The organism is Pseudomonas sp. NPDC090201 (genome assembly GCF_044746825.1).
Classification (GTDB): Bacteria; Pseudomonadota; Gammaproteobacteria; order Pseudomonadales; family Pseudomonadaceae; genus Aquipseudomonas; species Aquipseudomonas putida_AD.
On the sequence record NZ_JBIVCX010000009.1, the window covers coordinates 1 to 57,671 of the forward strand.

General features: G+C 61.6%; 44 protein-coding genes, 3 tRNA genes and 1 pseudogene (1 of these 48 running past the window's edge). 30 read left to right on the forward strand and 18 right to left on the reverse strand.

The genetic code is table 11. The features are described from left to right. A pseudogene (locus ACIPOO_RS20535) lies at window positions 1-219 on the forward strand (IS110 family transposase); the annotation flags it as partial. Between the two features lie 37 nt (window positions 220-256). Here ACIPOO_RS20535 and ACIPOO_RS20540 read toward each other — a convergent pair. Together ACIPOO_RS20540 and ACIPOO_RS20545 are read right to left on the reverse strand one after the other, a co-directional pair. Beyond that, on the reverse strand, window positions 257-973 hold the full coding sequence (locus ACIPOO_RS20540) for a FadR/GntR family transcriptional regulator (RefSeq protein WP_400609426.1): 717 nt from the start codon (window positions 971-973) through the stop codon (window positions 257-259). 475 nt (window positions 974-1,448) lie between these two features. Next, window positions 1,449-3,203, reverse strand: a complete 1,755-nt coding sequence (locus tag ACIPOO_RS20545) for an IlvD/Edd family dehydratase (RefSeq protein WP_400609428.1) — start codon at window positions 3,201-3,203, stop codon at window positions 1,449-1,451. Window positions 3,204-3,418: 215 nt separating this feature from the next. Here ACIPOO_RS20545 and ACIPOO_RS20550 point away from each other — a divergent pair, with 215 nt between their 5' ends. From ACIPOO_RS20550 to ACIPOO_RS20595, 10 genes are all read left to right on the forward strand, one after another. Then, window positions 3,419-4,741: an MFS transporter gene (locus ACIPOO_RS20550; RefSeq protein ID WP_400609430.1), complete on the forward strand. Its 1,323-nt coding sequence runs from the start codon at window positions 3,419-3,421 to the stop codon at window positions 4,739-4,741. 118 nt (window positions 4,742-4,859) lie between these two features. Next, window positions 4,860-5,852 (forward strand): AraD1 family protein, encoded by a 993-nt coding sequence (gene araD1 / locus ACIPOO_RS20555; RefSeq protein WP_400609432.1) that lies wholly within the window; start codon window positions 4,860-4,862, stop codon window positions 5,850-5,852. 165 nt (window positions 5,853-6,017) lie between these two features. After that, window positions 6,018-7,343 carry an MFS transporter gene (locus ACIPOO_RS20560; RefSeq protein WP_400609434.1) on the forward strand — a complete coding sequence of 442 codons (1,326 nt, stop codon included), beginning with the start codon at window positions 6,018-6,020 and terminating at the stop codon, window positions 7,341-7,343. Between the two features lie 88 nt (window positions 7,344-7,431). Continuing rightward, window positions 7,432-7,728, forward strand: a complete 297-nt coding sequence (locus ACIPOO_RS20565) for a DUF5629 family protein (protein ID WP_274136420.1) — start codon at window positions 7,432-7,434, stop codon at window positions 7,726-7,728. 210 nt (window positions 7,729-7,938) lie between these two features. Further along, the gene (locus ACIPOO_RS20570; protein ID WP_400609437.1) at window positions 7,939-9,105 is read left to right on the forward strand and encodes a lactonase family protein; all 1,167 of its coding nucleotides are present in this window, start codon (window positions 7,939-7,941) and stop codon (window positions 9,103-9,105) included. Window positions 9,106-9,280: 175 nt separating this feature from the next. Continuing rightward, window positions 9,281-9,460 (forward strand): hypothetical protein, encoded by a 180-nt coding sequence (locus ACIPOO_RS20575; protein ID WP_274136423.1) that lies wholly within the window; start codon window positions 9,281-9,283, stop codon window positions 9,458-9,460. A 447-nt stretch (window positions 9,461-9,907) separates the two neighbouring features. Then, on the forward strand, window positions 9,908-10,099 hold the full coding sequence (locus ACIPOO_RS20580; RefSeq protein WP_274136428.1) for a hypothetical protein: 192 nt from the start codon (window positions 9,908-9,910) through the stop codon (window positions 10,097-10,099). Then, window positions 10,096-10,329 (forward strand): hypothetical protein, encoded by a 234-nt coding sequence (locus ACIPOO_RS20585; protein WP_400609439.1) that lies wholly within the window; start codon window positions 10,096-10,098, stop codon window positions 10,327-10,329. Before ACIPOO_RS20580 ends, ACIPOO_RS20585 begins: the two co-directional genes overlap by 4 nt. 252 nt (window positions 10,330-10,581) lie before the next feature. After that, window positions 10,582-11,556: a hypothetical protein gene (locus tag ACIPOO_RS20590; protein WP_400609441.1), complete on the forward strand. Its 975-nt coding sequence runs from the start codon at window positions 10,582-10,584 to the stop codon at window positions 11,554-11,556. Further along, window positions 11,546-11,920, forward strand: coding sequence for a hypothetical protein (locus ACIPOO_RS20595; protein ID WP_400609443.1), 375 nt, complete (start codon window positions 11,546-11,548; stop codon window positions 11,918-11,920). The genes ACIPOO_RS20590 and ACIPOO_RS20595 overlap by 11 nt, the downstream gene beginning before the upstream one ends. A 55-nt stretch (window positions 11,921-11,975) precedes the next feature. Here the strand turns inward: ACIPOO_RS20595 and ACIPOO_RS20600 are convergent, their stop codons facing one another. The 10 genes from ACIPOO_RS20600 to ACIPOO_RS20645 all read right to left on the reverse strand — a co-directional run bounded on the left by ACIPOO_RS20600 (window position 11,976) and on the right by ACIPOO_RS20645 (window position 25,060). Further along, a complete protein-coding gene (locus ACIPOO_RS20600; RefSeq protein ID WP_400609445.1) occupies window positions 11,976-12,587 on the reverse strand; it encodes a glutathione S-transferase in 612 nt (203 codons plus the stop codon). Beyond that, entirely contained in the window at window positions 12,587-16,228 is a 3,642-nt protein-coding gene (locus tag ACIPOO_RS20605) for an AAA family ATPase (protein ID WP_400609447.1), read from the reverse strand. Before ACIPOO_RS20605 ends, ACIPOO_RS20600 begins: the two co-directional genes overlap by 1 nt. After that, window positions 16,225-17,466 (reverse strand): exonuclease SbcCD subunit D C-terminal domain-containing protein, encoded by a 1,242-nt coding sequence (locus ACIPOO_RS20610; protein WP_274135046.1) that lies wholly within the window; start codon window positions 17,464-17,466, stop codon window positions 16,225-16,227. Before ACIPOO_RS20610 ends, ACIPOO_RS20605 begins: the two co-directional genes overlap by 4 nt. 160 nt (window positions 17,467-17,626) lie before the next feature. Next, a complete protein-coding gene (locus ACIPOO_RS20615) occupies window positions 17,627-19,306 on the reverse strand; it encodes a BatD family protein (RefSeq protein ID WP_400609449.1) in 1,680 nt (559 codons plus the stop codon). Further along, window positions 19,303-21,033 (reverse strand): VWA domain-containing protein, encoded by a 1,731-nt coding sequence (locus tag ACIPOO_RS20620; protein WP_400609451.1) that lies wholly within the window; start codon window positions 21,031-21,033, stop codon window positions 19,303-19,305. Before ACIPOO_RS20620 ends, ACIPOO_RS20615 begins: the two co-directional genes overlap by 4 nt. Further along, window positions 21,030-22,097: a vWA domain-containing protein gene (locus ACIPOO_RS20625; protein WP_400609453.1), complete on the reverse strand. Its 1,068-nt coding sequence runs from the start codon at window positions 22,095-22,097 to the stop codon at window positions 21,030-21,032. Before ACIPOO_RS20625 ends, ACIPOO_RS20620 begins: the two co-directional genes overlap by 4 nt. After that, window positions 22,090-22,584: a DUF4381 domain-containing protein gene (locus ACIPOO_RS20630; protein WP_274135041.1), complete on the reverse strand. Its 495-nt coding sequence runs from the start codon at window positions 22,582-22,584 to the stop codon at window positions 22,090-22,092. Before ACIPOO_RS20630 ends, ACIPOO_RS20625 begins: the two co-directional genes overlap by 8 nt. After that, window positions 22,581-23,525: a DUF58 domain-containing protein gene (locus ACIPOO_RS20635; RefSeq protein ID WP_400609455.1), complete on the reverse strand. Its 945-nt coding sequence runs from the start codon at window positions 23,523-23,525 to the stop codon at window positions 22,581-22,583. Before ACIPOO_RS20635 ends, ACIPOO_RS20630 begins: the two co-directional genes overlap by 4 nt. A gap of 4 nt (window positions 23,526-23,529) precedes the next feature. Further along, a complete protein-coding gene (locus ACIPOO_RS20640; protein WP_037013687.1) occupies window positions 23,530-24,489 on the reverse strand; it encodes a MoxR family ATPase in 960 nt (319 codons plus the stop codon). A 211-nt stretch (window positions 24,490-24,700) separates the two neighbouring features. Continuing rightward, window positions 24,701-25,060, reverse strand: coding sequence for a hypothetical protein (locus ACIPOO_RS20645; RefSeq protein ID WP_274135037.1), 360 nt, complete (start codon window positions 25,058-25,060; stop codon window positions 24,701-24,703). Between the two features lie 406 nt (window positions 25,061-25,466). On the opposite strand from ACIPOO_RS20645, the gene ACIPOO_RS20650 reads away from it, so the two are divergent. Further along, the gene (locus ACIPOO_RS20650) at window positions 25,467-30,323 is read left to right on the forward strand and encodes an NAD-glutamate dehydrogenase (RefSeq protein WP_400609458.1); all 4,857 of its coding nucleotides are present in this window, start codon (window positions 25,467-25,469) and stop codon (window positions 30,321-30,323) included. A 385-nt stretch (window positions 30,324-30,708) separates the two neighbouring features. Here the strand turns inward: ACIPOO_RS20650 and acnB are convergent, their stop codons facing one another. After that, the gene (gene acnB / locus ACIPOO_RS20655) at window positions 30,709-33,309 is read right to left on the reverse strand and encodes a bifunctional aconitate hydratase 2/2-methylisocitrate dehydratase (protein ID WP_274135033.1); all 2,601 of its coding nucleotides are present in this window, start codon (window positions 33,307-33,309) and stop codon (window positions 30,709-30,711) included. A gap of 392 nt (window positions 33,310-33,701) precedes the next feature. Here acnB and ACIPOO_RS20660 point away from each other — a divergent pair, with 392 nt between their 5' ends. Next, window positions 33,702-34,175: a DUF1289 domain-containing protein gene (locus ACIPOO_RS20660; RefSeq protein WP_400609460.1), complete on the forward strand. Its 474-nt coding sequence runs from the start codon at window positions 33,702-33,704 to the stop codon at window positions 34,173-34,175. Between the two features lie 105 nt (window positions 34,176-34,280). On the opposite strand, the gene ACIPOO_RS20665 is transcribed toward ACIPOO_RS20660, so the two are convergent. Further along, window positions 34,281-35,156: a universal stress protein gene (locus tag ACIPOO_RS20665; protein WP_400609462.1), complete on the reverse strand. Its 876-nt coding sequence runs from the start codon at window positions 35,154-35,156 to the stop codon at window positions 34,281-34,283. Between the two features lie 184 nt (window positions 35,157-35,340). On the opposite strand from ACIPOO_RS20665, the gene ACIPOO_RS20670 reads away from it, so the two are divergent. From ACIPOO_RS20670 to ACIPOO_RS20690, 5 genes are all read left to right on the forward strand, one after another. Further along, window positions 35,341-35,946 (forward strand): tRNA-(ms[2]io[6]A)-hydroxylase, encoded by a 606-nt coding sequence (locus ACIPOO_RS20670; protein ID WP_274135029.1) that lies wholly within the window; start codon window positions 35,341-35,343, stop codon window positions 35,944-35,946. 248 nt (window positions 35,947-36,194) lie between these two features. Further along, window positions 36,195-36,668 (forward strand): MarR family winged helix-turn-helix transcriptional regulator, encoded by a 474-nt coding sequence (locus ACIPOO_RS20675; RefSeq protein WP_274135028.1) that lies wholly within the window; start codon window positions 36,195-36,197, stop codon window positions 36,666-36,668. After that, the gene (locus tag ACIPOO_RS20680) at window positions 36,665-38,161 is read left to right on the forward strand and encodes an efflux transporter outer membrane subunit (RefSeq protein ID WP_400609465.1); all 1,497 of its coding nucleotides are present in this window, start codon (window positions 36,665-36,667) and stop codon (window positions 38,159-38,161) included. The genes ACIPOO_RS20675 and ACIPOO_RS20680 overlap by 4 nt, the downstream gene beginning before the upstream one ends. Before the next feature lie 10 nt (window positions 38,162-38,171). Continuing rightward, window positions 38,172-39,404 carry an efflux RND transporter periplasmic adaptor subunit gene (locus ACIPOO_RS20685; RefSeq protein ID WP_400609467.1) on the forward strand — a complete coding sequence of 411 codons (1,233 nt, stop codon included), beginning with the start codon at window positions 38,172-38,174 and terminating at the stop codon, window positions 39,402-39,404. Between the two features lie 63 nt (window positions 39,405-39,467). Then, window positions 39,468-41,000 (forward strand): DHA2 family efflux MFS transporter permease subunit, encoded by a 1,533-nt coding sequence (locus tag ACIPOO_RS20690; protein WP_400609469.1) that lies wholly within the window; start codon window positions 39,468-39,470, stop codon window positions 40,998-41,000. 287 nt (window positions 41,001-41,287) lie between these two features. On the opposite strand, the gene lpxH is transcribed toward ACIPOO_RS20690, so the two are convergent. Then, window positions 41,288-42,046: a UDP-2,3-diacylglucosamine diphosphatase gene (gene lpxH / locus ACIPOO_RS20695; RefSeq protein ID WP_400609471.1), complete on the reverse strand. Its 759-nt coding sequence runs from the start codon at window positions 42,044-42,046 to the stop codon at window positions 41,288-41,290. Next, window positions 42,043-42,546 carry a peptidylprolyl isomerase gene (locus ACIPOO_RS20700; protein WP_400609473.1) on the reverse strand — a complete coding sequence of 168 codons (504 nt, stop codon included), beginning with the start codon at window positions 42,544-42,546 and terminating at the stop codon, window positions 42,043-42,045. Before ACIPOO_RS20700 ends, lpxH begins: the two co-directional genes overlap by 4 nt. 273 nt (window positions 42,547-42,819) lie before the next feature. On the opposite strand from ACIPOO_RS20700, the gene ACIPOO_RS20705 reads away from it, so the two are divergent. Together ACIPOO_RS20705 and cysS are read left to right on the forward strand one after the other, a co-directional pair. Next, entirely contained in the window at window positions 42,820-44,517 is a 1,698-nt protein-coding gene (locus ACIPOO_RS20705; RefSeq protein WP_400609475.1) for a glutamine--tRNA ligase/YqeY domain fusion protein, read from the forward strand. Between the two features lie 10 nt (window positions 44,518-44,527). Continuing rightward, window positions 44,528-45,910, forward strand: a complete 1,383-nt coding sequence (gene cysS / locus ACIPOO_RS20710; protein ID WP_400609477.1) for a cysteine--tRNA ligase — start codon at window positions 44,528-44,530, stop codon at window positions 45,908-45,910. A gap of 209 nt (window positions 45,911-46,119) precedes the next feature. Here cysS and ACIPOO_RS20715 read toward each other — a convergent pair whose 3' ends face one another. Further along, the gene (locus ACIPOO_RS20715; protein WP_400609479.1) at window positions 46,120-47,985 is read right to left on the reverse strand and encodes a sigma-54-dependent Fis family transcriptional regulator; all 1,866 of its coding nucleotides are present in this window, start codon (window positions 47,983-47,985) and stop codon (window positions 46,120-46,122) included. 326 nt (window positions 47,986-48,311) lie between these two features. Between ACIPOO_RS20715 and ACIPOO_RS20720 the strand changes: the two genes are divergently transcribed. The 6 genes from ACIPOO_RS20720 (at window position 48,312) to ACIPOO_RS20745 (ending at window position 54,450) form a co-directional block, all read left to right on the forward strand. After that, window positions 48,312-49,406: an ABC transporter ATP-binding protein gene (locus ACIPOO_RS20720; protein WP_400609481.1), complete on the forward strand. Its 1,095-nt coding sequence runs from the start codon at window positions 48,312-48,314 to the stop codon at window positions 49,404-49,406. After that, window positions 49,406-50,533 (forward strand): ABC transporter ATP-binding protein, encoded by a 1,128-nt coding sequence (locus ACIPOO_RS20725; RefSeq protein WP_274135017.1) that lies wholly within the window; start codon window positions 49,406-49,408, stop codon window positions 50,531-50,533. The genes ACIPOO_RS20720 and ACIPOO_RS20725 overlap by 1 nt, the downstream gene beginning before the upstream one ends. Next, window positions 50,526-51,392, forward strand: coding sequence for a carbohydrate ABC transporter permease (locus ACIPOO_RS20730; protein WP_400609483.1), 867 nt, complete (start codon window positions 50,526-50,528; stop codon window positions 51,390-51,392). Before ACIPOO_RS20725 ends, ACIPOO_RS20730 begins: the two co-directional genes overlap by 8 nt. Window positions 51,393-51,402: 10 nt before the next feature. Continuing rightward, window positions 51,403-52,203: a carbohydrate ABC transporter permease gene (locus ACIPOO_RS20735; RefSeq protein WP_274135015.1), complete on the forward strand. Its 801-nt coding sequence runs from the start codon at window positions 51,403-51,405 to the stop codon at window positions 52,201-52,203. Window positions 52,204-52,215: 12 nt separating this feature from the next. Further along, complete coding sequence (locus ACIPOO_RS20740) at window positions 52,216-52,488, forward strand: DUF2160 domain-containing protein (protein WP_274135013.1); 273 nt, start codon at window positions 52,216-52,218, stop codon at window positions 52,486-52,488. Between the two features lie 156 nt (window positions 52,489-52,644). Further along, complete coding sequence (locus ACIPOO_RS20745) at window positions 52,645-54,450, forward strand: ABC transporter substrate-binding protein (RefSeq protein WP_274135012.1); 1,806 nt, start codon at window positions 52,645-52,647, stop codon at window positions 54,448-54,450. A gap of 362 nt (window positions 54,451-54,812) precedes the next feature. On the opposite strand, the gene folD is transcribed toward ACIPOO_RS20745, so the two are convergent. Further along, on the reverse strand, window positions 54,813-55,667 hold the full coding sequence (gene folD, locus ACIPOO_RS20750; RefSeq protein ID WP_274135010.1) for a bifunctional methylenetetrahydrofolate dehydrogenase/methenyltetrahydrofolate cyclohydrolase FolD: 855 nt from the start codon (window positions 55,665-55,667) through the stop codon (window positions 54,813-54,815). A 309-nt stretch (window positions 55,668-55,976) separates the two neighbouring features. Here folD and ACIPOO_RS20755 point away from each other — a divergent pair. The 4 genes from ACIPOO_RS20755 to tig form a co-directional block, all read left to right on the forward strand. Beyond that, window positions 55,977-56,053: transfer RNA gene (locus tag ACIPOO_RS20755), tRNA-Arg, on the forward strand. A 40-nt stretch (window positions 56,054-56,093) separates the two neighbouring features. After that, window positions 56,094-56,169 (forward strand) — tRNA-His (locus tag ACIPOO_RS20760). A gap of 57 nt (window positions 56,170-56,226) precedes the next feature. Beyond that, a tRNA-Leu gene (locus ACIPOO_RS20765) sits at window positions 56,227-56,311 on the forward strand. A gap of 376 nt (window positions 56,312-56,687) precedes the next feature. After that, a protein-coding gene (gene tig / locus ACIPOO_RS20770) for a trigger factor (protein ID WP_400609487.1) crosses the window boundary here: on the forward strand, window positions 56,688-57,671 show its 5' portion. Its footprint extends 327 nt past the window's final position; 984 of the gene's 1,311 nt are visible here — the first part of the coding sequence; the start codon lies at window positions 56,688-56,690; its stop codon lies off the right edge, out of view.

A 57,671-nucleotide genomic window follows, 5' to 3' on the forward strand; every position in this document is an offset into this window, starting at 1 on the left:
TCCGAGACGCGGCGCTTGCTGCATAACGCCTCGATGTCAGCCAGTCGCTCGACCGCTTGGAAAGATGTGTATGAACATTATCGGAGCGAGGGTAAGGCTACGACTGAATCACTGGTGATTCTGGCTCGCAAGCTCGCCCGCGTCGCATTTTCCCTGATGCAGAACAAGGACGCATACCAGGCAGGAAAGAGGGCTAAAAAACTTTGCCCTCAACCATAGAATCTCCCACAGGTTCGACTCAAGTCAGCCAGAGGCGTCAGAGCCCCTGACCCAACACCACATTCAGCGCATTGCGCGCGTCGTCCAGTTGCACCAGTGTCGCGTGGTGCGCGCCCAGGGCGTCGCGGTTTTCGATGGCAGTGAGAATTGCCCGGTGCCGTGGCAGGGCGAGCTCGTGCAGGTTGGGGCGTTTGTTCGAATGTTTGAGCGCTTCGCGCAGCGCCAGCGACAGCATGTTGCACAGGTGCGCCAGCAGATCGTTGTGGGTCGCGTCGGCGATGCGGCTGTGAAAATCCAGGTCCGGTTGCAGCACGTCTTCCACCGTCGGCGCGGCGGCCATGCGTTCGTAGGCCTCGCCGATGGAGGCGATTTCTTCGGAGGTGGCGTGCTGCGCGGCGAGGGCCGCCGCGGCAGGTTCGATGATGCTGCGCACGCTGGTGAGCAGGGCGAAGAACTCGTTCTGCGGCGAGCTCTGCATCAGCCAGTGCAACACGTCAGGATCGAGGATGTGCCACTCGCGACGCGGCTTGACCACCGTGCCGACCCTTGGCCGCGAATAGACCAGCCCCTTGGCCACCAACACCCGCGTCGCCTCGCGCAGCACCGGGCGACTGACCGCGTATTCTTCGCAGAGCAGGGCTTCGGCGGGGAGCTTGTCGTCCGGCTTGAAACGCCCTGAAACGATCTGCATGCCGATGTCCTGGACGATGCGTGAATGCATGCTTTTGCGGTCGGAGGGCTTACGGTAATCCATGGGGCGCGAGACGATCCTGAGCGGTGGGTGCGGCGCATCATAGCATTGACCTCACAAGGCCGGCGTGGCGAAGTCTCTGTAGGAGCGCGCTTGCCCGCGACAGCGATTGGCCTGTGACAGATGGGTTGCCTGACACACCGCCATCGCGGGCAAGCGCGCTCCTACAGTGCGCAGGCGTGCACGGGTTGTAGTGCCAAACCCGAAACCCGTAGCAGCACGGCTTGCCGGCGGGGCGGTGTGTCAGACGACCCTTGCGTGCCTGACACACCGCGATCGCGAGCAAGCTCACTCCTACAGGGTTGCGGCGTGCACCTGACTGTATTGCGCCACCACACCTTGTAGGAGCGCGCTTGCCCGCGACCGCGATTGGCCTGTGACAGATGTGTTGCCTGACACACCGCCATCGCGGGCAAGCGCGCTCCTACAGTGCGGCGGGGACACGGGTTGTGGTTTCAAGCCCGGGCCCGTGAGGGCGTCAATGGGAATGCCGAGGCACTTCCGATCCGCGCATGCCCACCAGGAAGTCGAAATCACACCCTTGGTCGGCCTGCATCACATGGTCGATGTACAACTGGCGATAGCCACCGATCAACAACTGCTGCGGCGCCTGCCAGTCGGCCAGGCGGGCGTCGAGTTCTTGCTGGGGGATGTCCAGGTGCAGGCGTCCGGTCGCGCAGTCCAGCTCGATGTAATCGCCTTCCTGCACTACCGCCAGCGGTCCACCGGCTGCCGCTTCCGGCGCTACGTGCAGCACCACCGTGCCGTAGGCCGTGCCACTCATGCGCGCATCGGAAATGCGCACCATGTCGGTCACGCCCTGTGCCAGCAGCTTGGCGGGCAGGCCCATGTTGCCGACCTCGGCCATGCCCGGGTAACCCTTCGGCCCGCAGTTCTTCATTACCAGAATGCTGCTGGCATCTACGTCGAGATCCGGATCATTGATCCGCGCCTTGTACATGTCGAAGTTCTCGAACACCACCGCGCGCCCACGGTGCTTCATCAGGGCGGGGGTGGCAGCGGACGGCTTGAGCACAGCGCCCAGCGGCGCGAGGTTGCCGCGCAACACGCAGATACCGCCGTCGGCCACCAACGGGTTGTCGATGGCGCGAATCACTTCGTCGTCGCCGTAGATCGGCGAGTTCTTCACGTTTTCCCACAGCGACTTGCCATTGACAGTCAAGGCTTCGGGGTTGGGGATCAGGTTGTTCTCGCCCAGGCGACGCAGCACCGCAGGCAGGCCGCCGGCGTAGTAGAACTCTTCCATCAAAAAGCGCCCCGAAGGCTGCAGGTCCACCAGGGTCGGAGTGCCACGGCCGATGCGGGTCCAGTCGTCCAGTTCCAGATCGACGCCGATACGCCCGGCGATGGCCTTCAAGTGAATCACCGCGTTGGTCGATCCGCCGATGGCGGCGTTGACACGAATGGCGTTCTCGAACGCTTCCCGGGTCAGGATCTTCGACAGGCGCAGGTCTTCGTTGACCATCTGCACGGCACGCATGCCGGACATGTGCGCCAGCACGTAGCGGCGTGAATCCACCGCGGGAATCGCCGCGTTGTGCGGCAGGGACGTGCCCAGCGCTTCGGCCATGCAGGCCATGGTCGAGGCCGTGCCCATGGTGTTGCAGGTGCCGGCCGAGCGTGACATGCCGGCCTCGGCGGAGAGAAATTCGTCGAGGCTGATCTGGCCTGCCTTATAGGACTCGTGCATCTGCCAGACGATGGTCCCGGCGCCGATGTCCTTGCCCTTGTGCTTGCCGTTGAGCATCGGCCCGCCGGTCACGACGATGGCCGGCACATCGCAACTGGCCGCGCCCATCAGCAGGGCCGGGGTGGTCTTGTCGCAACCGGTCAGCAGCACGACGCCGTCGATGGGGTTGCCGCGAATCGCCTCTTCCACGTCCATGCTCGCCAGGTTGCGCGTGAGCATTGCGGTGGGGCGCAGGTTCGATTCGCCGTTGGAGAAGACCGGAAATTCCACCGGAAAACCACCGGCTTCGATGACGCCGCGCTTGACGTGTTCGGCGATGGTGCGGAAGTGGGCGTTGCACGGGGTAAGTTCGGACCAGGTGTTGCAGATGCCGATGATCGGCTTGCCCTGAAACTGATGGTCGGCGATGCCCTGATTCTTCATCCAGCTGCGGTACATGAAGCCGTTCTTGTCGGCGGTACCGAACCATTGGGCCGAACGCAGGGTGGGTTTCTTGTTGGTATTGGATGGGGAGTCAGACATAAATCAGCACTCTTATTGTAAGACTAAAGGCTTTGCGTGCTGACTAAAGTAGGCCGAAAAAGCCTCGATTGGAAGAGTTGTCACATTAAATAGTATTACTATATAGTCGGTACCCATCGATGACCGACCCTGTCATGCCTGCTCGCGCGGCGCACACGAAGGCAGAGGCGATCACGCAAGCAGTCAATAACAATAACAACCTGGAGACCGCCAACATGAGCCAGGAACTCAGGCTTATACGTCGCATCACCCTCAAGCTGATCCCGTTTCTGATCCTGCTGTACCTGATCGCCTACGTGGACCGTTCCGCCGTGGGGTTCGCCAAGCTGCACATGGGCGCGGATGTCGGCATCGGTGACGCCGCCTACGGACTGGGCGCGGGCCTGTTTTTCATTGGTTACTTTCTGTTGGAAATCCCCAGCAACCTGATGCTCGAACGCTTCGGCGCGAGGCGCTGGTTCGCGCGGATCATGGTCACCTGGGGCGCGATCACCATGGGCATGGCCTTCGTGCAGGGGCCGACCAGTTTCTATGTGATGCGCTTTCTGCTGGGCGCGGCCGAGGCGGGCTTCTTCCCCGGCGTGCTTTACTACATCACCCAGTGGTTCCCGGTGCGCCATCGCGGCAAGATCCTCGGCCTGTTCATCCTGTCGCAACCCATCGCCATGCTGATCACCGGCCCCATCTCCGGTGGCCTGCTGGGCATGGAAGGCATCGGCGGCCTGCACGGCTGGCAGTGGCTGTTCCTGTGCATCGGCGCGCCGGCGATCCTGCTGACCTGGCCGGTGCTGCGCTGGCTGCCGGACGGCCCGGACGATGTGAAGTGGATCGATCCGGTTGAAAAGCGCTGGCTGGCCGGCGAGCTGCAAAAGGATCTGCAGGAATACGGCCAGACCCGCCACGGCAATCCGCTGCACGCGCTCAAGGACAAACGCGTTCTGTTGCTGGCGCTGTTCTATCTGCCTGTGACCCTGAGCATCTACGGCCTGGGCCTGTGGCTGCCGACGTTGATCAAGCAATTCGGCGGCAGCGATCTGGTGACCGGATTCGTGTCATCGGTGCCCTACATTTTCGGGATCATTGGCCTTCTGATTGTGCCGCGCAGCTCCGACCGCCTCAATGACCGCTATGGTCACCTGGCCGTGCTCTATGTGATCGGCGCGCTGGGTCTGTTTCTCAGCGCCTTTCTCAGCGTGCCGGTGCTGCAACTGGCGGCGCTGTGTCTGGTGGCGTTCTCGCTGTTTTCCTGCACCGCGGTGTTCTGGACGTTGCCGGGCCGCTTCTTTGCCGGTGCCAGCGCTGCGGCCGGTATCGCGCTGATCAACTCGGTGGGCAACCTGGGCGGCTACATCGGCCCATTCGTGATCGGCTGGCTGAAAGAAATCACCGGCAATCTGGCCTCGGGCCTGTATTTCCTGTCGGGGGTGATGGTTTTCGGCTTGATCCTCACCGGCATCGTCTATCGCGTGCTTGAGCGCAAACACATGCTGCCCGAATCCGAATTCGCGGCCAGCGCCCGTCGTTCACAAGCCCAGTAGGAGCGCGCTTGCCCGCGATAGGGCCGTGTCAGACACCTTAAACGTCTCAGACACACCGCCATCGCGGGCAAGCGCGCTCCTACAGCGGTCGTGCTCATCATCTGGAAAGGAGAAACTCATGCATCTGGTTCAATTCGAATTGGGTAACGGCCAGCGTCGCGTAGGCCTGGTGGACGGCGCGCTGGTGCGCGAAGTGCAGGGCGCGACCAGCACCCGTGACCTGGCGCTGGCGGCCATCGACAAGAAGATTTCCCTGGCCGAACAGGTCGACAGCCTCGGGCTTGGCGACAGTCACGACTATTCGCAACTGCGCGCCGACCTGCGCATCCTGCCGCCGCTGGATCACCCGGACCCTGCGCATCTGCTGGTCAGCGGTACGGGCCTCACTCACCTGGGCAGCGCCTCGGCCCGGGACAAGATGCACCAGCACGGCAACGACGAGTCGGCCATGACCGACACCATGCGCATCTTCAAATGGGGCATCGAAGGCGGCAAACCGGCGGCGGGGCAGGCGGGCGTGCAACCCGAGTGGTTCTACAAGGGCGATGGCAGCATCGTCATTCGCCCCGGCGAGGCCTTCCCGCAGCCGCCGTTCTCTGAAGACGCAGGCGAAGAGCCTGAGCTGAGCGGCCTGTACGTGATCGGCCACGACGGCAAGCCTTACCGCTTGGGATTTGCCATCGGCAACGAGTTCTCTGACCACGTCATGGAGCGCAAGAATTACCTGTACCTGGCCCATTCCAAACTGCGCGCCTGCTCGTTCGGCCCGGAACTGCGCGTCGGCGACCTGCCGCAAAACCTGGCGGGCACCAGCCGCATCCTGCGCAATGGCCAGGTGCTGTGGGAAAAGGAATTCCTGAGCGGCGAGGCCAACATGTGCCACAGCCTGGAAAACCTCGAGTACCACCACTTCAAATACCGTCAGTTCCTGCGCCCGGGCGATGTGCACGTGCACTTCTTCGGCACCGCAACGCTGTCTTTTGCCGACGGCATCAAGACCCGGCCGGGTGATCGCTTCGAGATCAGCCAGAGCGAGTTCGGCGCGCCACTGGTCAACGGCATTGCGCAGGAGGAGGCGGTGTTTGAACCGGGGGCCGTCACCCAGCTCTGAAAGCGCTGTCGTGCTTCTGTGGGAGCGAGCTTGCTCGCGAAGACGGCATTCCAGACACCGCATGTGCGGCGGAAGTTCTACCGCCTTCGCGAGCAAGCTCGCTCCCACAGGCTAATGCGCAGACCTTCCTGCCGACACCCAACAAGAACAATCAAGGTGCGCCCCATGACCGCCAACGCCATCCCGCTGGAACAGCTCGACACCGATGCCCTCGAAGACCGCATCTACCGCAAGGTGAGCTGGCGCATCGTGCCGCTGTTCATCTGCTGCTTCCTGTTTGCCTATCTGGACCGGGTCAACATCAGCTTCGCCAAGCTACAGATGGCCAGCGACCTGGGTTTCAGCGAGACCATTTACGGTCTTGGTGCGAGCCTGTTTTTCGTCGGCTACTTCCTGTTCGAAGTGCCGAGCAACGTCTTGCTGCACCGGATCGGCGCGCGGATCTGGATCGCGCGGATCATGGTGTCCTGGGGCATCGCCTCGGCCTGCATGATGTTCGTGCAGACGGAGTTCTGGTTCTACACCCTGCGGTTCCTGATCGGCGTGATGGAAGCGGGATTCGTGCCCGGCGTACTGTACTTCTTCACCCAGTGGTACCCGGGGACACGGCGGGCGCGGGTCAATTCCTACTTCAAAAGCTCCATTTGTGTGTGCGGTATCGTCGGCGGTCCGCTGGCCGGGCTGATCCTCGGCCACTTCGACGGGGCCATGGGCATGGCCGGCTGGCGCTGGCTGTTCCTGCTGGAAGGCATCCCTTCGGTGCTGTTGGGCGGTGTGGTGTTCTGGCTGGTCAAGGACCGCATCGAAGACGCGCCGTGGCTCACGGCTCACGAGAAGCAAGTGATGCTCACGCGCATGGCAAAAGAGGTGCGGCCCAACAGGTCGCAGAAGGTCAGGGACATCTGGAAACACCCGACCACTTACGTGATGTCGGCTATCTACCTGTGCCTGGTCATGGCCCTGACCGGATTGCTGTTCTGGATGCCGCAACTCATCAAGACAGCCGGGGTGACCGACACCATGGACATCGGCCTGCTCACGGTCATTCCCTACGTGGGCGCCGTGATCGGTAACCTGCTGATCGGTGCCAGCTCCGACCGTCACGGCGAGCGTCGCTGGCACATGGCAGGTTGCGCCACCCTGACAGCGTTAGGGTATCTGGTCTGCGCGCTGTTCCCTGGCCAGTTGTTACCGCTGATGATCGGCATGACCCTGATCATGACCGGCATCATTGCCTGGATGCCGATCTTCTGGACCGTCCCGCCACGTTTTCTCAGTGGTATCGCCGCAGCGGCAGGGATCGCCCTCATCAACTCGCTGGGGCAACTGGGCGGCGTCATCGCGCCGTTCATGGTCGGCCGCATCAAAGACCTCACCGGCACCGCAACGCCGGCCCTGTTTGCCTTGTTCGCCGTGAGCGTGCTGGCCATCGGGCTGATCGTCTGGGGCATTCCTGCGCGGTATTACGCCCGGGAAACCCTGCAGGATTGATCGAACGGACAGGTTTCAAGGTGTCGACACCTCCATGTCGGCACCTTTTGACCTATCATTCGCGCTTTCACTTATGCGAAGCACTGCCATGACCACCACCCCTGAAAACCTGCGCGCCCTCCTGCAAACCGCACTGACCTCCCAGAGCATGCTGGAAATCGACGGCCTGCACGCCTTCGAATTCACCCTGGACGAGATGCTGCAGATCGAAAGCATGGACGGCCGCGAGCGCAAGGTCTGGCGCTTCTCCCTGGCCCAGGTCGACTCCGCCGAATTCGACACCGCGCTGCAAAGCTGGGTCATCAACGACGGCAACGCCGACCACCGCCTCGTTGTTCTGGATGCGTTTGCCGGTAGCGATGAAGACGAAGACGACGCTGAGTAAACACCTGCTCTTGTAGGAGCGCGCTTGCCCGCGACAGGGGTGTGTCAAATACACATTGGTTGACTGACACACCGCCGTCGTCCGAATGCGGCCCAGAGCAAGCGCGCTCCTACAGATTCATCCGAGCAACCAATCCCCGCCAAACGCTGTCATAGCCCCTGAATCACCGCGTTTGCGGCGCGCCAACAACTCCAACAAGAGAACAGCCCAATGACTCCCAGACTTCTGCCCTGGCTGGTGCTCGCCAGCAGCCTTACCGCCCTTTCTGTCCAGGCCAAATCCATGACCGACTACGACGTACTGGTCGGTGCCTATACCGCAGGCAAAAGCGAAGGCATCTACCGTTACGGCTTCAACACCCAGACCGGCCAGCTCGACGCCACGCCGCGCCAGGTCATCAAGAGCGAAAACCCCTCGTGGCTCACGCTCTCCAAAGACCAGCGCCACCTGTTCGCGGTCAACGAGAACGGCCCGGGCCAGACCGACGTCGTCGGCAAGGTCTCGAGTTTCGCCATCGATCCCAAGACCCACGCCGTGTCGTTCATCAACCAGATCGACAGCAAGGGCGAGGAGCCGACCCACTCGAACCTGAGCAAGGACGGGCGCTTCCTGTTCGTTGCCAATTACGCCGTGCACCCGGATCCGGGCGGCTCGCTGGCGGTGGTGCCGGTCGGCAAGGACGGCAGACTCTCGCCGGTGGTGCAGACCGCGACCCACGAAGCGAGCAAGGTCAACCCCGAGCGCCAGGCCTCATCCCACGTACACGCTGCCGTGCCGACGCCCGATGACAAGTACCTGGTCGCCATGGACCTGGGCGCAGACAAGATGTTTGTCTTCAGCTACGACCACAACCAGGCCCAGCCGCTGAAACCGGCGAAAACCCCGGCAGTAGACCTGCCACCGGGCAGCGGCCCGCGCCATCTGCTGTTCAGCAAGGACGGCAAGCACGCCTGGCTGACGATGGAAATGAGCGCACAGGTGGCGGTGTTCGACTACCGCGATGGCGAATTCAAGCGCACGCAACTGGTTGAACTGGCCAACAAGGAAGGCCAGCAGAACCGCGCAGCCGGCGGCCTGCATACCTCACCGGACGGCAAGTTCCTCTACGTCGCCAATCGCGGCGAGGTCAATGAACTGCTGGTGTTCAGCATCAACGGCAACGGCCAACTCAAGGAAATCCAGCGTCGCTCGGTGGAAGGCAAGGAGCCCCGCGAGTTCAGCTTCGACCCCAGCGGGCACTTCATGCTGATCGCCAACCAGAAGAGCAACCAGATCGTCACCGTGCGAGTCGACCCGAAAACCGGGCTTTTGGGCGAGACCGTGCAGAAAATCGACTTCGATTCCCCCTCCGACTTCCGCTTCCTCTCCGCCAAGTGACACATTGACGCACCCCGCAGCCCTTGATTTCAAAGGGCTGCGGCCATGTATTAATTGAAGTGATATGGGCTAGTGCCAGAAAAGATTTTTTCTGAACGCGCCTCGGGCGTACTTTTAATTCCACGGCCACGACGGTCAAGACTTGAAACGAAACATCGACACCGAGGTACACATCATGAACTTCAATATCTTCTCCATCATCGCCGCGTCCGCCATCTCCGCCACTGTTGCATTGCCTGCCAGCGCCAGTGTCGAAGTGACCGATAAAAAAGTCAGCGCGACTCAGACCTACACCCCTAAATACCTGCAACAAAGCGCCAACTTCTACGCTGCACTGGATCACAAGACTCAGTAATGAATAGAACCCTGGACGTGAATCCATTCCCCGTCAACGCTGCCCTCGTTCCCGGGGAATGGATTCTCAAAGCACCACAAGTAACGCTGTAACTGCTCGACATTGAAAGAACGCTTTCGCGAGCAACTTCGCCTTTAACAGGTTGATGCGACCCACTGACCACTGCGTGTCAGGCCATGTATCAAATGTAGGCGAGCTTGCTCGCGAAAGCGTTGAATTCCTCCCTTTGGTCCCCGTCTACTGAATAAGTGATGGGGATTTTTTTGTGCCCGAATATTGGTGGGCAGACCCGAAAGTTGCCTCGATCAGTCAGCGTCTCTATCGGGCTGATTGAGCCTGTAAATAATCAACGGAACTGATCTTCAGAATCGCTGCACATCGTTTTTCATTAATAGTGTCGTCCTTCATTCTTCGCTCCAGAAATCAGCAACATCTGGAGCTACTGTCATGGCCACTGCCATTCTCAATTCACTCAAACACGGCGCTTACACCGCCATCGCGTTGTATGTCGTATTCATCGCAGTGGTCACTGTTGTCAGCCTTAATCCACAACTGGGCGCACCTGGCTCGGTGTCCGTTCAATCGTCTGTCGTTGCGCTGGATGGTGCGGCTGGGCAGGCGAAGGGGCGTGCGTCGTGAGAGGGGCGAATTTCTGGGTGATTGTGTTCTTTGCACTTATCAACAATGGCTGCACCTTGCTCGGTCACGGCGAGGGCTCGGTGGGCGGTGTGGCGCGCAGCATGGAGTTTCGCGCCGAAATGGCCGATGCGGTGGAGATACTCCGGGCGCAGAAGATCAACAGCGGAAACCCGCCGCCGAAGTCTGGCGAGGCTTTTTCCGGGATATTCAGGCTGGGCGCGATTGCCTGAGCACCACATGCCTCGTAGCAGCACGGCTTGCCGGCGGGGGCGGCCTTGAGATCGCCCCCGCCGGCAAGCCGTGCTGCTACGGGTGTAGGTCATCCAGAAGCTCTGCGTAGGGAGTTTCCGAAAACTTCGTAGTCATGCCGTTTTTAACAACTTGCTGAGTGACATCGCCAAACCCTGAAATTACTGTCCGGCTTCCAATGGCCCGGAAAGGACACCGCGCCGCGGCAATCCTTTCAAAGCAGGGAGCTCGAGATGTCACAACCCTACGCATTCGTGAACGACCAACCCCGGCACTACATCCACCTTCGAGATCATCATCTCGCCCTCTCCATGAGCGCTCGCTCGAAACTCGATCAGCTCAATCCCTTCCTTCGTAATGGCATGGTGAGGCCCGGAGACGTCGTGGTCGTCGGTGACGGTTCGACCAGCATGTGCACACCCGAAGAGACCCGGTTGATGGAACTGGCCTCGCAGGTTCGCGGGGCAATGATCGGCATGTCCGCACGGGAAAGTTCTGTGATGACGCATAACTTCGACCTGCTGCAAAGTTTCATGTCGTACGGCTCGATCGGGATTGGAGCGAGCACGGCGGCGTGGAGCAGGCATCTCAAGGATCTGGAAGACCTGCTCAAGCAAACTGAGGCACTGCATCAGCGCTGGCGTGCGGGCGCAATGACAAACGATCAGTTCTTTGCCCAGCGGCGTGCGCTGTTTACCCGGATGGAGACGAGCCTTAAAGGCATCGGTCGTTATGGGTCGGGTTTGAGTAACCAGGGCAAGATGAAGCAGATCCTGGGGATTTCCAGCAAAAGCTACCTGTATACAGGCGACATCAGGGGCTATGCCGGCAAGGTCAGGGGCGTGTCGAAAATGGCGAGTGCGATGAGTAAGGGTGCTTACGTCGGGATTGCTCTGGATGTTGGTGTGGGTGCGCTGGAGATCCAGAAAGCTTGTTCAACTGGGCGGGAAGAGGAATGTACCAGGGCGAAGTATGTGGAAACCGGTAAAACGGTGGGTGGAATAGGGCTTGCTTGGGCTGGTGGAGGTGCTGGAGCAGGAGCTGGCACATCGATCTGCGTCGGGCTTGGCGCGGCGACCGGTGGCACAGCCGTAATTGGCTGCGCTCTCGTAGCTGGCGCAGTGATGGCATGGGGAGGCGGAAAAGCGGGGGCGATGATCGGGGAGGGCGCAACAACTCTACTGTATGAAAACATCCATGGACGTTAAATTCATTCTGGATTGGAGCGTGGTGCTCTGCTTTCTTCTCATTCTGATTGATGCGGCGGTGCTTTTGTGGGTAGTCCTCTTCAGACTTGAGCAAATTGAAAGCGCACTTGGAAATAGCAAAATCAATATGAAAGTGAAGCGATTGGGGACTAATGTCGGCTTGCTAGGGCGCCAGTACAGGCTGGGAATAGCAACAAGTGTGTTGCTATTCCCAAACATGTATATCCGGAAGGGTCTGGTTGATCCCGACGATGTGAAGAATATGCCCACCCACTTGAAACGCTGGGCCGTAATCCCCAATGTGGCAGCGGCGGTGTTGCTCATGTTGTCGTTTATTTGGGCACTCATGGCTGGAAAACTTTAGCGAGGCCGATCTCATGGAGGCCCGGCTGGCATCGGAACGCCGCCCGGCCGTGCTGCTACAGGTTTGGGTGTTTCACCATGGCCTGTTTGAACAGCTCTGAATCCAGAAACCGTCGCAGCCACGCCTGCAGACGTGGATAGGGCGCCTGCCAGAACCACTCGGGGTCGACCCCGCAGAACTGTCGCACGAACGGCGCCAGGGCGGTGTCGGCCAGGGTCAGGTGGTCGGTGACCAGATAATCCTGCGTGGCCAGCAAGCCTTCGAGCCTTGCGAGAAATACCTCACCCTGTGCGCGGTAGTGTTCCTGGCTGAACTCGGGGTAGCGCACGGCGTATTTGTAGCGGTCCAGATCGGTCTTGAACGGGCCGTCGTTGAGTTCGATCAGTTCGGCTATCTGCCGCTGTCCGTCGATGTCGCCGGCTAAGGACCAATCCTGCGGGTCGTTCTGGGCCAAGGCCCAGCGCATGATGTCCAGGCTCTGTTCCAGCACTTGGTCGTCCAGCACCAGGACCGGCACCGTGCCCTTGGGCGAGCGCGCCAGCATCTCGGCCGGTTTGGCTTTGAGGCTGACTTCCACTGTTTCCACCGCCACGCCCGAGTAGGCCACGGCCATGCGCGCTCGCATGGCGTAAGGGCAGCGGCGGAAGGAGTAGAGCAGGGCGCTCATCAGCTGACCTCCAGGGTGCTGAGGCCATTGCCCTGGCGTTTGACCTGGATCTGCACCGGGATGCGCTCGTGCATTTCCTGCACGTGGGAGATCACCCCGACCTTGCGCCCTTGGGCCTGCAGGCCGTCCAGCGCGTCCATCGCCAGTTGCAGGGACTCGGGGTCGAGGCTGCCGAAGCCTTCGTCGATGAACAGCGATTCGATCTTCAGCGTGCTCGACGCCATGGACGCAAGGCCCAGGGCCAATGCCAGGGAAACCAGGAAGGTTTCGCCGCCGGACAGCGAATGCACCGAGCGCAGTTCGTCGCCCATTTCGGTGTCCATCACCAGCAGCCCCAACATGCTGCCGCCGCGTTTGAGGCGGTAGCGGCGAACCAGTTGCCGCAGTTGTGCGTTGGCGTGATGCACCAGCAGGTCGAGGTTGTAGGCCTGGGCGATCTTGCGGAACTTGTCGCCTTCGGCCGAGCCGATCAGCGTGGCCAGGCGCGCCCAGCGCAGGTATTCGCCATGGGCGGCCTTGATGCGTTCCTGCAACTCGCTGTTGGCGGTGCGCCGCCGTTCATCCTCGCTGATCTGCGCACGCAAGTCGGCGCACAGTTGGTCATGGGTCGCTGATTGCGACTGAGCCTCGTTGAGCGCCGAGGCCAGTTGTTCGGCATCGTTGATGTCGCTGTGCTGCGCCTGATGTTGCTGCATTTGTGCATCACGTTCCTGCACCAGCACCTTGGCCTGTTCCAGTGATTTTTCACTGTGTTGCAGGCGTTGGCGCAACTGGCCGACATCGTCGTCGCTAAAGGCCAGCAGCGCCTCGAGCGCCGCGTCGTCCAGTTCGCCGTGCTGGCTGCGCCAGTCACTGATCTGACGATCCAGATCGGCGACTTCCTGCTGCAATGCGTCCAGCCGTTGACGTTCGCCGTCCAGTTCGGTGGTCAGCTTGATCAGGGCGCTGTGTGCCTGTTGCAGGGCATCGGAGGTGTTCGCCTGCGCCTGACGCGCCTGTTCCACGGCCTGTTCCAGTTGCTGTTGCCAGGCGTGCGCGCTGGGTTGCTCCCCGAGGATTTCCCGCAGGCGCTGTTGCACGGCCTGCTGTTGTTGCTGGCAAGCCTGCACACGTTGTTGCAATTGTTGATGCTGTTGCTGACGGCCCTGTTGGGCGAACTGCTCGCGTTCGATTTTCTGCGCGCGTTCGCTGTGTTCCAGTTGTTCGTCCTTTTGCTGATCGAGTTGCTGGGTGCGCAGGGCGATGTCGTTGTCCAGTTGCAGGAAGCTCTCGGTGGCCGATTCGCGCCACAGCGCCAGGCTTTCAGCGGGCAGCAGCGGTTCGAACTCCTGCAGCGCGGTCTCGAAGCTCTGGTTGTCCAGCGAGATGTTGCGCTGCTGGTCATCGAGCAACTTCATCGCCTGCTGGCTCGCTTCGCGTGCGTCCTGTACCTGGCGTTGCAGGGCTTCGGCGTCGCGCTGCACCTTGAGCAGACGCGTCTGGCGCTGCTCGGCGTTGAGCACGTCCTGGGCCAGTTGATGCAGGCGCTCGCTGAGCCAGTCGCTGCGCAGGTGCTCGGGCTGTTCCAGCAGGCGCGGGTACAGCGGGTGGGCTTCGAGGTCCGGTGTCAGTTTCTGCAACTGTTCGCCCAGTTGCTCCAACTGCGGTTTGGATTGCTTGAGCTGGTTGTTCAGTTCGGCGACTTCGGCGCGCAGTTCGGCAAGGGTTTCACTGAGCTGGGCGACCTTCAGGCGCGCTGCGCTTTCTTCGCCGTCGTCGTGGCCGGACAGCGCCTGCAACAAGGCGTCGGCTTGGTGATACGGGTGCTCTTCGCTGCCGCACACCGGGCAAGGCTGGTGATCGACCAATTGCTCGCGCAGTTGCTCAACGCTGGCGCTGCGGGCCAGACGCTGACGTTGCAGCAACTCGACGGTGACTTTCAGCGCCTGCTCGGCGGCCTCGTGTTCACCCTTGAGTTGCAGGCCTTTGGCGATGCTCTGGGCACGGCGTTCGGTGGCCTGTTGCTGCTGGGCCTGCACCTGTTGCAGGCGTGTGGCGATGTCCTGATGGCGCTGCCACAGGCGGTCCAGTGAGTCGCTGGCGCTGTGTTGCTGGCGGTTGTCCTGCAACAGTTGCCCGAGGCGTTCGATTTCCTGGCTGACCGCGTCGGCCTTGACCTCGGCGTCGTCGTACAGCGCCTGCAGCGCGGTGCGACGTTCACTGAGGGCCTGCTCGGCGCGGGTGGACGCCTGCTCCAGCGCGGGCAATTCTTCGCGGCCTTTGTTCAGGCGCGAACTGACCAGCACGATCTGTTGCAGGCGCGGGCGATAGGCCGTCCACGACTGACTGAGGGCATCCAGCGCGGCACTGCCTTGCAGCTGTTCGGCAATGGATTGCAGGCGGGTTTCGACCAGACGCTGCTGCTCGCTCAATTGATCGAGTGCCGCTTGGCCCTCTTGGCTCGCCTGTTCGGCGATGCGCGCCTGCTCGCTGATCGGTTGCAGTTCGTTGTTCAGGTGATTGAGCTGGGCGTGCTGCTCAAATGCTTCGCTCAACGCAGGTTTGGCCGCCTGCTGCTGTTCCTGCGCCTGTTGCAGGGCGCCTTGCGCCGAGGCCAGTTGCGCTTGCAGATCGGTCAGGGTCGCCTGGGTCTGTGCCTGCTGCTCGACCTGCGCCTGGATGCGCGCCGCCAACGGCGTCAGTTGCGCATCGAGTCGGGTGCGTTGGCCGAACAGGTGGCGCTGCGGAGCCAGCCGTTCCAGTTGCACGAGTTGCTGGCGCTCGCTGGCTTGCTGATCCCACGTCTGCTGCGCGCTGGTCAGCTGCTCGTTGGCGGCCTGGTGGCTGTCGCGCAGGCGGGTCAATTCGCTGAGCCATTGCTGCTTGAGTTCAAGCTGACGCAATTGCGCCTGGGCCAGTTTCAGTTGCTGCTGTGCATCGGCAAAGCGCTGCTCCAGCTCGGCGCGCTGCGCAGGCTCCAGCGGTGTCAGGTTGCCGGCCTGGGCGTTGAGGGTTTTCAGCGCCTCCTCGGCCTCCTTGCTCTTGCTGTAGGCGCGACGGCCCAACTGGCTGTAGATGGCCGTGTCGGTGAGCTTTTCCAGCAGTTCGCTGCGCTCTTTGTCATCGGCCTTGAGGAAGGCGCTGAACTCGCTCTGGGCCAGCATCACGGCGCGGGTGAACTGCTCGAAATTCAGCCCCAGCCGGGCTTCGAGCAGGTTTTTGTATTCGGTCTTGTTCTGGCTGCTGAGGATCTGTTCGCTGTCCAGGTCCGTCAGGGTCTGGCGGCTGGCTTGCAACTTCTTGGTGGCGTTGTCGCGGGCGCGGTTGGTTTCCCAGCGGGCGCGGTAACGGCGCTTGTCGATGCCGACGAAATCCACTTCGGCGTAACCGCTGCCGGTGCCACGGCGCAGCAGGTTGCGCGGATCGTTGGTACTGATGTCACCGTCGATCTCCGGCACCTTCGACTGGCCGACGTTGTTCAGCCGCGGAATGGCACCGAACAGCGCCAGGCACAGGGCGTCCAGCAACGTGCTCTTGCCCGCGCCGGTGGGGCCGGTGATGGCGAACAGGCCGGCGCTGGCCAGGGGCTCGGCGGTAAAGTCCAGCTCGAAGGGGCCGGCGAGGGACGCGAGGTTTTTCAAGCGAATGGCAAGAATCTTCATGGCTGTTCGCTCTCCAGTTGCACGTCCTGAAGCAGGGTGGCGAAGTCCTGCAATGTCTGGTCATCGACCTCGCTGCCGTAGCTGTCCAGCCAGGCGCGGCTGAACAGTTCCTGTGGGCTCAACTGGTCGAGTTCGATCAGTTCGCGGTCGTCTTCGTCATCGCGATTGCCTTTGCCTGCGTATTCCGCGGCGATGCGCACCAGGCGCACGGCCTTGTTTTCCAGCGCGGCCTCGATCTGGTTGCGCAGGTCCGGTTGCGGTTCGTCCAGCTTGACCCGCACTTCCAGCCACGGCTGGCGGTCGATGTCGGCCAGCAGGTCGATGTCCGGCAGGTCCTTGAGCTGCAACAGCAACTCGGCCAGAGGCGCCGGGCCGATGCGTTGCAGGTTGACGGCACGAGGGATCAGCAGCGGGGTGACGCTGGCCAGTTTGCCGTTCTCGCAGTCGATTTCGAGGATCTGGTGCTGGTAGCCGATCTCGGAAAACGACAGCGGGATCGGCGAGCCGCTGTAGCGGATGCGGTTTTCGCCGTTGACCTTCTGCGGTTTGTGCAGGTGGCCCAGGGCGACGTAGGTGATGGTCTCGCCGAACAGGCTGGCGGGCAGCGCCTCGGCGTTGCCGATGATCAGGCTGCGTTCCGAGTCTTCGGACACCGAGCCGCCGGCCATGTGGGCGTGGCTGATGGCGATCAGCGCCTGGCCTTTCTTGCGTTTCTGGTTGGCGGCGGCGATCAGCATTTCATGGACCTGGCCGATGCCGCGCAGATAGTTTTCGCCCAATGCGGGGCCGGTCACTTCGGCCGGGCGCAGGAATGGCAAGGCCAGGCACCAGCCCAGCACCTTGCCCTTGGGGTTGGTTAGCGGCAGCAACAGGCGCTCGACGTCGAGCACGCCGTCGTCCAGCCATAGCACCCGGCCCAGGGCGTGGGTGCGCAAACGACGCATCAGCGGGGCGGGCAGTTCGATGCGCGAGCCGGAATCGTGGTTGCCGGCGATCATCACGATGGTCAGTTGCGGGTTCTGTTCGTGGGCGCTGACGATGAAGTCGTAGAGGCGCTCTTGGGCTTTGACTGGCGGGTTGACCGTGTCGAAGATGTCGCCGGCGATCAGCAGTACATCGGGTTTGCGTTCGACGAGCCTTGCCAGCAGCCATTTGAGGAAACTCTCGTGTTCGAAATCCCGCTCCTGGCCGTGAAGGTTCTGGCCCAGGTGCCAGTCGGAGGTGTGGAACAGACGCATTGGGGTACCTTGGTTCTAAAGAGGTGTTGTCTGCTCTGGCCCCTTCGCGAGCAAGCTCGCTCCCACAGGGAATGAGGTCAACTGTGGGAGCGAGCTTGCTCGCGAAGAGGCCGGATCAGCCAACGGAAAATCATCATGTGTGCCCGCTTCGGCGCAAGCCTCATTTCGGATAAAGCGGCGGCAGGCTGTCTGCGCTGTTGGCTTCTACCGGTTTTTCGACGGCAGGCAATGCCTTGACCGCTTTCCATAAATCTTCGCCCAGCCACAGCTTGCCGGTTTCGCTGTAGAGCGCGCCGTTGAGGCCGTCCAGTGCGTCGGACAGCGGCACGAAGCGCGCGGCCATGTCGGCCAGGGTTTCCGGCTGCTGGCGGGCCCAGGCGTCGAGGGCCTGGCGGGTTGCTTGTGGATCGTTGGCAAGGCTTGCGCGCTTGAGATCGTCCAGCACGGTACGCGGGCTGGGGCCGGTCTGCGCGGCGCGGGCGACGGCCGGTTGCGAACGGGCGCGCCACCATAATGAGAAACCCAACAGCGTGGTGAATGCCAGCAGCACGGTGCTCAACTGCCACGGCCACACCGGCGGCCCGATCAGGCTGCCAGCGGCGCTGTCGCTCACCGGCATGTCCACCGCCAACGCCGGGTTGGTGCTGACTTGCAGGGTGCGGGCGGGCAGGGCGCTGTGCTCCAGATGATCTTCCAGGGTGTTCCACCACACCAGGTCCACCGCCGGAATGTCGATGGCGCCGGGACGGTTCGGCACCAGCGCCACGCGTTCTTCACGGGTGCCCACCAGCCCGCGCTCGCTGGCCTGGTTACTCAACTGCGGTTGATCCGGATACCGCCGCAGCGCGCTGACTTCCGACGCAGGCAGGGGCGGCAACTGCGCGCTGGACAGGCCCTCGGCAGTGATGACGAGCGTGCGGGTCAGCGAATCGCCAATCTGCACATGGGCAGGGTCCGGGTTCCAGTCTTCGCTCAGGCTGATGCTGCGCGCAGGAAGCCATGGCGTGTTGGCCGGGTAATGGGCCGGCTGCGGCTTGACCTTAAGCGCCAGTGGCAGGGAGGTCACGCGCATCAGCTTGCCGGGCTTCGGACTGGTGGCCATCGCAGGCTGGCTGGTGGCGGCGGCCTGGGTTTCCGGAATGTCCTGGACCATGGTGGCGCTGAATTCCTGGGCCGGAATGGTCATGTCGCCGCTCTGTTGTGGGTAGAGCGCATAACGCATTTCGATCACACCATGGCGAACGCCGTTGATCTGCTTCTCGTAGGTGCGAGTGTCGCCGAGTTTCTCGATGCGCGCGTCAGGCACCTGCAGCGGCGTCAGGTTGCTGTCGTCGAACAGCGACACCGAGTGATAGATGCGCACCGTCAGCACGGCCTGGGCCTGCACGTAGACGGTGTCCTGATCCAGGCTGGCTTCCATGAACACCGGCGCCAGTTTCTGTTCCTGCGCCTGCGACTGTTCGACCTCCACCACCTGCAGGGCGATGGGCTGGCTGACCAGCTCGCCGAGCTTGAGCGATGGAATCTCGATGGAGCCGCTGTGGCGCGGCATCAGGGTGATCAGCCAGCGGGTGGTGGCGTGAACGTTGCCTTCCAGGGTGGTCAGGCTATTGAGCTGGCGCGTGTCGCGCACCTCGAAATCGGTATCCAGCGCGCTCATGTCCGGCTTGCCGAACAGGGTCGCGTCGTCGGATTCCAGGGTCAGTTCCACTGTTTCACCGGTGTTGACCCGGGTGCGGTCGACACTGGCCTGCAAGGTTGCCGCTGGCTCGTCGGCCCACGCCACGAGGGCGAACAGGCACAGCAGCCAGACGATTACCACCCTGTACACACGACTCATTTGGCCTTTTCCTGATGTTGCTGCTGTTCGTACCAGAATTTGCGTCGCAGCAGCTCGCCGGGTTCGTCCGGGATCTGCCGCAACCATTGTTCGAGCGCTTGCCGCTGTTCGGCGTTGATCTGGGTATCGGCCGGACGGCTGGGGGCCCGGGTGGGCTCGTCGGCGTCGGGTGATGCGTCCGCCGCCTGGGCGTTGCCCGAAAACTGCGGGGCGTTGTTTGCGTTGTTGTCTTCGCTGGCCGGGCTCTGGGCCTGCTGGTTGCTCTGCTGTTGCTCGGCCTCGCCGGTCTGCGACTTGCCGGCGTCGTCCTCGCTTTCGGTCTTGCCTTCGCTGGCGTCTTCCAGCGCGGCCTGCCTGTTCTGCTCGATGAGCTGCTCGACCAGCGCCTTGTTGGTGGCTGCTGCCGTGAAATCCGCTTGACGCTCCAACGCCTGTTCATAGGCATCGACGGCCGCTTCCAGTTCGCCGCTCCTGGCCAGCGCATTGCCCCGATTGTAATGGTCGGTCGCGGTGTTGCCCTGGGCGAAGCGCTGGGCGGCGCCGGCGTAATCCCCGGCCTCATAGAGGGCAATGCCTTGCCACTGGATGTTCTCGAAATGCCGGGCGGCCTCAGCGGGGCGATGACGTTGCAGCAGGTGCTGGCCCTGTTGGTCCGGGCGCCGCCACAGGTCATCGAAGTCGAAAGCATAGCTGTGTTGCGGAATCGCCATGAGCAGCGGCAGGCACAACACCCAGCCACGGCGCCCGGCGCAGGCGGCCAGCAGCAACAGCGGCAACAACAGCCAGTAACCCTGATCGGCCCAAGTGTCGAGCTGAACGGTGCGGCCCATGCTGCGCAGCTCGGTCGGCGTCTGGAGCAGGCCCAGGTCGCGCAGGTCGGCATCGACCAGTTGCAACTGGGTGTACTGGCCGCCCAGGCTTTCGGCGAAATCCTTGAGGCTGGTGCTTTCCAGGCGTGGCACCAGAATTCCGCCCTGGGCATCCTTGAGGAACCCGCCTTTTTCCTGAGCCACCGGCGCGCCCTCTGCGGTGCCGACGCCCAGCATCAGCCATTGCGGTGGGTGGTCGGTCATGGCCTGGCGAATGCCCTGACGCTCGGTCTCGGTCAGCGACGAGCCGATCCACAGCAACCGGCCCTGGCCCAGATCGCCCTGCTTGAGCAGGTCACGGGCCTTGAGTACCGCAAGGTCGGCGCGCTGGCCGCTCTCGGGCATGATCGACGGCTTGATCGCGTCAAGCAGGTTCTTGCTGGTGGTCAGGTCGTCGGACAGCGGCACCAGCGTGTGGGCGCTGCCGGCGTAGACGATGATCGCGGTTTGCGAATCGCTGCGCAGTTGCAGCAGGTCCAGCAGCTTGCGACGTGCCTGTTCAAGGCGAGTGGGCGGGCTGTCGGCGGCGAGCATTTCCGGGGTCAATTCCATCAGCACGACCAACGGGTCCACCGGTTTCTGGCTGGTCTGCTCGACGCGCTGCCAGCTCGGCCCGATCAGGGCGAGCAGGGCCAGCAGCCAGCCGAACGCCAGCGCGACCCACGGCAACTTGCTCTCCCGACCGCTGCCGCCGCTGAGCAATACCGAGTGGAAGGCGCTGGGCAGGATCATCTGCCAGCGTCCCACGCGTTTTTGCCGGTGCCACAGGCGCCAGATCAGCCAGCCCAGCAGCGGCAGCAACAACAGCCACCAGGGGCGCAGAACGTGGGGCCAGAAGGCAAAGAAGGTCGGGCTCATCGACGCCTCCGCAAGCGCTTGAAACGCTGGCGCCATTGCGGGCCCTGATGCAGCACCGGCTGGCGGGCGAGGAAGCGATAGAGCGGGTTGTGCGGCCAGCGCTCGTGGATCACCAAGAGGACGCTCAGCAGCAGGGCCATCGCCAGCGGCCAGTCGTAGAGCGCCACGGCCGGCCGGGCCTGGGTCGGTTGCTGGGCCACAGGTTCCAGGGTGTCGAGGGCCTTGCCGATGTTTTTCAGCTGCTCGCCGTCCCGGGCGCGAAAGTACTGGCCACCTGTGATCTCGGCGATTTCCTTGAGCGCGGGTTCGTCCAGGTCCAGGCTCGGGTTCAGGCCCAGGATGCTGGTAGCGCCCTTGTCAGGGTCGGCGCCGATGCCGATCGGGTAGATTTTCACGCCTTCACCGGCGGCCAGCCGCGCCGCCGTGGCGGGGTCGATCTGGCCGGCGTTGTTGGCACCGTCGGTGACCAGGATCAGCACGCGACTCTGGGCCGGGCGCGAACGCAGGCGTTTGAGCGCAAGGCCGATGGCGTCGCCGATGGCGGTGTTTTTGCCGGCGATGCCGATGCGCGCCTCATCCAGCCAGACGCGCACGGTCTTGCGGTCGAAGGTCAGCGGTGCTTGCAGGTAAGCCTGGCTGCCGAACAGGATCAAGCCCACGCGGTCGCCTTGGCGATGTTCGAGGAAGTCGCCCAGCAACTGTTTGACCAGGGTCAGGCGGCTGACCTCGTCGCTCTGCCAGACCATGTCCGGGTAGTCCATCGAGCCGGATACGTCCACCGCCACCAGCAGGTCGCGACCGCTGGCGGCCACCGGCAGCGGCTCCCCCAGCCATTGCGGGCGAGCCGCAGCCACCAGCAGCAACAGCCACAGGGTGACGAAAGGCAACTGCCGCCGCCAGCCCGGCAGGTGGGCGCGGGCGCGACGCCCGGCCAGGCCTTCCAACTCGTTGAGAAAGCTGACCTTGAGGGCGGCTTCGCCACTGTCGGCCACCGGCAACACGAAGCGCAGCAGCCACGGCAGCGGCAGCAGGGCGAAGACCCACGGCCAGCCGAACTCAAACATGTTTGCGAATCCAGGTTTCGACCGATTGCGTCAGGCCGGTGATGGCCTTGTCGTCGAGTTTGCATTCGGGCTTGTAGGCGCCTTCCACAAGGATCATCCAGCGTGTCAGGCCGGCGGCCGGGCAGCGGTTGTCGAGAAACGCCAGCCATTTTCGGCCATTGAGGGTGTGGCTTTGGCTGTAGGGGTAGTGGTTGCGGCACAGGCGTTTGAGCAGACCGTTGATCTGTTGCAGCCAGGCGCCGGCGGGCGCGCCGTCGTAGGGTTTGGGCAGTTGCGCCAGCTCCAGCAGCGCGGCCTGGCGCAACGGGTCCAGCGGCGGCTCGGCGCTTTCGGCGCGGGCCTTTTTCGGCAGCAGCACCCGCGCCCGCCACAGGCCGTAACCCAGCACCGGCAGCAGAATCAGCAGCAGCCACCAGCCGGGCGCTGGCGGCCAGAAGCCCACAGGCTCGGGGCGGATCATCGGCTGCAACTGGTCCAGCAGGCTCATTTGGGTTTTACCGGGCGCTGTTCGTTCAGGTAGTCGCGCAACTGCTCGACCATCTCCTGCTGGGTGCTCAGGGGAATCATCAGCACCCGCAGTTTCTGCGACAGCAACTCCCAGCGCGCCTGACGGGCTTCGCTTTGAGCGCGGTAGGTCTGGCGCAGGTCCGGGTTGAGGGTGTCCAGTTCCAGTTGCGCGCCACGGTCGGCGAAGCGCAGCAGGCCGGCGGCGGGCAGGGCGTGATCCAGCGGGTCTGACAGCGGCAACAGCAACAGGTCGCAATGCCGGGAGAGCAGAGCCAGTTGTTGCTCGGCGGAGTCGGACAGCGTGCGCTCATCGCACAGGATGAACACCAGGCTGCCGGGCCGCAGCACTTCCCGGGCGCGTCGCAGGGCCACGCCGAAGGAGTCGCGATCGTCCACCGCCTCGGTGTGCAAGGACTGGTTGACCCGCACCAGGCGGTTGAGCAGTTGCAACAGGCTCTGCTTGCTGCGCCGCGGCTTGATTTCGTAGTGCTGGTTGTCACCGAACACCAGCCCGCCGACCCGGTCGTTGTGGCCCAGCGCGGCCCAGCCGATCAGCGCGGCGGCCTGGGCGGCCAGCACCGACTTGAACATCAGCCCCGAGCCGAAGAACAGGCGGCGGCTCTGCTCGACCATGATGAAGATGGGCCGTTCGCGTTCTTCGTGAAACAGTTTGGTGTGGGGCTCCTGGGTACGGGCCGTGACGCGCCAGTCGATGGTGCGCACGTCGTCGCCGGCCTGGTACACCCGCACCTGGTCGAAGTCCACGCCACGTCCGCGCAGCTTGGAGTGGTGCAGGCCGATCAGCGGGCTGCGCCGGCCGGGGGACGAAAACAGTTGCACTTCCCGCACGCGGTGGCGCATCTCGATCAGCTCGGCGAGGCTGATGCGGATGCCCGGTTGGGAAATCAGATAGGGTTGCATGGGGTCAGGCGACGGCAACGACGTCGAGAATGCGCTGGATCACGCGGTCCTGGTCGATGCCTGCCGCTTCCGCTTCGAAGGACAGGATGATGCGATGGCGCAACACGTCGAAGACCATCGCCTGGATGTCTTCGGGGCTGACGAAGTCGCGGCCGGCGAGCCAGGCGTGGGCCCGGGCGCAGCGGTCCAGGGAGATCGAGCCACGGGGACTGGCGCCATAGCCGATCCACTCGGCCAGTTCGGCGTCGAACTTGGCCGGGGTGCGGGTGGCCATGACCAGTTGCACCAGGTATTCCTCCACCGCATCGGCCATGTACAGGCCGAGGATTTCCTTGCGTGCGGCGAAGATCGCCTGCTGGCTGACACGACGCTCGGGCTTGGTTTCGCCGTTCAGCGCTTCGCCGCGGGCCTGTTGCAGGATCTTGCGTTCGACGGTGGCGTCGGGGAAGCCGATCTTGACGTGCATCAGGAAGCGGTCGAGCTGGGCTTCGGGCAGCGGGTAGGTGCCTTCCTGCTCGATGGGGTTCTGCGTGGCCATCACCAGGAACAGCGGCGACAGGTCATAGGTGCTGCGGCCCACGCTGACCTGGCGCTCGGCCATGGCTTCCAGCAGCGCCGACTGCACCTTGGCCGGTGCCCGGTTGATTTCGTCCGCCAGCACCAGGTTATGGAAGATCGGCCCCTGCTGGAACACGAAGCTGCCGGTTTCCGGGCGGTAGATCTCGGTACCGGTGATGTCGGCGGGCAGCAGGTCAGGGGTGAACTGGATGCGGTGGAACTGCGCCTCGATGCCCTCGGCCAGTTCCTTGATCGCCTTGGTCTTGGCCAGGCCCGGAGCGCCCTCGACCAGCATGTGGCCATCGGCAAGCAGCGCGATCAACAGGCGCTCGACCAGTTTCTCCTGCCCCAGAATCTGAGTGGAGAGAAAGGTTCGCAGCGCGATCAACGCTTCACGATGTTCCATCGATGACGGTTCCTGACAGGTACGCAGCGGCGCCAAGACGGCACCGAAGCTGGGGGCGTTACTTTAATCCATCCGAGGGTGCGGCGACTAATCGGCCAAGGGGTTTTTTCAGTGTTTGGCGCTGTTTACCGGGCAAAAACCAGAATTGTCTTACAGGTTACGGGTTTTCTCCCTGTGCCGGCATGGAGCCGCTGTCACAAGGCGCAGGGAATCAGCCGATTTCGCTGACGTAGGTGCCGACATCCTTGAGGATGATCCTTAGCGTGGCGTCCAGTTCGGCCAGCTCGCCCTCAGGGGTGGTGTGGTCGATGTCGAAGCTGTGCTCGCCGCCGAAAGGCTGGGCGTCGGCCGCATCGACCTGCACGCTGAGCCGGGTGGCAGAAAGGGTGACTTTCAGATTCGATTCGACATGAATGGTGTCATCGCGAAAGGTGATGTCCACTTCATCCTCATCCGGAAATCGCGCCAGCAGGAACAGGTCGCCGTTGTCGCCATGGCAGCAGACCAGCGCCATGTCGTCTTCTTCTTCATCGCAGGGGTTGTAGATGAAGCTGTCGGTGGTCATGTGCATGGTGTGCATCCTGTGGTTCGGTTCGGGACAAGCTTTGATTTTGCCAGCCCCGGATGAATTTAGCTCCCCATCTATAACTATTCCTGTTCGGCATGGGCCATGCCGGATGGCAACCCGATGTCCGAGTATGTCGCAGCCCTGCAAGCCACCCGGGGTTGCTCTCGTTAAGCTTCGCAGCAGATGAACGGACGTGCGGCCAGTTGCCGCACCCAGGTTCACTCGGGGGGCATTGTGACTACGCGCACACGACGAGCGTTACTACAAGGGCATGTGTGCATGAATTCATCGTTGTCACGATTTGCTGACTATCATCGATCAGACGCGAAACTGACACGCAGACACACATGAACGACCCCGAAACACGCATCTCTCCTATATAAAAGCCAAGCCAAGCGGAGTATCACAGATGGCGTTCTTCACCGCAGCCAGCAAGTCCGACTTCCAGCACCAACTGCGAGCGGCACTGGCCCAGCACATCAGCGAACAGGCACTGCCACAAGTGGCGCTGTTCGCCGATCAGTTCTTCGGCATCATCTCTCTGGACGAACTCACCCAGCGCAGGCTTTCCGACCTTGCCGGTTGCACCCTGTCTGCCTGGCGCCTGCTCGAGCGTTTCGAGCACGGCACCCCGCAGGTACGCGTGTACAACCCTGATTACGAGCGTCACGGCTGGCAATCCACCCATACCGCCGTTGAAGTGCTGCACCACGACCTGCCGTTCCTGGTGGACTCGGTGCGTACCGAGCTGAACCGCCGCGGCTACAGCATCCACACCCTGCAGACCACCGTGCTGAGCGTGCGTCGCGATGCCAAGGGCCAACTGCTCGAAGTGCTGCCAAAAGGCACCCTGGGCGAGGGCGTGCTGCAAGAATCGCTGATGTATCTGGAAATCGACCGTTGCGCCAACGCTGCCGAACTCAATGTGCTGGCACGCGAACTGGAGCAGGTGCTGGGCGAGGTGCGGGTTGCGGTAGAAGACTTCCTGCCGATGAAAGCCAAGGTCAATGACCTGCTGGCGAGCATCGATGCCACTGAATATGCCGTCGATCCGGACGAGAAGGCCGAGGTCAAGGTGTTCCTCGAGTGGCTGGTGAACAACCATTTCACCTTCCTGGGCTACGAAGAATTCACCGTCGATGGCGACGGCGAAGGTGGCCAGCTGACCTACGATCCGGCCTCGTTCCTGGGCCTGACCAAACTGCTGCGCGCAGGCCTCACCCCTGAAGACCTGCACATCGAAGGCTATGCGGTGAACTACCTGCATGAGCCGACCCTGCTGTCCTTTGCCAAGGCCGCGCACCCAAGCCGCGTGCACCGTCCGGCGTACCCTGACTACGTGTCGATCCGCATGATCGACGCCAGCGGCAAGGTCATCAAGGAATGCCGTTTCATGGGTCTGTACACCTCCTCGGTGTATGGCGAAAGCGTGCGCAACATCCCGTACATTCGCCGCAAGGTCGCCGAAGTCGAGCGCCGTTCCGGTTTCGACGCCAAGGCGCACCTGGGCAAGGAACTGGCTCAGGTCGTTGAAGTGCTGCCCCGTGACGACCTGTTCCAGACCCCGGTGGACGAGCTGTTCACCACCGTCATGTCCATCGTGCAGATCCAGGAGCGCAACAAGATCCGCGTGTTCCTGCGCAAGGATCCGTACGGGCGTTTCTGCTACTGCCTGGCCTATGTGCCGCGTGACATCTACTCCACCGAAGTGCGCCAGAAGATCCAGCAGGTCCTGATGGAGCGCCTGAAGGCCAGCGACTGCGAGTTCTGGACCTTCTTCTCCGAGTCGGTGCTGGCGCGCGTGCAGTTGATCCTTCGCGTTGACCCGAAAGTCACCCTGGACATCGACCCGCAACAACTGGAAAACGAAGTCATCCAGGCCTGCCGTTCGTGGAACGACGACTACGCAAGCCTGGTTGTCGAAAGCTTCGGCGAAGCCCAGGGCACCAACGTGCTGGCCGACTTCCCGAAAGGCTTCCCGGCAGGCTACCGCGAGCGTTTCGCCGCGCACTCGGCCGTGGTCGACATGCAGCATGTGCTGAATCTGTCCGAAGCCAAGCCGCTGGTCATGAGCTTTTATCAGCCGCTGTCGGGCGACAAGGCGCAGTTGCACTGCAAGCTGTACCACGCCGACACCCCGCTGGCGCTGTCCGACGTGCTGCCGATCCTGGAAAACCTCGGCCTGCGCGTGCTGGGCGAATTCCCGTATCGCCTGCGTCACACCAACGGTCGCGAGTTCTGGATTCATGACTTCGCCTTCACCTACGCCGAAGGCCTGAACCTGGATCTGCAGCAGCTCAACGACACCTTCCAGGACGCGTTCGTGCACATCGTGCGCGGCGACGCCGAGAACGATGCGTTCAACCGCCTGGTGCTGACTGCCGGCCTGCCGTGGCGCGACGTGGCGCTGCTGCGTGCCTACGCCCGTTACCTCAAGCAGATTCGTCTGGGCTTCGACCTGGGCTACATCGCCAGCACCCTGAACAACCACGCCGACATCGCCCGCGAGCTGACCCGTCTGTTCAAGACCCGCTTCTACCTGGCGCGCAAGCTGTCCGGTGGCGATCTGGACGACATGCAACAGCGTCTGGAAACCGCGATTCTCTCGGCGCTGGACGATGTCCAGGTGCTCAACGAAGACCGCATCCTGCGTCGTTACCTTGACCTGATCAAGGCGACCATGCGCACCAACTTCTACCAGACCGACGCCAACGGCCAGAACAAGAGCTACTTCAGCTTCAAGTTCAACCCGCGCCTGATCCCCGAGCTGCCCAAGCCGGTGCCGAAGTTCGAAATCTTCGTCTATTCGCCGCGCGTCGAAGGCGTGCACCTGCGTTTCGGCAATGTCGCCCGCGGTGGCCTGCGCTGGTCGGACCGCGAAGAAGACTTCCGTACCGAAGTGCTGGGCCTGGTAAAAGCCCAGCAGGTGAAGAACTCGGTCATCGTGCCTGTGGGTGCCAAAGGTGGCTTCCTGCCACGTCGCCTGCCGACCACCGGCACCCGCGACGAGATTCAGGCCGAAGCGATCGCCTGCTACCGCATCTTCATTTCCGGCCTGCTGGACATCACCGACAACCTGAAAGAAGGCGCGCTGGTACCGCCGGCCAACGTCGTACGTCATGACGACGATGACCCGTACCTGGTGGTGGCAGCGGACAAGGGCACCGCGACCTTCTCCGACATCGCCAACGGCATCGCCATCGACTATGGCTTCTGGCTGGGCGACGCGTTCGCCTCCGGTGGCTCGGCCGGTTACGACCACAAGAAGATGGGCATCACCGCCAAGGGCGCGTGGGTCGGCGTGCAGCGCCACTTCCGCGAGCGCGGCATCAATGTCCAGCAGGACAGCATCAGCGTGATCGGCGTCGGCGACATGGCCGGTGACGTATTCGGTAACGGCCTGTTGATGTCCGACAAGCTGCAACTGGTGGCCGCGTTCAACCACCTGCACATCTTCATCGATCCGAATCCGGACCCGGCGACCAGCTTCGCCGAGCGTCAGCGCCTGTTCGACCTGCCGCGTTCGGCCTGGACCGACTACGACACCAGCATCATGTCCGAAGGCGGCGGCATCTTCCCGCGCAGCCTGAAGAGCATCACCATCACCCCGCAGATGAAAGAGCGCTTTGACATCAGCGCTGACAAACTGACCCCGACCGAGCTGATGCACGCATTGCTCAAGGCGCCGGTGGATCTGCTGTGGAACGGCGGTATCGGCACCTACGTCAAGGCCAGCTCCGAGAGCCACGCCGACGTGGGCGACAAGGCCAACGACGCCCTGCGCGTCAATGGCAACCAGCTGCGCTGCAAGGTGGTGGGCGAGGGCGGCAACCTGGGCATGACCCAACTGGGTCGCGTCGAGTTCGGCCTGCTGGGCGGTGCCACCAACACCGACTTCATCGACAACGCCGGTGGCGTGGACTGCTCCGACCACGAAGTGAACATCAAGATCCTGCTCAACGAAGTGGTGCAGGCCGGTGACATGACCGAGAAGCAGCGTAATCTGCTGCTCGAAAGCATGACCGACGAAGTGGGCAATCTGGTACTCGGCAACAACTACAAGCAGACGCAAGCCCTGTCGCTGGCGGCCCGTCGTGCCTACGAGCGGATTGCCGAATACAAGCGCCTGATGAACGACCTGGAGTCCCGTGGCAAGCTGGACCGCGCCATCGAGTTCCTCCCGGCCGAAGACCAGCTGTCCGAGCGCATCGCCGAGCAGAAAGGCCTGTCCCGCGCCGAACTGTCGGTGCTGATCTCCTACAGCAAGATCGACCTCAAGGAAGCGCTGCTCGAATCCCGCGTGCCGGACGACGACTACCTGGCCCGCGACATGGAAACCGCCTTCCCGCCGTCCCTGGGCGCGAAGTTCTCCGAATCCATGCGTCGCCACCGTCTGAAGCGGGAAATCGTCAGCACCCAGATCGCCAACGACCTGGTCAACCACATGGGCATCACCTTCGTGCAGCGGCTCAAGGAATCGACCGGCATGAGCGCTGCCAACGTGGCCGGTGCCTACGTGATCGTGCGTGACATCTTCCACCTGCCGCACTGGTTCCGTCAGATCGAGGCTTTGGACTACAAGGTTTCGGCTGAAATCCAGTTGGCATTGATGGATGAGCTGATGCGCCTGGGTCGCCGTGCCACCCGCTGGTTCCTGCGCAGCCGTCGCAACGAACTGGACGCCGCCCGTGACGTCGCCCACTTCGGTCCGCACCTGGCGGCACTGGGGCTGAAGCTCGACGAACTGCTGGAAGGCCCGCCTCGCGATGTCTGGCAGGCGCGTTATCAGGAATACGTCGAGGCTGGCGTACCTGAGCTGCTGGCGCGCATGGTTGCCGGCACCACGCACCTGTACACGCTGCTGCCGATCATCGAGGCGTCCGACGTGACTGGCCAGAATGCCGCCGACGTGGCCAAGGTCTACTTCGCCTTGGGCAGCTCGCTGGACATCACCTGGTATCTGCAACAGATCAGCGCGCTGCCGGTGGAAAACAACTGGCAGGCCCTGGCCCGCGAAGCCTTCCGCGACGATGTCGACTGGCAACAGCGCGCCATCACCGTGTCCGTCCTGCAAATGCCGAACGGTCCGGAAAACGTGGAAGAGCGCCTGAGCCTGTGGCTGGAGCAGCATTCGGCGATGGTCGAGCGCTGGCACGCGATGCTGGTTGAACTGCGTGCAGCGAGTGGTAATGACTACGCGATGTATGCGGTTGCGAACCGGGAGCTGCTGGATCTGGCCATGAGTGGGCAGACTGCGGTGGTTTGATGGTTTAGTGGTTGATTGAACGAAAAGCCCCGCATTGAGAGATGCGGGGTTTTTTTTGCCTGGCTTGAGGGCGCTACGTGGATGCCCTTCGGGCCTATCGCGGGCAAGCGCGCTCCTACATTTTTTGCAACGTGCTATGGCCTGTGGGACCGAGTGGATAGCCTTGGTGCATGGCTCTGGATTTCGAGCGAAAGCACAAGGCGGACAACGGGGTCTGTCAGACTGCGGCACGTTGCAAAAAATGTAGGAGCGCGCTTGCCCGCGATGCGCCCGAAGGGCATCCGTGTAGGGGCCTCGAGCGAACCCGACAAACCCTCACACCCAATTCCAACCCATAAAAAAACCCCGCCAGAAGCGGGGTTTTTTTTGACGCCTTACTACGATCTTACGCTTGAACAACCGGGATGTTGGCGTTCGCTGCGGATTCACGGAACTCGGCGATCTGGTCGAAGCTCAGGTAGCGGTAGACATCGGCAGACATGCTGTCGATCTTGCTCGCGTATTCCATGTACTCCTCGACGGTCGGCAGGCGACCCAGGATCGATGCCACGGACGCCAGCTCGGCCGAAGCCAGGTAGACGTTCGCGCCGTCGCCCAGACGGTTCGGGAAGTTACGGGTCGAGGTCGATACCACGGTCGCGTTCGGGTTCACACGTGCCTGGTTACCCATGCACAGCGAGCAGCCCGGCATTTCCATGCGTGCGCCAGCCTTGCCGTAGATGCCGTAGTAGCCTTCTTCGGTCAGTTGGTGCGCGTCCATCTTGGTCGGCGGCGACAGCCACAGACGGGTTGGCAGCTGGCCCTTGACCTGATCGAGCAACTTGCCGGCAGCGCGGAAGTGACCGATGTTGGTCATGCACGAGCCGATGAACACTTCGTCGATCTTCTCGCCAGCAACGCTGGACAGCAGACGGGCGTCGTCCGGGTCGTTCGGCGCGCAGAGCACAGGCTCCTTGACGTCGGCCAGGTCGATCTCGATGACTTCGGCGTACTCTGCGTCCTTGTCGGCTTCCAGCAGCTCGGGATTGGCAATCCAGGCTTCCATCGCCTTGGCGCGACGCTCCAGGGTGCGTGGGTCGCCGTAGCCTTCCGCGATCATCCAGCGCAGCAGGGTGATGTTGGAGTTCAGGTATTCGGCGATCGACTCTTTGGACAGCTTGATGGTGCAACCGGCGGCCGAACGTTCTGCCGAGGCGTCGGACAGTTCGAAGGCTTGTTCGACGGTCAGGCTTTCCAGACCTTCGATCTCCAGGATGCGACCCGAGAAGGCGTTTTTCTTGCCTTTCTTCTCGACGGTCAGCAGGCCTTTCTGGATCGCGTAGTAAGGGATGGCGTGAACCAGGTCACGCAGGGTGACGCCCGGTTGCAGCTTGCCCTTGAAACGGACCAGGATCGATTCCGGCATGTCCAGCGGCATGACGCCGGTGGCAGCGGCGAACGCGACCAGACCGGAACCGGCCGGGAACGAGATGCCGATCGGGAAACGGGTGTGCGAGTCACCACCGGTACCGACGGTGTCCGGCAGCAGCATGCGGTTCAGCCAGCTGTGGATGATGCCGTCGCCCGGACGCAGCGAAACGCCGCCACGGGTCATGATGAAGTCAGGCAGGGTGTGGTGGGTCTTGACGTCGATCGGCTTCGGATAAGCGGCGGTGTGGCAGAAGGACTGCATTACCAGATCAGCGGAGAAGCCCAGGCACGCCAGGTCTTTCAGTTCGTCACGGGTCATGGGACCTGTGGTGTCCTGGGAGCCGACGGTGGTCATCTTCGGTTCGCAGTAGGTGCCCGGACGGATGCCGTCGGTGCCGCAGGCCTTGCCGACCATTTTCTGCGCGAGGGTGAAACCCTTGGTGCTGGCAGCAGGGACTTCAGGCAGCTTGAACAGGGTCGAAGGCGGCAGGCCCAGTTCGGCACGTGCCTTGCTGGTCAGGCCACGGCCAACGATCAGCGGGATACGGCCACCGGCGCGGACTTCGTCCAGCAGCACAGGGGTCTTCAGTTCGAAAGTGGTGATCACTTCGTCGCTGTCGTGCTTGGTGACTTTGCCTTCGTATGGGTAAACGTCGATCACGTCGCCCATGTTGATGTTCGAGACATCGAATTCGATTGGCAGGGCGCCGGCGTCTTCCATGGTGTTGTAGAAGATCGGGGCGATCTTGCTGCCGAAGCAGAAACCACCTGCGCGCTTGTTCGGCACGTAAGGGATGTCGTCGCCGAAGAACCACAGCACCGAGTTGGTGGCCGATTTACGCGAGGAACCGGTACCGACCACGTCACCGACGTAGGCGATAGGGAAACCCTGGCCGCGCATTTCTTCGATCTGCTTCATCGGGCCGATGGAGCCTTGCACGTCAGGCACGATACCGTCGCGGGCCATTTTCAGCATGGCCAGGGCGTGCAGCGGGATGTCAGGGCGCGACCATGCGTCCGGCGCAGGGGACAGGTCGTCGGTGTTGGTTTCGCCGGTGACCTTGAACACGCGCAGGCTGATCTTGTCGGCCAGGGTCGGACGCTTCTGGAACCATTCGCCGTCAGCCCAGGACTGCAGCACGCCTTGGGCGTGAGCGTTGCCGTTCTTGGCTTTTTCTGCGACGTCGTGGAAGGCGTCGAACATCAGCAGGGTGTGCTTCAGTTGTTCGGCGGCAACCGGTGCCAGCTCGGCATCGTCCAGCAGGTCGACCATGGTCACGATGTTGTAGCCGCCCTGCATGGTGCCGAGCAGTTCTACAGCGCGTTTGCGATCCAGCAGAGGGGAAGAGACTTCGCCCTTGGCCAGAGCGGAAAGGAAACCGGCCTTGACGTAAGCAGCTTCGTCAACTCCCGGTGGAACGCGATTGGTGATCAGGTCAAGCAGGACAGCTTCTTCGCCAGCCGGTGGGTTTTTCAGCAGCTCGACCAGGCCTGCGGTTTGTTCGGCGTTAAGCGGCTGGGGCACGATACCCTGGGCGGCACGCTCTTCGATGTGTTTACGGTAGGCTTCAAGCACAGTATTACCCTCATCAGTGGTCCCAAATGGGTGTCCGGGACGCTCATCCAGAAAAGGTCCGCAGCCGTGCATGTCAAAACTTTTTGAGTTTTTCGGCAGGCAGCTGACGATTTCCAACAGAAGCTGTTTTCAAAGTTTTACGCCTGCATGAGCGGTTCTGAGGAGGGGACGCAGGCGTGGCCTGCGTCGTGAACCGTACTGCCGGGTAGACTTACTGTGCTCGTGACGCTTTGAAAACAGCTTCCAACGGACATTGGCGCCTTAAAAGGCCCGATGATTCTACGGCAAAAAATGGCAGAAGGTAAGTTAGCCCCTACATCTTCAGGGGTGTACCCCGTTAGACAAAGGGCTAACATGCAGGCCTGTTTCGTCCGCTGCCGTGTTTTTCCGCCATGCCCAATCACATCATCAAGACGCCCTGCGTAGGGCTTTGCTCCACCGTCTACGGCGACCTGGTGTGCCGGGGCTGCAAGCGCTTCCATCACGAAGTCATTCACTGGAATGGCTATAACGAGGACGAAAAGCGCGCGGTCTGGCTGCGTCTTGAGCAATTGCTGGTGCAGGTGATGACCGCCAAGGTCGAGGTGTTCGATGCGATCAAGCTGCGCCAGCAACTGGAGCAGCGCAAGATCCGCTTCGTGCCGCAGCAGTCGGAATATTGCTGGGCCTATCAGTTGATCGCCCGTGGCGCGCGGATGATCAACGATCTGGAGGCGTACGGCATGGTGCTGATGCCGGAGTTTCGCGATTGGGGGCTGCCGGAATTGCGCGATGCCATCGATCGGGAATTCTTCCTGCTGTCCGAAGCCCATTACGAGCGCTACATCGCACCGGGGTTTCTCAAGGACGCCATCGGCGGAGCTTGATCCGCCATGTTCTCGTAGCAGCACGGCTTGCCGGCGTCGGCGTCCTGGAGATCGCTCCCGCCGGCAAGCCGTGCTGCTACGGGTACGATGCGGGGCAAGTTGTGTTCAGGCGCGGGCCAGGTGCTCTTCCAGGTGCGCCAGCGATTCTTCGCTCTTGAGCACCAGCACATCACTTTCCAGCGAATCGAGGACTACTTCGGCGGTGTTGCCGATCAGCGCGCCGGAAATCCCGGTGCGGCCAACGGTGCCGATCACCGTCACAGCCGCCTGCAAATGATGGGCAGTGAACGGAATCAGCACATCGGCCGGCCCCTCGGCTATGTGCAGGTGAGCGTCGTCGATGCTGAATTCGGTCTGGAAGGCCTTGCACTGCTCGCGGTACTTGCCCTCGATGGTTGAAGACAACTGATACACAGGGTCCGCCGCCGAGAGCATGGGGGAGGGGTGGGCCGTGATGACGTGCAGCTCGCCCTTGGCCACGTCGGCGATGCTGTAGCCGTGCTTGATGATGCTGTAGTGCAGGGCAGTGTGCTCGCCATCGGGATTGCCGACGTCCACCGCCGCCAGGATAGCGCCGCCTTTCCAGGGGCGGTCGGTCTTGACCATCAGCACCGGGCAGGGGCAATAGCGCAACAGTTTCCAGTCGGCAGGCGTCAACAGGGCGCGTTTGAGGGTGCTGTCGGGGAAGTGCTGTTTGATGACCAGGTCCGAGCCTTCCGCTTGCTGGACCTTGACGATGGTCTGGTGAACGCTTTCGTGCCAGTCCTGCTCGGCGGTGACGTTGAAGTCCTCGGCCTGCAGGTCGTGCTTGAGGGTGGTCAGCAACTCGCTGTGGTCACTTTTCTTGTCACAAATCAACAGATGCAGACTGGCCCCGGTTGCGTGGGCGATCAGGCAGGCGCGTCGCATGGCCAGGCTTTCGACCTTGTCGGTTTCGGCACTGGGTTCGATGGCCACCAGAATCCTGCGAATCGATTGCATGAGCTGATCTCCCTTGAATGACGGCACGCTTGTTTCGACCTGACGGGGCGCTGACTGTTCGCTGTATTGACTATAGTTGCCCGCCGCCAATCGAGCTGCACGGCTTTTGCCGCAACTGAGGCTGGTTCTGGGCGTTCAGCCCCGTATAATGCTGCGCCTTGCCCATACCGCCAGTTGTGACCTTATGCAGATGTATCCAGAAATCGACGCTTTCCTGCTGTGCCCCACCCCGGATAGCTGGGTGCAGGCGGCCATGCGCAATCTGGATATCCTGCTGATCGACCATGCGAACAACGAGAAGAAGGCCGCAGGCGCGGCATTCCAGTTCATGTTCCAGTACAACGACAAGTTCGAGCTGCAGGCCAAGATGTCGCGTCTGGCCCGTGAAGAGCTGCGCCATTTCGAGCAGGTCATCAGCATCATCAAGAAGCGTGGCATTCCCATGGCCAACATCAGTTCGGCCCGCTATGCAGGTTCGTTGCGCAAACTGGTGCGCAATCACAACCCCTACCGCCTGACCGATGCGCTGATCGTCGGCGCCATCGTCGAGGCGCGCTCCTGCGAACGGTTCAGGGCGCTGGTTCCACACCTGGACGAGGACCTGGCCAAGTTCTACGCCAGCTTGCTCAAGTCCGAGGCGCGGCATTTCCAGGATTACCTCAAGCTCGCCTATCTCTATGGCGATGAAGCGGATGTCGACGCCAAGATCGAAGAAGTCCGCCTGGCCGAGCGCGAGCTGATCGAAAGCCCCGATGAGGATTTCCGCTTTCATAGCGGTGTGCCTGCCTGAGGTTTCCTTTTTCTGTAGCAGCACGGCTTGCCGGCGGGAGCGGTGTGTCTGTGACGAAATAATCGTCTGACACACCGCCCCCGCCGGCAAGCCGTGCTGCTACGGGCGCACATCTCTCCCTTCCTTGCATCTGGCGAACCACGTTCGTCCGGAACTCTGCATCTTAAAAATTGTTTCATTGTGTGTTTGCTGCCTAGGCAGTAATATCTGATCCATTCACTGCCTAGGCAGATAATTGGTGACTATCAATGGCTCATTTCACTCCCGAGACGTTCCAGACCAGCCTGCTTGGCATGCTGATCGGCCGCGCTGACTTGTTGAAGAACCGCATTCTGGACAAGCACCTCGAACCCCACGGCCTGACTGCGCAGCAGTTCAAGGTGCTGGTGATCGTGGCGCTGTATGACGCAGAAACCCCGGCCGACCTGTGCCGGGCGTTGTGTCTGGACAGCGGTTCGATGACGCGCATGCTCGACAGGCTGGAACAGAAAGACCTGCTGGTGCGCACCCGTTCCGAGGCGGACCGCCGCCAGGTGCGGTTGGTGCTGACCGACTCGGGCAAGGAAATTGCCGATCTGCTGTCCGAGATAGGTGCCAAGGCGATGAACGAGATGGTCGGTGTCCTGGAAGACAGCGAGCTGGCCATGCTGGAGAAGCTGCTCACCAAGGTACTGGTGGCTGCAGCCGATCCGATCACTATTGCCCGGATTGCCGCACGATGAACATTGCCCTCAAGCAAGGCACGGCGTTGCGAACGTCGTTGAGCCTGGTATTTGTCGCACTGGTACTGGCCGGTTGCGCCAACTCCAAAGGCCTGAACACCGAAGGCGTCGGGATCGATGCCAACAGCCTGCAGGCTTCGCAAAGCCTCAAAGGCGTCACCCTGTCGCCGGCCGCCTGGCCACGACGCGACTGGTGGACCAGCCTGGGCGATCCGCAACTCGACGGCATGATTGTCGAGGCCCTGCGCGACAGCCCGGACATGCAGATCGCCGCCGCCCGCACCCACCAGGCCACGGCTGCGGCCTATGGCGCCGACGCCGCGCGCATGCCAACCGTCGATGCCAGCGCCAGCGTAAGCCGCTCGCGCCTGGCCAAGGATCAGGATCCGCTGGGGCAGGGCGGTCGCTACAGCACCCTGCGTAGCCTGGGCGCCAGCTTTAATTACACCTTCGACCTGTGGGGTGGGCAGCGTGCTGCCTGGGAAGCCGCGTTGGGCCAGGCCCGCGCCAGCGAAATCGACCAGCGCGCCGCGCAGTTGACCCTCGCCGCCGATGTCGCCCGCGCCTACAGTGATCTGGGCCAGGCCTACATCGTCCGCGATCTGGCCGCCGAAGACCTCAAGCGTACCCGTCAGTTGCTGGAACTGGGCGCCCGCCGCTTCAAGTCCGGCATCGACAGCGAATACCAGTACCAGCAGACCCAGAGCCTGGAAGCGGGCTCCCGTGAGTCGCTGGTGGATGCGGAAAAACGCCTGCGTTCGGCCAAGATCACCCTGGCCGTGCTGATGGGCAAAGGCCCGGACCGCGGCGAAGAACTGGCAAGACCTTCGGTGCTGAGACCCGCGGTGGTGCAATTGCCATCCGTGGTGCCTGCCGAGTTGCTCGGTCGTCGCCCGGATCTGGTGGCTGCGCGCTGGCGAGTCGAGGCGGCCAGCAAGGACATCGTCGCCAGCAAGACCAACTTCTATCCGAACCTGAACCTCAGTGCATCGGCGGGAGTCGAGTCTCTGCTGGGCGATGCGATGTTCGGTTCGGCCAGCCGCTTCTTCAATGTAGCGCCGACCGTCTCGTTGCCGATCTTCGATGGCGGCCGTCGTCGCGCCGACCTGGATGCGCGGAATGCCGACTACGACCTGGCGGTCGCGCAGTACAACAAGAGTCTGGTGCGTGCCCTGGGCGATGTCAGCGACAACATCGGCCAGCTGCATTCGATCAGCGGTCAGATCGACGCGCGCCAGCAAGCCACCGACGTGATTCAGAAGTCCTACGACACGGTGGTCACGCGCTATTCATCGGGAATCGGCAACTACCTCGATGTGCTGAGCGTCGAGCAGCAACTGCTGCAATCGCAACGCCAACTGGCTGATCTCAACGCGGAACGAATCGATCTTTCGATCCAGTTGATGCAGGCCCTGGGGGGAGGCTTCGAAGAGAGCAAGCCCGGCGAAAACGCCGCCCCAGCTGTCCCGTCAACTGCTTCGCTGACTCATTAAGGTACTCGTCATGGCCACTGCCACTAGCGAAAACAACGCAACAAACGAAGCTTCGGCGCAAAAGGCTGCGCCAGGCCAGCCGCAGAAGAACCCGCGCAAGCGCAAGATCCTGATGTTCGGTCTGCTGATCGTCGTGATTCTGGGCGGTCTTGGCGTCTGGGGCTGGTACGAGGTCTACGGCCAATGGAACGAAAGCACGGACGATGCCTACGTCAACGGCAACGTGGTGGAAATCACCCCGCAAGTGACCGGCACCGTGGTGAGCATTGGCGCCGATGATGGCGATCTGGTCCGTGAAGGCCAGGTGCTGGTGCAGTTCGACCCCAACGACGCCGAAGTCGCGCTGCAAAGCGCCGAGGCCAATCTGGGCAAGGTGGTGCGTCAGGTTCGCGGTCTGTACAGCAGCGTGGACGGCATCAAGGCACAACTGGCGGCCCAGCGCGCCGAAGTGCAGAAGGCTCAGGACAACTACAACCGTCGGCGCAACCTCGCGGCGGGCGGGGCGATTTCCCAGGAAGAGCTGTCCCACGCCAAGGATGACCTGACCAGCGCGCAGAACGCCCTGAACAACATCCAGCAGCAATTGGTCACCAGCACGGCATTGATCGATGACACTCAGGTGTCGTCGCACCCGGATGTGAAGGCCGCCGCCGCGCAACTGCGCCAGGCCTACCTGAACAGCGCGCGCAGCACCCTGATCGCGCCGGTCACCGGCTATGTCGCCAAGCGCACCGTGCAACTGGGCCAGCGCGTTCAGCCAGGCACTGCGCTGATGGCGGTGATTCCGCTGGATCAGTTGTGGATCGACGCCAACTTCAAGGAAACCCAGTTGGGCAAGATGCGCATCGGCCAGCCGGTGGACATCGAGGCTGACCTGTATGGCAGCGACGTGAAGTTCAGCGGCACCGTCGACAGCGTCGGCGCCGGCACCGGCAGCGCGTTCGCCCTGCTGCCTGCGCAGAACGCCACGGGTAACTGGATCAAGATCGTGCAGCGGGTGCCGGTGCGGATTCATATCAACCCTGAGGAGTTGGCGAAGAATCCGCTGCGAATCGGCCTGTCCACCGTGGTCGATGTGAATCTGCACGACCAGAGCGGCCCGGTGCTGGCGCAACAGCCACCCAAGCAGGCGTCGTTCACCACTGACGTCTACACCAGGCAACTGGCCGATGCCGACACGCTGATTGCGCGCCTGATCCACGAGAACAGCGCCCAGGCCGCGGGCAAGACCGTACAGCGTTAAGTCGCCTGTCCCCCTGCGCCGGCCTTCGGGCTGGCGCATCTTTCGAGTGTCAAAGGATTCGCGATGAGTAACAACGCTCCCGCTTCTTTTACGCCGCCAAGCCTGTTGTTGACCACCATCGGCCTGTCGCTGGCGACTTTCATGCAGGTGCTCGACACCACCATTGCCAACGTCGCGCTGCCGACGATTTCCGGCAACCTGGGCGTGAGTTCCGAGCAGGGCACCTGGGTCATCACCTCGTTTGCGGTGAGTAACGCCATCGCCTTGCCGCTGACCGGCTGGCTGAGCCGCCGCTTTGGTGAGGTGAAGCTGTTCATATGGGCCACGGTGCTGTTCGTGCTGGCCTCGTTCCTCTGTGGTATCTCGACCTCGATGCCGGAACTGGTGGGCTTTCGTGTGCTGCAGGGCGTGGTCGCCGGCCCCTTGTACCCGATGACCCAGACGCTGCTGATTGCCGTCTATCCCCCGGCGAAAAGGGGGATGGCACTGGCACTGCTGGCGATGGTGACGGTTGTGGCGCCGATTGCGGGGCCGATTCTCGGCGGCTGGATCACCGACAGTTACACCTGGCCGTGGATTTTCTTCATCAACGTGCCGATCGGTCTGTTCGCAGCCTTCGTGGTGCGCACGCAAATGGCCGCAAGGCCGGTGACCACCAGCCGCCAACCGATGGACTACGTGGGGCTGATAACGCTGATCATTGGCGTGGGCGCCTTGCAGATCGTGCTCGACAAGGGCAACGACCTGGACTGGTTCTCGTCGAACTTCATCATCATCGGCACGGTGATTTCGGTGATTGGCCTGGCGGCGTTCATCATCTGGGAGATGACCGACGAGCATCCGGTGGTCAACCTGCGCCTGTTCAGCTTCCGTAACTTCAGGGTCGGGACGATCTGTCTGGTGCTGGGCTACGCCGGGTTCTTCGGCATCAACCTGATCCTGCCGCAGTGGTTGCAGACGCAGATGGGCTATACGCCGACCTACGCGGGGCTTGCGGTGGCGCCAATCGGGATCTTGCCGGTGCTGATGTCGCCGTTTGTCGGTAAATATGCCAACAAGGTCGATCTGCGGCTGCTTGCTGGGCTTGCGTTTCTGGCCATCGGCACGAGTTGTTTCATGCGTTCGAATTTCACCAGTCAGGTGGATTTCGAGCACATCGCGCTGGTGCAGCTGTTCATGGGGGCAGGGGTTGCGCTGTTCTTCATGCCGACCTTGAGCATCCTGCTGTCGGACCTGCCGCCGTCGCAAATCGCCGACGGCTCGGGACTGGCGACCTTCCTGCGTAACCTCGGGGGTAGTTTCGCGGCCTCGTTGACCACCTGGATCTGGATCCGCCGGGCCAACGTGCACCACGCGTACCTGAGCGAAAACGTGAACACCTATGAGTCCACGACGCGCCAGGCCCTGGACACTCTGGGCGGGGCGAGTACCCAGGCCTATGCCCGGCTCGACAGCATGGTGACCAGCCAGGCCTACATGATGTCCACGGTGGATTATTTCTACATGCTGGGGTGGATGTTTCTGGTGCTGATCCTGATCGTCTGGCTGGCCAAACCGCCGTTTGCCGCCAAGGCAGGGCCCGGGGCAGGGCATTGATGAACCAGCCATTGTAGGAGAGCGTATACCGCACAATATTCGCCAGCCGCCGACCTTCTGTAGGAGTGAGCTTGCTCGCGATAGCGTTTCGTCACTCACCCTCGATGCGACAGATCCACCGCCATCGCGAGCAAGCTCACTCCTACAGGTGCTGTGGACGCTGCGAAAGGGTGGTCTGGCCCTGACCCGCTGTAGGAGCGCGCTTGCCCGCGACGGCGGCGTGTCAGACACATCTTTGTTGCAGGTGACGCTGTCGCGGGCAAGCGCGCTCCTACAGTGGCGTGTGGTCAGTCGGGTGTATGTCCGATTGCCACCGGTTGCTCGGGCACAAACCCGAACGAGCCGAGTTGGAAGCCGTGCTCATCGATTTGCAACGCCCAGCCTTCGCGGTCCCAGTCCCCCAATACAATTCGTTGCGCAGTGTCGTCGCCGATCTGCAGCTTGTGAATCGCCGGGCGGTGGGTGTGGCCGTGGATCAGGGTTTTCACGCCATGCTCGGACATGATCCGTGGCACTTCTTCAGGCGTGACATCCACGATGTCGTTGGCTTTCATGCGGGTCTGCGCGCGGCTTTCGCTGCGCAGCTTGCGCGCCAGCTTGTGCCGGGTGCTCAAGGGCAGGTGGCGCAGTACCCATAAAGTCAGTGGATTGCGCAGGTAACGGCGCAAACGCATGTAGGCTTCGTCGCGGGTGCACAGGCTGTCGCCGTGCATCAACAACACCGGCTCACCGTTGAACTCGACCACGCTCGGGTCTTTCAACAGGGTGACGCCTGCGGCCTTGCAAAAGGCCTTGCCGATCAGAAAATCGCGATTGCCGTGCATCAGGAACACCTGCGTGCCGCTGTCGCTCAAGGCGCGCAGGGCTTCGCAGATCGAGCGCTGGAAGGGCGACATCGCGTCATCGCCGATCCAGGCTTCGAAAAAATCCCCGAGGATATACAGCGACTGGGCGGCGCGCGCCCGGTCACTCAGCAGATCCAGAAACGCCCGGGTAATGTCCGGGCGTCCTTCTTCCAGATGCAGATCGGAGATCAGCAGTATCACTCAACGATCTCTGCTTTCTCGATGACGACGTCTTCAGCCGGTACGTCCTGGTGGCCAGCCTTGGAGGTGGTGGCAACGCCCTTGATCTTGTCGACCACGTCCGAGCCTTCGACCACTTCACCGAACACGGCGTAGCCCCAGCCCTGGACGGTCTTGCCGCTGTGGTTCAGGAAGCTGTTGTCGGCGACGTTGATGAAGAATTGCGCGGAGGCCGAATGCGGCTCCATGGTGCGGGCCATGGCAACCGAGTACTTCTTGTTCGGCAGGCCGTTGTCGGCTTCGTTCTGGATGCTTGGGCGCTTGTCTTTCTTCTCTTTCATGCCTGGCTCGAAACCGCCGCCCTGGATCATGAAGTTGCCGATGACGCGGTGGAATACGGTGTTGCTGTAGTGGCCAGCGTTAACGTATTCGATGAAGTTGGCGACAGTGATCGGCGCTTTTTCTGCGTTCAGTTGCAGGACGATGTCACCGTGGTTGGTGGAAAGTTTTACTTTGGACATGTTCAAGGTCACTCTTTTGGAATTCGTGGTTTGACGTGCCAATCGCCGCATGCAGCACAAAAAGTGCCGGCGATTTCACCCGGACGCGCAGTCTACAGAGGCTAGCGGAACAAGCAAAAGCTGCCATTGCCTGTAACACTCGCTCACCAATGGGTATCGCGCAGTGCAGTTTTCTCACAGCACGCTGTCAGGGGCTTGACAGGTTCGGCTATGATAAGCGCTTTGATTTATTCGGCCTACCCTGGCCGCGACTGTCAGGTTTTCAAGGATCCTATGAGCAAGCCCACTCAAGACGCTGCTGCCAACACCAAGGCAGGCCCTGCTATCCCTACCAACTTCCTGCGCCCGATCGTGCAGGCAGACCTGGATTCGGGCAAGCACACCAAGATCGTGACCCGTTTCCCGCCGGAGCCCAACGGCTACCTGCACATCGGTCATGCCAAGTCGATCTGCGTCAACTTTGGTCTGGCTCAGGAATTCGGTGGCGTCACGCACCTGCGTTTCGACGACACCAACCCGGCCAAGGAAGACCAGGAATACATCGACGCCATCGAAAGCGACGTCAAATGGCTGGGCTTCGAGTGGTCCGGCGAAGTGCGTTACGCGTCGCAGTATTTCGACCAGCTGTTCGACTGGGCTGTCGAGCTGATCAAGTCCGGCAAGGCCTACGTTGACGACCTGACCCCGGAACAGGCCCGCGAATACCGCGGCACACTGACCGAGCCTGGCAAGAACAGCCCGTTCCGTGACCGTTCGGTCGAGGAAAACCTGGACCTGTTCAACCGCATGAAGGCCGGCGAGTACGAAGACGGCGCCCGCGTGCTGCGCGCCAAGATCGACATGGCCTCGCCGAACATGAACCTGCGCGACCCGATCCTGTACCGCATTCGCCACGCCCATCACCACCAGACCGGCGACAAGTGGTGCATCTACCCGATCTACGACTTCACCCACGGTCAGTCGGACGCCATCGAAGGCATCACCCACTCGATCTGCACCCTGGAATTCGAAAGCCACCGTCCGCTGTACGACTGGTTCCTCGATAACCTGCCGGTGCCGTGCAAGCCGCGCCAGTACGAGTTCTCGCGCCTGAACCTGAACTACACCATCACCAGCAAGCGCAAGCTCAAGCAACTGGTCGATGAAAAGCACGTCAACGGCTGGGACGATCCGCGCATGTCGACGCTGTCGGGCTTCCGCCGTCGCGGCTACACCCCGGCCTCGATCCGCAACTTCTGCGAAATGATCGGCACCAACCGTTCCGACGGCGTGGTCGATTTCGGCATGCTCGAGTTCAGCATCCGTCAGGACCTGGACGCCAACGCCCCGCGCGCCATGTGCGTGCTGCGTCCACTCAAGGTAGTGATCACCAACTACCCCGAAGACAAGGTCGACCACCTCGAACTGCCGCGTCATCCGCAGCACGAGCAACTGGGCGTGCGCAAGCTGCCGTTCTCCCGTGAAATCTACATCGACCGCGATGACTTCATGGAAGAGCCGCCAAAAGGCTACAAGCGTCTGGAGCCGGGTGGCGAAGTGCGCCTGCGTGGCAGCTACGTGATCCGTGCCGACGAAGCGATCAAAGACGCCGACGGCAATATCGTCGAATTGCGCTGCTCCTATGACCCGGACACCTTGGGCAAGAACCCTGAAGGCCGCAAGGTCAAGGGCGTTGTGCACTGGGTCCCGGCTGCTGAAAGCATCGAATGCGAAGTGCGTCTGTATGACCGCCTGTTCCTCTCCGCGAACCCGGAGAAGGCAGAAGAGGGCAAGACCTTCCTGGACAACATCAACCCGGGGTCCTTGCAGGTCCTGACCGGTTGTCGGGCCGAACCGTCGTTGGCTGAAGCTGCGCCGGAAGACCGTTTCCAGTTCGAACGCGAAGGTTATTTCTGCGCGGACATCAAGGACTCGAAACCAGGTCGCCCGGTGTTCAACCGGACTGTGACGCTCCGCGATTCGTGGAGCTAAGGTAAGTAACGTGCTCTCTATCTACAACACGCTCACCAAGAGCAAAGAAACCTTCAAGCCGCTGGATGGCAACAAGGTGCGCATGTACGTCTGCGGCATGACCGTGTACGACTACTGCCACCTGGGCCATGGCCGCAGCATGGTGGCCTTCGACCTGGTCACCCGTTGGCTGCGTTTCAGCGGCTACGACCTGACCTACGTGCGCAACATCACCGACATCGACGACAAGATCATCAATCGCGCCCGTGAAAACGGCGAAGCGTTCGATGCCCTGACCGCGCGCATGATCGACGCGATGCACGAGGACGAAGCGCGCCTGAACATCCTCAAGCCGGACCTTGAGCCGCGTGCCACGGATCACATCCCTGGCATGCTGAGCATGATCCAGACCCTGATCGACAAGGGCTTCGCCTACGCGCCGGGCAATGGCGACGTGTATTACCGCGTCGCCAGGTTCATGGGTTACGGCAAGCTGTCGCGCAAGAAGATCGAAGATTTGCGCATCGGTGCGCGGATCGAGGTCGACGAAGCGAAAGAAGATCCGCTGGATTTCGTACTGTGGAAAGGCGTCAAACCGGGCGAACCGAGCTGGGAATCCCCGTGGGGCGCTGGCCGTCCGGGCTGGCACATCGAGTGCTCGGTGATGTCTACCTGCTGCCTGGGCGAGACTTTCGACATTCACGGTGGCGGTTCCGACCTGGAATTCCCGCACCACGAAAACGAAATCGCCCAGAGCGAGGCGGCCACCGGCAAGACCTACGCCAATGCCTGGATGCATTGCGGCATGATTCGCATCAATGGCGAGAAGATGTCCAAGTCCTTGAACAACTTCTTCACCATTCGCGACGTGCTGGCTAAGTACCATCCGGAAGTGGTGCGTTACCTGCTGGTGTCGAGCCACTACCGCAGCGCAATCAACTATTCCGAAGACAGCCTGAAAGAGTCCAAGGGCGCGCTGGAGCGTTTCTACCACGCACTCAAGAGCCTGCCGTTGTCCGAGCCGGTTGGTGGCGAAGCTTATGTCGAGCGTTTCTCGGCGGCGATGGACGATGACTTCGGCACGCCCGAAGCCTGTGCGGTGCTGTTCGAGATGGTCCGTGAGATCAACCGCCTGCGTGACAGCGATGTCGATGCAGCGGCGGGGCTGGCGGCGCGTTTGAAGCAACTGGCCAGCGTGCTGGGTGTGTTGCAGCTCGAAGCCGATGACTTCTTGCGTGCTGGTGCCGAAGGTCGTGTGGATGCCGCAGAAGTGGAAGCGCTGATCGCGGCGCGTCTGCAGGCCCGCACCGACAAGAACTGGGCCGAATCGGACCGCATCCGCGACCAGCTCACCGCCATGGGCGTGGTGCTGGAAGACAGCAAGGGCGCAACGACCTGGCGTTTGGCGGATTGATCGCTAGCGCCTGGACGCTATCGCTGTAGGAGAGCGCTTGCCCGCGACGGCGGTGTGTCAGGCGCATCTTTATCGCAGGCCCGACGCCATCGCGGGCAAGCGCGCTCCTACAGGATTGATGGCCGACGCGAGATCGTCGTCCGCCACCGATCCGCTGTAGGAGCGCGCTTGCCCGCGACAGCGTCGGCTCCGGCAACACAAATCCACAATCAGAAACCCTGTTCGCGCAACCGCTTGTACAAGGTATTGCGACTCACCCCCAGCCTCTTGGCCAGCTGCGAAATATTCCCCCCGGCGGCCTGCAACAGTTCGTTCAACTCTTCCGGCGTATCCAGAACAGCCTTGCGATTGAAGGCCATCTCCGGTTCGCTGCCCGCACTTTCCATCTCCAGATCCGCAAGCTCCAGATCGGCAAAGAAGTCCTCCGGCAGATGCTCGGTGCCAATCGGCAAATCATCCGCCAGCGCCAGCGCCACCTGAATCACGTTGCTCAACTGCCTCAGGTTCCCCGGCCATGGATGACGCTCGAACAACGCCAGCACCCCAGCCTCGAAGCCGGCGTTCTGCTGCGGTTCACGGTGTTGCTCCCAGATCGCCCGCACCAACTGCGCCTTGTCCGTGCGTTCGCGCAGCGGTGGCAATTCCAGGTTCAAGCCGCTGATGCGGTAGTACAAATCCTGACGAAACAGCCCGCTCTGCACCTGTTCGCGCAACGAGCAGTGCGTGGCGGAGATGACCCGGATATCCACCGGATACTGCTCGCTGCTGCCCAATGGCTGCACGCAACGCTCTTGCAGCACCCGCAGCAGACGCGCCTGAACTGCAAGCGGCATGTCGCCGATTTCGTCGAGGAACAGCGTGCCTTTGTCGGCCTTGCGAATCAGGCCGACGCTGCCTTTATGGTGGGCGCCGGTGAACGCTCCCTTTTCGTAGCCGAACAATTCGGCTTCCACCAGCTCCGACGGGATCGCCGCACAGTTCACCGCGATCAGCGGCTGGTCGGCGCGGGAGCTGGCCTGGTGCAGGGTCTTGACGAACACTTCCTTGCCGGCGCCGGTCTCGCCAAGAATCAACAGCGGGACGTTCTTCTCCAACAGCCGCTGGGCCTGACGCGCAGCCTTGGCCACTTTCTCATCGCCGAAGCTCAGGGCGGCTAGACCTTGGGTGTCCGCAACCTCTGCCTTGGCAGGCGTCGGCACGCTGCGCAGCTTGAGCACCGGCGCTTTCGGCCGCCGCAACAGGCCGTGGAAACGGTTATGCCCGGCGGCCTGTAGCGCGAAGGGCTGGCCTTCCTGCTGGTCGAGCAAATGGGCAATCGGCGCCTTGAACAGGTCCTCGATATTTGCTCGCAGCAGGCTCACGCCCAACAGATTGTCGGCGCGGCGGTTGGCACACAGGATGCGCCCGCTCTCGTCAAACACGAGTAAACCGGCCCACTGGCTGTCGAGGTTGTTCAGGCCCGTGTTGAAGGTCAACTGGAAATAGCCGTGCTGGAACTGGTCGAGGATCAGCCGGTTCTCGATGGTCTGGCTCATCATCTTGACCATCCCCAAGGTGTGGGACGGCGGCAGGAAGCTGTCACTGGACACATCGAGCACCGCGATCATCCGCCGTGAGGCATCGAAGATCGGCGCTGCCGAGCCGGTCATGAAGCGGTTGGCCTTCAGGAAGTGTTCATCGTGCTCAATGTGAACAGCTTGTTCGCAGGCCAGCGCCGTGCCGATGGCATTGGTGCCCACCCCTTGCTCCAGCCAACTGGCCCCGGCGACGAAGCCACGTTGCTGATCGGGTTCGACGAAGCGCTTGGTGCCCCAGGAATCGAGCACCTGGCCTTGCTGATCGGCCAGCAGTATCAGGCAGTTGGAGTTGCTCAGGATGTTCTCGTAGAAGGGCAGGACCTGCTGGTGGGTGGTCTGCACCAGCGAGTGGTGGCGCGCCAGCAGTTGGGAGACCTGCTGTTCAGGCAGTCGGTCGAACGCCGGCCGGGACTGATGATCCAGGCCGAATTCGCGGCAGCGGGCCCAGGAGTCCCGAATGATGGTGTCGTGAGCGGTGGATGCGCCTGTAGCGGCCATGGTCGAGCTCCGTCCTGTTGCTTTTATTGTTTTTGGGGTACGGCTGGGGCCAAGCATCCGTGCTCGAAGCGTTCACCCATTGTTGTTCAGATGTGTTCAAAGTCAATGTTCATTTTGTTCAGGTGTTCAGTCTTTCCTGTTCACTTATGTTCATCAACGAATGTGCTATGACTCGCCAATTTGTCTCGATCGCTCTAGTTGGCGGGTTGTGGCGCAGGGTTCGCAAGCGAAGGCCGGTTGGCACGATTGTCGCTATCCAACAAACGGTCGCTGAACATTACGACCAACTGCAACACCCCGAACAAGACAAATAAAAAGGGCACGCCATGTCTCTCACGCTTGAGCACGTCAGCCGAGCCGTCGACGGTCAGAACTGGATCATTGATGCGTCGCTTAGCTTTGAACCCGGCTCATTCAACGTATTGCTGGGGCGCACCTTATCAGGCAAGACCAGCCTGATGCGCTTGATGGCCGGTCTGGACAAGCCAGACAGCGGCCGAGTACTGATGAATGGCAAAGATGTCACCCAGGTAGCGGTGCGCCATCGCAACGTCTCCATGGTTTACCAGCAGTTCATCAACTACCCGAGCATGACCGTTTTCGACAACATCGCCTCGCCGCTGCGCCAGGCCAAGATGTCCAAAGACGAAATCGACAGCCGTGTGCGGGAAACCGCGAAGATGCTGCGTATCGAGAAATTCCTCAGCCGCTACCCCCTCGAACTCTCCGGCGGCCAGCAGCAGCGCACGGCCATGGCCCGGGCGCTGGTCAAGGACGCCGAGCTGATCCTGTTCGACGAGCCGCTGGTCAACCTCGACTACAAATTGCGTGAAGAGCTGCGCCAGGAAATGCGCCAGCTGTTCGAGACCCGCAACACCATCGCGGTCTACGCCACCACCGAGCCCAACGAGGCACTGGCCCTGGGCGGGACCACGACGATTCTTCACGAAGGCCGGCTGATCCAGAGCGGCAGGACCCCCGAGGTCTATCACCAGCCGAAAACCGTGCTGGCCGCCGAGCTGTTCTCCGAGCCGCCGATCAACCTGATGCCGGGCCGCATCGACGGCAATGAAGTGAGCTTCGCCAACTTCGTGCATTTCCCGCTCAACGTCGATTTGCGCAACATCGGCGACGGTGAGTACAAGTTCGGCGTTCGCCCCAGCCACCTGAGCCTGGTGCCGTCCAATGACGACGATCTGGAACTGGCGGTGACCGTGGAGCTGGCGGAAATCAGCGGCTCGGAAACCTTCCTGCACGTGCGCAACGAGCATTTCTCGCTGGTGCTGCACCTGCCGGGCGTCCACGAATACGACGTCGATACGCCGATTCGCGTGTATATCCCCACTCACAAACTGTTCGTATTCGATCAGCAGGGCGGCCTAATCCAGGCGCCGGGCCTGCGCATGGCGAGGGTTGCCTGATGGCCGAGATCCGCTTGCAACAACTCGCGCACAGCTACAGCGCCAACCCCGCAGGGCCTGAAGACTATGCCATTCGCGAGATGACCCACATCTGGGAGCAGGGCGGGGCCTATGCCTTGCTCGGCCCGTCCGGCTGCGGCAAGTCGACCCTGCTCAATATCATTTCCGGCCTGCTCAGCCCGTCCGAAGGCAAGGTGATGTTCGACACCACGGTGGTCAACGACATGTCGCCGGAGCAGCGCAACATCGCCCAGGTGTTCCAGTTCCCGGTGGTCTACGACACCATGACGGTGTACGACAACCTCGCTTTTCCCCTGCGAAATCAGGGCATGGCCGAAGCGAAGATTCAGGCCAAGGTGCAGGAAATTGCCGACGTACTGGACCTGCAACCGCTGCTGAAAAAGAAAGCCAAGGGCCTCACCGCCGACGAGAAACAAAAGGTCTCCATGGGCCGCGGGCTGGTGCGTGACGATGTGTCGGCGATCCTGTTCGACGAGCCGCTGACCGTGATCGACCCGCACCTGAAGTGGAAACTGCGGCGCAAGCTCAAGCAGATCCACGAGCAATTCAATATCACCATGGTCTACGTCACCCACGATCAACTGGAGGCTTCGACCTTCGCCGACAAGATCGCGGTGATGTACGGCGGCCAGATCGTGCAGTTCGGCACCCCGCGCGAGCTGTTCGAAAAACCCCATCACACTTTTGTCGGCTACTTCATCGGCAGTCCGGGGATGAACCTGATCGAGGTCAAGCCCGAGGCAGGCGGTGTGGGCTTCGGCGGCATTCACCTGCCGCTGTCGCAAGCCTTGCAGCAACGTCTGGCTGAAACCAGATGGACCACGCTGAAAGTCGGCATCCGGCCCGAGTTCGTGCACGTCTGGGACGGTCCGTTCGACGATGCCATGTGCGCCGACGTGACCTACGTCGAGGACCTGGGCACCTACAAGATTCTTACCCTGAACCTGGCTGGCCAGTCATTGAAAGTCCGCCTGCAGGAAGACAAGCCGGTGCCGCAAGGCCAGGCCTGGATCAGCTTCCCGGCCCAGTGGCTGATGCTCTACGCCGATGAATTTCTGCTGGAAGCCGCCGAGCACGTGCCGGCCAGCGAGGTGCCCCATGAGTAAGGTGCAGAACAACAAGGCCTGGTGGCTGGTGCTGCCGGTGTTCCTGCTGGTGGCGTTCAGCGCCATCATCCCGATGATGACCGTGGTCAACTATTCGGTGCAGGACATTTTCGATCAGTCCAGCCGCTACTTCGTCGGCGCTGACTGGTTCAAGCAGGTGCTGCAGGACCCGCGTCTGCACGACTCGCTGCTGCGTCAGTTCATCTATTCGGCGTGCGTGCTGCTGATCGAGATCCCGCTGGGCATCGCCATCGCCCTGACCATGCCGACCAGGGGCCGCTGGTCCTCGGTGTGCCTGATCGTGATGACCATTCCGCTGCTGATCCCCTTCAACGTGGTCGGCACCATCTGGCAGATCTTCGGCCGTGGCGACATCGGCCTGCTGGGCTGGTTTCTCAACAACGTGCTGCACATCAGCTACAACTACGCGGCCAATGCCTCGGATGCCTGGGTGACGGTGCTGATCATCGACGTCTGGCACTGGACCTCACTGGTGGCGCTGCTGTGCTACTCGGGCCTGCGTGCCATTCCGGATGTGTACTACCAGGCGGCGCGTATTGATCGGGCCTCCAACTGGGCGGTTTTCCGACACATCCAGTTGCCGAAGATGAAGAGCGTGCTGCTGATCGCCGTCATGCTGCGCTTCATGGACAGCTTCATGATCTACACCGAGCCGTTCGTGCTCACCGGTGGCGGGCCGGGCAACTCCACGACTTTCCTCAGCCAGACCCTGACCACCATGGCCCTGGGGCAATTCGACCTGGGCCCGGCGGCGGCATTCTCGCTGGTGTACTTCCTGATCATTCTGTTGGTGTCGTGGGTGTTCTACACCGCCATGACCCACGGCGAAAAAGACTGAGGAGCGGCCCATGAATCTTCGTAAAGTCGTGCCGTTGTGGATCTACCTGCTGTTCCTGCTGGTGCCGATCTACTGGCTGGTGAACATGTCCTTCAAGACCAACACCGAAATCCTCGGCGGTCTGACGCTGTTTCCGCAGGACTTCACTCTCGCGAACTACAAGGTGATCTTCACCGACGAGAGCTGGTACAGCGGCTACATCAACTCGCTGTACTACGTTTGCCTGAATACCCTGATATCGCTGAGTGTGGCGCTGCCTGCCGCTTATGCGTTTTCACGCTATCGTTTCCTCGGTGACAAGCACCTGTTCTTCTGGTTGCTGACCAACCGCATGGCGCCGCCTGCGGTGTTCCTGCTGCCGTTTTTCCAGTTGTATTCGTCCATCGGCCTGTTCGACACCCACATTGCCGTCGCGTTGGCGCACTGCCTGTTCAACGTGCCATTGGCGGTGTGGATTCTGGAAGGCTTCATGTCCGGTGTTCCGAAGGAGATCGACGAAACGGCCTACATCGACGGGTATAGCTTTCCCAAGTTCTTCGGGAAGATTTTCATCCCGCTGATTGGCTCGGGAATCGGTGTGACGGCGTTTTTCTGCTTCATGTTCTCGTGGGTCGAACTGTTGCTGGCGCGGACCCTGACGTCGGTCAACGCCAAGCCGATTGCGGCGGTGATGACCCGCACGGTGTCGGCATCGGGGATCGACTGGGGCGTGCTGGCGGCAGCGGGGGTGTTGACCATCCTGCCGGGCATGCTGGTGATCTGGTTCGTTCGCAATCACGTGGTCAAGGGTTTTGCCCTTGGTCGTGTCTGAGGAGTCGAAAAAATGGAGTGGATGTCCTGGACACTGCCGACCGCAATCTTCTTCGGTTCCATCGCTGCCATCCTGGTGGCGATGACCGTCTGGGAGCTGCGCTCGGCGAGCATCGAACGTCGCGGTTTCCTGCCGATTGCCACCACCCGTGGCGACCGGCTGTTCATCGGTCTTCTCGGCAGCGCCTACCTGCATCTGCTGGTCATTGGCGCGACCGACTGGAGCATCTGGGTCGCCTCGGGGCTGTCCCTGGTCTGGCTGTTGGTGGTGATGCGTTGGGGTTGAAAGGAAATGAATGAACACTTGTAGGAGCGCGCTTGCCCGCGAATGCGGTGTGTCAGTCGACATATTGTTCGCAGGCAGATCGCATTCGCGGGCAAGCGCGCTCCTACAACGCAAAGGCAAAGCGGGAATACATAAGAATCAACACTGGAGGTGTCTATGTTCAATAAGAAAAACAAGCTGCGACATAGTGTGACGGTAGCGACGATGGTAATGCTCAGCGGCTTGAGCGTGTCGGCCTGGGCGGATCAGTACGAAGACGCGGCCAAGAAGTGGGCGGCCAGCGAGTTCAAGCCGACGACCCTGTCCGACGCTGACCAGCTCAAGGAACTGGAGTGGTTCATCAAGGCCGCCGAGCCGTTCCGTGGCATGGACATCAAGGTGGTTTCCGAAACCTTGACCACCCACGAATACGAGTCGAAAACCCTGGCCAAGGCCTTCACCGAAATCACCGGCATCAAAGTGACCCACGACCTGCTGCAGGAAGGTGACGTCATCGAGAAGCTGCAAACCGCAATGCAGTCGGACAAGAGCATCTACGACGGCTGGGTCAACGACTCCGACCTTATCGGTACCCATTTCCGCTACGGCAAGGCGCTGTCTCTGACAGACCTGATGGCAAGCCCGGAAGGCGCGAAAGTCACTTCTCCTACATTGGATATCAAGGACTTCATCGGCACCTCCTTCACCACCTCGCCTGAGGTGAAGGACGCATCGGGCAAGGTCATCACCCCGGCCAAGCTGTACCAGCTGCCTGACCAGCAGTTCGCCAACCTGTACTGGTTCCGCGCCGACTGGTTCGAACGCGCTGACCTCAAAGAGAAGTTCAAGGCCAAGTACGGCTACGAGCTGGGCGTTCCGGTGAACTGGTCGGCCTATGAAGACATCGCCAAGTTCTTCAGCGAAGACGTCAAGGAAATCGACGGCAAGAAAGTCTATGGCCACATGGACTACGGCAAGAAAGACCCGTCACTGGGCTGGCGCTTCACCGACGCCTGGTTCTCCATGGCCGGTAGCGGCGACAAGGGCCTGCCCAACGGCTTGCCAGTGGACGAGTGGGGTATTCGCGTTGAAGCCTGCCATCCGGTCGGCTCCAGCATCACCCGTGGTGGCGACACCAACGGCCCGGCTGCCGTTTACGCGACTCAGAAATACATCGACTGGCTGAAAGCCTACGCGCCACCAGAGGCGGCGGGCATGACCTTCTCCGAGTCCGGTCCGGTGCCTTCGCAGGGTAACGTTGCGCAACAGATTTTCTGGTACACCGCATTCACCGCTGACATGACCAAGCCTGGCCTGCCGGTGATGAACGCCGATGGCACGCCCAAATGGCGGATGGCGCCGTCGCCGAAAGGGCCGTACTGGAAAGAAGGCATGAAGCTGGGCTACCAGGACGTGGGTTCGTGGACCTTCCTCAAGTCTTCCGACGAGAAAAAACGTCTGGCGGCCTGGCTCTATGCTCAGTTCGTGACGTCCAAGTCGGTATCGCTGAAAAAAACCATCGTCGGCCTGACGCCGATTCGCGAGTCGGACATCAACTCCAAGGAAATGACCGCCCTGGCGCCGAAGCTCGGTGGCCTGGTGGAGTTCTATCGCAGCCCGGCCCGCGTGCAGTGGTCGCCGACTGGCACCAACGTTCCGGACTACCCGAAACTGGCGCAGCTGTGGTGGAGCCACGTGGCTGAGGCGGTCACCGGCGAGAAATCCGCGCAAGCGGCGCTGGACGGCCTGGCCAAGGATCAGGACGCGATCATGACCCGGATCGAGCGCTCCAAGGTTCAGGATGCCAGCGGTTGCGCACCGAAGATGAACCCGGAAACCTCGGCTGAAGAGTGGTACACCAAGGCCGAGAAGAGCAACGGCGCCTTCCTGGCACCACAACGCAAACTGGCCAACGAGAAACCGAAGGGCGAAACCATCGCCTACGCGGACCTGCTGAAAAGCTGGGAAGCTGCGAAGAAGTAACCTGTGATGGCATAAAAAACGGCACCTTCGGGTGCCGTTTTTTTATGCGCCGATACCACGTGCCACTCAGGCCCTGTAGGAGTGAGCTTGCTCGCGATCGCGGTGGCATATCCTGAATCACGTTTGGCTGACCCACCGCAATCGCGGGCAAGCGCGCTCCTACGTAGGATAAGTACGCCGCAGATCATTCGGCTGGGACAAATCGTTGTAGGAGCGCGCTTGCCCGCGACGGCGTCGTGTCAGTCGGCATTGGGGTGACTGATCACCCGCAATCGCGAGCAAGCTCACTCCTACAGGGGCGAGTTACGACTCAAAAAAAACGGCACCCGAAGGTGCCGTTTTTCATTGCCGTGCCGGTTCGATCAACCGTGCAGCGTTTCCGCCGCATACAAGGTGTTCTCCAGCAGGCACGCACGGGTCATCGGGCCGACGCCACCCGGAACCGGCGTGATCCAGCCGGCGCGGGGCAGGGCGGTCTCGTAGACCACGTCGCCTACCAGCTTGCCGTCGTCCTGGCGGTTGATGCCCACGTCGATGACGATGGCGCCTTCCTTGATCCACTCGCCCTTGACCAGTCCAGGCTTGCCGGCGGCGACCACCACCAGGTCCGCACGGCCGACGTGGCCGGCCAGATCCTGGGTGAAGCGATGGGTCACGGTCACGGTGCAACCGGCCAGCAGCAACTCCATGGCCATTGGACGACCGACGATGTTGGACGCACCCACCACCACCGCATCCTTGCCATACAGATCGACGCCGGTGCTTTCCAGCAGGGTCATTATGCCTTTCGGGGTGCAGGGACGCAGCAGCGGAATGCGCTGGGCCAGGCGGCCGACGTTATAAGGGTGGAAACCGTCGACGTCCTTGTCCGGACGAATGCGCTCCAGCAGTGGCGAGGAGTCCAGGTGCTCGGGCAGCGGCAGTTGCAGCAGGATGCCGTCGATGGCCGGATCGTCGTTCAGCCGGTCAATCAGATCGGTCAGTTCTGTCTGGGTGGTTTCGCTGGGCAGGTCGTAGGCTTGCGAAATGAAGCCGACCTCTTCGCAGTCTTTGCGTTTGTGCGAGACGTAAACCTGAGAGGCGGGGTCGCTGCCGACCAGAATCACCGCAAGCCCGGGCGTGCGCAGCCCTTGTTCGCGACGCTCGGCGACTCGTTGGGCGATCTGCTGGCGCAGGTTGGCTGCGATCGCTTTACCGTCTATTAGTTTTGCAGTCATTACGCGTGATTAACCATCGGAAGGGAGGGAAAAAGAGCGCGCATTCTCGCATGACCTGACGCATGGGCAAAGGCGGTTGGTCTGCTTAATAAGCTAAGCCCTTTAATTAACTGAATTTTTTTCAAAAAAGTGTTGACGACCTTCAGGGTCGTCTATAAGATTCGTCGCACTTGTCGGGCACAACCCCACACAGGACAAGCCGCTAGCGGTGAGTCAGGTCGAAAGGTTGATTAAGTCAGGTAGAGTTCAGATCTGCTCAGCGTGATTGAAGACTCTTTATTTGTAGTCGAAAGAGTACAAATAAACCAAGCGCCCGTAGCTCAGCTGGATAGAGCATCCGCCTTCTAAGCGGATGGTCGCAGGTTCGAGTCCTGCCGGGTGCGCCAATCAGGCAGCTTTGGCACAAGTAGGTTACAACGCAATATGGTGGGCGTAGCTCAGTTGGTAGAGCACAGGATTGTGACTCCTGTTGTCGTGGGTTCGATCCCCATCGTCCACCCCATATTCGAAAAGGCGCCAGATGCATAATCTGGCGCCTTTGCTTTAAGCGCTTCAAAACGCGGACGTGGTGGAATTGGTAGACACACTGGATTTAGGTTCCAGCGCCGCGAGGCGTAAGAGTTCGAGTCTCTTCGTCCGCACCAGCTACAAACCTTGAGAAGAGCCAAATGCCTTCCCGAGGCTCGAAAAGCCGCCTTAGTGCGGCTTTTTTTGTTTCAGCGTATTGGTTTCATGCCGATTCCCGCCGCTATCCCGGTCGGCGGCGGGCGTCTGCACAGTGTTTCCAGGGACTGGATCGATATTCGGTCGTGCCTCGCTTCCTTTATATAGAGGGCGCGCAAGGTGCGTTCCAGACCGCTTGCGACGCTGCAAGTCTTCGTCCATTCGTTCCTGGCAGCATTGCCCTGTGTTTACCCTCTTTGAGTAGGGTGACTTCTTGAGTTTGACCCACTAGAATGCTTGCCCTTGATTCTAGGGTCGGACAACGGCCGGCTAACGTCTGTGCAACGAGGAATATCCATGCAAGTTTCTGTTGAAAACACTACTGCTCTCGAGCGCCGCATGAGCATCACCGTGCCGGCTGAGCGTATCGAAAGCCAGGTCAACAAGCGTCTGCAGCAGACTGCCCAGAAGGCCAAGATCCCAGGCTTCCGCCCAGGCAAAGTGCCAATGAGCGTGATCCGTCAGCGTTACGAAGCTGACGCTCGTCAGGAAGCGGTAGGCGATGTCATCCAGTCTTCCTTCTACGAAGCCGTAGTCGAGCAGAAGCTGAACCCGGCTGGCGCACCTTCCGTCGAGCCAAAAACCATCGAGAAAGGCAAGGACCTCGAGTACGTCGCTACTTTCGAAGTGTTCCCTGAATTCTCCGTTGCCGGTTTCGAGTCCATTTCCGTCGAGCGCCTGTCCGCTGACGTCGCCGACTCGGACCTGGACAACATGCTGGAAATCCTGCGCAAGCAGAACGTTCGTTTCGAAGCCGCCGACCGCGCTGCTGCAAATGAAGACCAGCTGAACATCGACTTCGTCGGCAAGATCGACGGCGAAGCCTTCGCTGGCGGCTCGGCTACTGGCACTCAGCTGGTACTGGGCTCGGGCCGCATGATCCCTGGCTTCGAAGACGGCCTGGTTGGCGCCAAGGCTGGTGAAGAGCGCGTTCTGAACCTGACCTTCCCAGAGGACTATCAGAACCTGGAACTGGCTGGCAAGACCGCCGAGTTCACCGTCACCGTCAACACCGTGTCGGCACCGACCCTGCCTGAGCTGAACGAAGCGTTCTTCAACCAGTTCGGCATCAAGGAAGCGACCCTGGAAGGTTTCCGCACCGAAGTTCGCAAGAACATGGAGCGCGAGCTGCGTCAGGCCATCAAGTCCAAGGTCAAGAACCAGGTAATGGACGGCCTGCTGGCTGCCAACCCGATCGAAGTGCCAAAAGCCCTGCTGGAAAACGAAGTGAACCGTCTGCGCGTTCAGGCCGTTCAACAGTTCGGTGGCAACATCAAGCCT

Excerpts from the sequence above, each read along its gene's own strand:
- ACIPOO_RS20540 (WP_400609426.1), bottom strand. The coding sequence starts at position 973 with ATGGATTACCGTAAGCCCTCCGACCGCAAAAGCATGCATTCACGCATC.
- ACIPOO_RS20545 (WP_400609428.1), bottom strand. The coding sequence starts at position 3,203 with ATGTCTGACTCCCCATCCAATACCAACAAGAAACCCACCCTGCGTTCG.
- ACIPOO_RS20550 (WP_400609430.1), top strand. The coding sequence starts at position 3,419 with ATGAGCCAGGAACTCAGGCTTATACGTCGCATCACCCTCAAGCTGATC.
- araD1 (WP_400609432.1), top strand. The coding sequence starts at position 4,860 with ATGCATCTGGTTCAATTCGAATTGGGTAACGGCCAGCGTCGCGTAGGC.
- ACIPOO_RS20560 (WP_400609434.1), top strand. The coding sequence starts at position 6,018 with ATGACCGCCAACGCCATCCCGCTGGAACAGCTCGACACCGATGCCCTC.
- ACIPOO_RS20565 (WP_274136420.1), top strand. The coding sequence starts at position 7,432 with ATGACCACCACCCCTGAAAACCTGCGCGCCCTCCTGCAAACCGCACTG.
- ACIPOO_RS20570 (WP_400609437.1), top strand. The coding sequence starts at position 7,939 with ATGACTCCCAGACTTCTGCCCTGGCTGGTGCTCGCCAGCAGCCTTACC.
- ACIPOO_RS20575 (WP_274136423.1), top strand. The coding sequence starts at position 9,281 with ATGAACTTCAATATCTTCTCCATCATCGCCGCGTCCGCCATCTCCGCC.
- ACIPOO_RS20580 (WP_274136428.1), top strand. The coding sequence starts at position 9,908 with ATGGCCACTGCCATTCTCAATTCACTCAAACACGGCGCTTACACCGCC.
- ACIPOO_RS20590 (WP_400609441.1), top strand. The coding sequence starts at position 10,582 with ATGTCACAACCCTACGCATTCGTGAACGACCAACCCCGGCACTACATC.
- ACIPOO_RS20595 (WP_400609443.1), top strand. The coding sequence starts at position 11,546 with ATGGACGTTAAATTCATTCTGGATTGGAGCGTGGTGCTCTGCTTTCTT.
- ACIPOO_RS20600 (WP_400609445.1), bottom strand. The coding sequence starts at position 12,587 with ATGAGCGCCCTGCTCTACTCCTTCCGCCGCTGCCCTTACGCCATGCGA.
- ACIPOO_RS20605 (WP_400609447.1), bottom strand. The coding sequence starts at position 16,228 with ATGAAGATTCTTGCCATTCGCTTGAAAAACCTCGCGTCCCTCGCCGGC.
- ACIPOO_RS20610 (WP_274135046.1), bottom strand. The coding sequence starts at position 17,466 with ATGCGTCTGTTCCACACCTCCGACTGGCACCTGGGCCAGAACCTTCAC.
- ACIPOO_RS20615 (WP_400609449.1), bottom strand. The coding sequence starts at position 19,306 with ATGAGTCGTGTGTACAGGGTGGTAATCGTCTGGCTGCTGTGCCTGTTC.
- ACIPOO_RS20620 (WP_400609451.1), bottom strand. The coding sequence starts at position 21,033 with ATGAGCCCGACCTTCTTTGCCTTCTGGCCCCACGTTCTGCGCCCCTGG.
- ACIPOO_RS20625 (WP_400609453.1), bottom strand. The coding sequence starts at position 22,097 with ATGTTTGAGTTCGGCTGGCCGTGGGTCTTCGCCCTGCTGCCGCTGCCG.
- ACIPOO_RS20630 (WP_274135041.1), bottom strand. The coding sequence starts at position 22,584 with ATGAGCCTGCTGGACCAGTTGCAGCCGATGATCCGCCCCGAGCCTGTG.
- ACIPOO_RS20635 (WP_400609455.1), bottom strand. The coding sequence starts at position 23,525 with ATGCAACCCTATCTGATTTCCCAACCGGGCATCCGCATCAGCCTCGCC.
- ACIPOO_RS20640 (WP_037013687.1), bottom strand. The coding sequence starts at position 24,489 with ATGGAACATCGTGAAGCGTTGATCGCGCTGCGAACCTTTCTCTCCACT.
- ACIPOO_RS20645 (WP_274135037.1), bottom strand. The coding sequence starts at position 25,060 with ATGCACATGACCACCGACAGCTTCATCTACAACCCCTGCGATGAAGAA.
- ACIPOO_RS20650 (WP_400609458.1), top strand. The coding sequence starts at position 25,467 with ATGGCGTTCTTCACCGCAGCCAGCAAGTCCGACTTCCAGCACCAACTG.
- ACIPOO_RS20660 (WP_400609460.1), top strand. The coding sequence starts at position 33,702 with ATGCCCAATCACATCATCAAGACGCCCTGCGTAGGGCTTTGCTCCACC.
- ACIPOO_RS20665 (WP_400609462.1), bottom strand. The coding sequence starts at position 35,156 with ATGCAATCGATTCGCAGGATTCTGGTGGCCATCGAACCCAGTGCCGAA.
- ACIPOO_RS20670 (WP_274135029.1), top strand. The coding sequence starts at position 35,341 with ATGCAGATGTATCCAGAAATCGACGCTTTCCTGCTGTGCCCCACCCCG.
- ACIPOO_RS20675 (WP_274135028.1), top strand. The coding sequence starts at position 36,195 with ATGGCTCATTTCACTCCCGAGACGTTCCAGACCAGCCTGCTTGGCATG.
- ACIPOO_RS20680 (WP_400609465.1), top strand. The coding sequence starts at position 36,665 with ATGAACATTGCCCTCAAGCAAGGCACGGCGTTGCGAACGTCGTTGAGC.
- ACIPOO_RS20685 (WP_400609467.1), top strand. The coding sequence starts at position 38,172 with ATGGCCACTGCCACTAGCGAAAACAACGCAACAAACGAAGCTTCGGCG.
- ACIPOO_RS20690 (WP_400609469.1), top strand. The coding sequence starts at position 39,468 with ATGAGTAACAACGCTCCCGCTTCTTTTACGCCGCCAAGCCTGTTGTTG.
- ACIPOO_RS20700 (WP_400609473.1), bottom strand. The coding sequence starts at position 42,546 with ATGTCCAAAGTAAAACTTTCCACCAACCACGGTGACATCGTCCTGCAA.
- ACIPOO_RS20705 (WP_400609475.1), top strand. The coding sequence starts at position 42,820 with ATGAGCAAGCCCACTCAAGACGCTGCTGCCAACACCAAGGCAGGCCCT.
- ACIPOO_RS20715 (WP_400609479.1), bottom strand. The coding sequence starts at position 47,985 with ATGGCCGCTACAGGCGCATCCACCGCTCACGACACCATCATTCGGGAC.
- ACIPOO_RS20720 (WP_400609481.1), top strand. The coding sequence starts at position 48,312 with ATGTCTCTCACGCTTGAGCACGTCAGCCGAGCCGTCGACGGTCAGAAC.
- ACIPOO_RS20725 (WP_274135017.1), top strand. The coding sequence starts at position 49,406 with ATGGCCGAGATCCGCTTGCAACAACTCGCGCACAGCTACAGCGCCAAC.
- ACIPOO_RS20730 (WP_400609483.1), top strand. The coding sequence starts at position 50,526 with ATGAGTAAGGTGCAGAACAACAAGGCCTGGTGGCTGGTGCTGCCGGTG.
- ACIPOO_RS20735 (WP_274135015.1), top strand. The coding sequence starts at position 51,403 with ATGAATCTTCGTAAAGTCGTGCCGTTGTGGATCTACCTGCTGTTCCTG.
- ACIPOO_RS20740 (WP_274135013.1), top strand. The coding sequence starts at position 52,216 with ATGGAGTGGATGTCCTGGACACTGCCGACCGCAATCTTCTTCGGTTCC.
- ACIPOO_RS20745 (WP_274135012.1), top strand. The coding sequence starts at position 52,645 with ATGTTCAATAAGAAAAACAAGCTGCGACATAGTGTGACGGTAGCGACG.
- folD (WP_274135010.1), bottom strand. The coding sequence starts at position 55,667 with ATGACTGCAAAACTAATAGACGGTAAAGCGATCGCAGCCAACCTGCGC.